Raw genomic sequence first — 55923 nt, 5'->3', positions numbered from 1 at the left:
ACGGTGAGCGCCAGGTCACTCAGCAGCGCTTCGTTGGCGTCCCGCTGAACGCTGTTACTTACCACGGCCGTGCTGGCGGCGTCTGCGCGTAAGTAGGTTTCGCTGACGCGCATCAGGTCGTCCAGGCTGACCGCCAGAATGCGCTCGCGGAACTGCTTGCGGTGCGCATGAGTGCGGCCAAAGAGGCTGTTGTGGAAGTGCTGTTTCGCTTCCCCGGCCGGTGAGCTGGGCTTGTCCAGCGAACCGATGACACCAAGAATGGCTTCTTCCAGGGCGCGGGCATCGTGGCCACCCTGCAGCAGCCAGTCGATGGCCGCGTCAAAGTCAGCCAGGGTATCTGCCAGCCGTGGGTCGCGGTAGGAGTAGAAGCGGAACGCCGCGGAGCCTGAGTCCTGGGAGGCGCCGCCACCATAGGCGCCACCCTGTTCGCGAATGGCGCGGTGCAAGAAGCCATTACGCATAAAGCCGCCCAGCACTGACAGGGCCGCCGCGTCAGGGTGCCCCACAGGTACTGTGGGATAGGCCCTGGCGCAGAAATTCACCTGGGTATTGGTCACCCAGAACTCACCGCGCCGCTCGCGCACCGGAGCCAGTGACAGGGTCTTGGCGCCGCTGTTCGAAGCATCTGCATAGATCGCTGACAGGTCCGTCGCCAGTCGTTCCGCTTCCTGAGGCTCTGCTACCACAAGCAATTCACCGGGCATGCTCTGCACGTTGGCGTGAATGTTGGCCAGGGTATCGCCAAACGTTGCCAGTTCGCCGTCGTCCTTGAGCGCTTCGTCCAGCGCCCGCAGGCGGCGAATACCCGCCAGGCCGGTTAGTTCATGATTGAGGTTGGCCAGTGGGCTCATCCCGGCACAGGCCGCAGCCATGGCCAGGCCGTGACCATTACCAGTGACGGATTGCTCGCGTCGGGCACGCTGCTGGCTGACGAGATCGCGCAGACGAGCATGTTCGTCGAAACGGGCACTGTGCAGGGTGTCGCGCATCAGCTCCGCCTGGGCAGCGGCATTGCGCAGCAGGGCTTTGGATGACAGCACGAAGTTCGCCTTGATGGCCTGCTCGTCTTCCACTTTGCCGCGCATGGAGGTGAATGCGTGTATGGAGCCGACATCGGCGGATTGACGGTGCTGGGTTTCCAGGTAGGTGCTCTCACCCAGGCCGAGTTCCGAGAGAAAGCTGGTATACAGCGGCAACACCGCGCGCTGCTCGTCGTCCAGTGCCGGCAGGGGCGCCACCCACTGCTGATACACCAGGCCGTTGGTGCCCTGGCCATAGCGGGTGACTGTCAGGCCATTGATGGGTGATTGCGTGGGGCTGACGTCGCTGACTTCGGCAGGGATGTCGGTCAGCTCTACCTTGGGCAGAATACTTTCGTCGTCGGTACTCTGCTGGCGTTCAATCAGGTCGGCGGCCAGTTTTACGGTGGCCTGCTTTTGCTCTTCGCTCATGGCTTGCTTAATGTCTGCCAGGCGAGCCGCCTCGCGCTCGAGTCGACGCGCCGAGAGCTCGCTGTCAGGTTCGACGACCAGCGTTAAGCGGTGGCTGTTGTCCAGCAGTAATTGCCGGGCGAGGCGTTTGATGTAGTCAGGATCCTGAATCTTGGTGCGCAGTGATTCGATCACGGGGTCGAGGTTCATTGCTGCAATCGGGTCGGCGTAGTGGGTTGCAGAGCCCAGCGCCTGCAGAATCAGATGCAGGCCATAGGGGTAGTTATCACCGCTGACCTCGCGCTGATGTAATTCCAGCTGGTGTAGCACGGCTTCGAGGCGTTCGGCGGCCACGCCGTTATTGGCCACATCCTCAATAATCTCCAGCACCATTTGTTCAAATGCGTCAGCGTGCTCAGCCTCGCTGCCTTCGATACCGCACACAAACACCATCTCGCGCATAGATTCCTCCAGGCCACAGAGAGGCGAGGGGGCTTGACCGAGCTCGGTGGTTTCCAGAGCGTGCTGCAGTGGTGAGGCGCTGTTCTCCAGCAATACGCTGGACAGCAGCTGTGCTTCGAGCATGCCTTCCAGGTCGCTGCTCTCACCGAGCATCCAGCCCATCACCAGGTGAGTCTTGCCTGCGGTGTCAGTGTTCTCGTCGAAGGCATAGATGTCATTGACACGAATGGGCGCGGCCAGCCGTTGCTCCGGCTGAACCTCGATGCGTTGATCGAGTCGCTCGAACCTGGCAAGGGCGCGCTCTTCAAAGGCGGCCTGATGCTCGGCGGCGGGAATGTCACCAAAGGTCATAAAAATGGCATTGGTCGGGTGATAGTGACTTTCGTAGAACGCCTTCAGTTGTGCGTAGCTGAGGTCCGGGATGTTTTCCGGCTCGCCGCCGCTGTTGTAGTGATAAGTGGTAGAGGGGAACAGGTGTTCGCAGAATTTCTGCCACAGGGTGCTGCTCACGGAGCTCATGGCGCCCTTCATTTCATTGAAAACCACTCCCTTGTATATCAGCTCAGAGCTGGGGTCATCGGGGATGGCAAACTCCACCCGGTGTCCTTCCTGGGCAAAATCCAGGGGGTCCAAACGCGAGAAGAAAACGGCGTCCAGATATACGTCGAGCAGATTGTTGAAGTCTTTGCGATTCTGGCTGGCAAAGGGGTAGGCCGTCCAGTCGGAACTGGTAAAAGCGTTCATGAAGGTGTTCAGGGAGCGGCGCAGCATCATGAAGAACGGGTCGCGTACCGGAAACCGTTCCGAGCCACACAGGGCGGTGTGCTCGAGGATATGGGCGACCCCGGTAGAATCCTGCGGCACAGTGCGCAGCGCGACCAGGAACACGTTCTCGGTGTTGTCGGCGGCCATATGATAGTGCACGGCGCCGGTCTCGCGGTGGCGAAACTCCTGGATTTGCAGGTTGAGGGATTCAATGGCCTGGGCGCGCACGGGTTCAAACGTCGCGTGGGCGGTGGGCAGGGGGTTGCTCATTCGCTGTCTCGATCAGTGTGGTAGGAGGCTATTCTAGCGCGATTACTCGCTCGGGTGGGGTATCAGTTCGATTCTGTACAACCACGGCCAGCGTTTGCCGGTGACCCAGAGGGCGCCGTCCTGAGGATTGCGGGCAATGCCATTGAGTACATCGGTATTGGGTTTGCGATCATCGCGGGGCAGCAGGCCAGCGAGATCGATATTGGCGGTGACTTTGCCGGTGGCCGGATCGATGATGACGATGCGATCCGTCTGGTAAATGTTTGCCCAGATCTTGCCGTCGATCCACTCGAGCTCGTTCAGGTGGTTCACAGGTGCGCCATTGAGAGTGACGGCCACTGAGCGTTTGTGCTGAATTTCACCCGGGGTGAAAAAGTGCAAATGATGGCCGCCGTCGGTGTAGATCAGCTTTGAACCATCGGTGGTGAGGCCCCATCCCTGACTATTAATGGGATGCCATTTGATCGGTTTGAGGGTCGCAAAATCAAATTCCAGCAGCATGCCTTCGCGCCAGGTGAGCTGATAGAGCTTGTCATCCAGGCGGGTGAGACCCTCGGCAAACAGGCGCGGATTCAACGGAACATCGTGTTCCAGCGACATGGATTCGAGGTCATAGCGGCGCAGTCGCGATTTGCCGTACTCGCCGGCGCTGACATACAGCTTGCCGTCGTGAATTTCCAGGCCCTGGACATAGTTGGCCCGATCGTGGGGGCGCTTTTCCAGCACGCGATAAGTGTACTGTTCGACCGCCATACTCATCGGTGCCAGCACGAACAGGAGTACAGCGATGGCGGTACGCATCAAATGCGATTCCTCGCCAGATCACGGATCAGGAAGCGCGCCGGTGCCAGCGCCCGTTGTAATTCCCGACTCAGGGGCACAGCTTCGCGACACACCATGCTGGCCAGCACTTGTGCTGTCAGTGGGGCTGAACTCAGGCCGCGTGAGCCGTGGGCTGTGTTGACGTACAGATCTCGCATATAGCTTCCATGATCCGGGATCACCTGCCTGGCATTTTTACGCAGCCCGGCATAGTTGTGCAAGAAGGCGTCGAAGTCGGGCACGGGGCCGGCTATCGGCAGGNAGTCGGGGCTTGCGCAGCGAAAGCCGACCCGGCCTTCGAGCGTGCCCACGTCGATGGCGTAGATGGCGTCGCGCCACTCGGGCAGTGCCGCCGCCAGGCGCCGTAGATTGTGCAGGTGGTCTGCGTCACGGACATCTCTGTCGTCGTCCTTGAGGTTAAAGGTGGCCCCGATGCAGTGCCGGCCCTGTCGTGCTGGCGCAATATACCCCTCGTGACAGAATCCGGCGGTCAGGGCGGTAACGGCAGGGTTCTCCGGTACTAGGCTGGTCTGGCCGCGAATGGACTGCAGCGGCAGCCACTCAAGGCCCGCAAATTGGTGGGTTGCCACCCCAGTACAAATAATTGCAGCCTCCGCCTTTGTCACGGCACCCTGGACGCTAGTGGCGACCCAGTGCTGGTCGTCACGGGCCAATGACAGCTTACCGCAGTGCTCGGTAAGCGTAATGTTGGGGTGGTTGGCCAGCGCGGCACATACCCCCGGTGGACGCAGCCAGCCTGAGTGTGGAAACCAGTAGCCTGGCTCGCTCGGTTTAACACCCAGGTGCGATACGGCGGCATCGGGTTCCAACACTGCCGCGAGCTGGGGTAGCGCCTGCAGGCGCTTACTCAACACCGCGAGGTCCTCGGCGTTGCGGTGCTGATGAAAGCTGCCACACAGTGCGCCGTCGTCACCCTCGCGCAGCAGACCCGAAGCAAACATCGACCGATACATCGCTGCGGCAAAGGTGAAACTTTGCAGGGCGAAATCCGTCAGGACCGAGTGGCGCCGCGACAGCCGTGTGTAAAGTATCCCCTGGTCGTTGCCCGACGCTTCGCCCGCCAGTGGTCCCGAATCCAGCAGGCTGACCTGTATCCCGCGTTGGGCGAGCGCCGCGGCAGTGGTGCAGCCCGCCAGGCCGGCACCGATGATGATAGCGGTGCGCGGTTGCGGGGTTGGCGCAGCAGATGCTTTGCTGAGGTCCCATGGGGTGAGCTGCGCGGGTGATGGGGCCGGCCGGGTCTCGAGCTGGCCGCGCAAGCACTCTCGCTTGCGCCCGAATCCCGGTACTTTCTCGACCTTGAACCCACTGGCCTGCAGGCCGCGTCGTACGTGCCCGGCAGCGGTAAAGGTTGCGAAGGTGGCGTCGTCGCGACTCGCTTGGGCAATGGCGGTATACAGTGCCGGCTGCCACATGGCGTCGTTGCGCGCCGGGGCGAAACCGTCCAGAAACCAGGCGTCGATCGTAGGACCACGGCTAGCAATATCAGGGAGCGCTGCACCGACGTCCTCCCACCACAAGTCCAGAATCACCTGGCCGTCTTCGAATACCAGACGATGCTGGCCGGGCAGTAAGTCTGGCCAGTGCTGCAGCAGCTGGGTCACGAGCGGTGCGAGCTCTGGCCAATTGCTCAGCGCCCGTGTCAGATCGTCCCGTTGGAGTGGAAACTTCTCGACAGACAGGTAGTGCAGGCGCGGTCGTTGCGGACCGAGCTGGCGCCACAGCTGCCAGGTGAGCAGAAAATTCAGGCCGGTGCCGAAACCGGTTTCACCGACGCCGAAGGTCGGGCCGCGGGCTTCCATAAGGCGCTCGCCGAGCCGATTGCCGTCCAGAAACACGTGGCGGCTTTCGGCTGCGCCGTCTTCACCCGAGTAGTAAACATCGCCAAAGATCTCAGACAGCGGATCGCCGTTGTCGGTCCAGTCGAGCCGTGCGGGGGTGACAGGTGTCCAGGGTTCGTTCTCGCGGTTCACGCAAAGCCTTGTTGAATGCTGTTGTGGGGGCGGTTCGTCGCGCCGCACAGCATAGCAAAGGCCCGCCTTTATGGCAGGGTTTTCGTTGCTCGCAACCGCCTGTGGCAGTAGACTTGCAGCTCTTTTCAGCCGAGGTAAACATGGCAGACAATCAGACCCAGTCCATCGAGCGCGACAAGTTCCTGACGATGGCCGTAAATATTCTCCACCGGGCTTTCATCGAGGCGCCCCGAACCGACGCCAAGAACCTGTTCAAACAGGTTGCTGAGGGCAAGGCGGTGCCCCTGACCAAGGTTGAGATGGAAGATAAATCCGTAGTTCGTTTCGACCTGGCGCTGGACCACAGCGAGTATCCAGGCACGTTAAACTACAGTGCGTTTCGCACCAGTCTGGCGACGACCCTGGGCAACCTGGTGAACGCCCTGCAAAACAAGCAGAACATTCCTTCGTTCACAGCGCAAAACCAGCCCAACAATCAGATCATTGGTATTACCGGTGTGACCGTCGAGGACGACGTGGCTTCGGTGATGGTTTTGTCCGTGCAGACCGCGGATCGCGAGGCTGCGGTACTGCTACGCCCCATGTACCTTGACTACGATCAGTTTCAGCGCTCTCAGCAGCAGGCAGAAGGCGGCGAATCAACCGCCTGATACGGTGGCTATGGGCGTGGCCGGCACGGGCAACTGCAGCTTCTCTGACGGAGCGATGACGGTCGACGTGCCGGTGAGTACCACTTTGCCGTCCTGGTTGTAGACCTTGTTGTCTATGATGAGCGTTTTGCGGCGCTCGCCCGTATCAACCACTTCCAGTTCCACCCGCACCTCGTCACCGATCTTGACCGGCAGGCGGAATTTGAGCGATTGCTCCATAAAAATACAGCCTGGCCCGGGCAGTTTCATGGCCAGCGCGGCGGAGATCACCGAGGCGGTCAGCATACCGTGGGCAATGCGCTCCCCGAATCGGGTGCTGGCGGCAAAATCGGGGTCCAGATGGAGTGGATTGACGTCGCCGGAAACTGCGGCGAACAACTGTATATCGAGCTCGGTGACCTGCTTGGAATAGCTGGCAGTTTGGCCTATGGTGATTTCGTCGTAGGTGAAGTTGGTCAGCGTACTCATGGTCTCTCTCATATCAGCGGGGCCCAGAGCATAACCCAGGGTGCAATTGCACCGCCACGATAATAGGCTCGTGAGGGAGCATGACAAACCAGAAGGGGGTGCTCCCCGATCTACAGATAGAATACCCAGAAGCACTTCCGGTCACTCAGCGCCGCGAGGAGATTGCCCGCGCCATTGCCAATCACCAGGTGGTGATCGTGGCCGGTGAAACCGGTTCCGGTAAAACCACCCAGCTGCCGAAGATCTGCCTCGAATTGGGTCGCGGCCAGAACGGGCTGATTGGTCACACGCAGCCGCGGCGTCTCGCTGCCCGCACCGTTGCCCAGCGTATTGCCCAGGAGCTGAAGGGGGAGCTGGGCCAGCTGGTGGGATACCAGGTGCGCTTCACTGACAAGGTATCGGAAGACACGGCCATCAAGCTGATGACCGACGGTATCCTGCTGGCGGAAATTCAACGCGACCGCCTGTTGCGCCGTTACGATACGATTATTATCGACGAGGCCCATGAGCGCAGCCTGAATATCGATTTTTTGCTCGGTTACCTCAAGCAGTTAATGCCCCAGCGCCCGGACCTGAAAATTATCATCACATCGGCAACCATCGATGTGGACAGCTTTGCCCGTCACTTTGACGATGCCCCGGTGATTGAGGTATCGGGCCGAACCTACCCCGTAACCACCCATTACCTGGATGCCGATCCCGGCGAGGGAGAGGATGTCTCGCAGCGTATTGCCACACTGGTTCAGGACATCGACGCGGGCGACTATGGCAAACGGGGCGATATTCTGGTGTTCCTGTCGGGTGAGCGAGACATTCGCGAGCTCGCCAAATTGCTGCGCCGTGAAACCCAGCTCGACATATTGCCGCTGTATTCTCGTCTCAGCGCCGCGGAGCAGAACCGGGTCTTTGATCTGGGTAGCCGTCGCGGGCTGCGCGTCATTCTGGCGACCAACGTCGCAGAGACATCGCTGACCGTCCCGGGCATCCGCTATGTCATCGACCCGGGCGATGCCCGGATCAGCCGCTACAGTTATCGCACCAAGGTGCAGCGGCTACCGATTGAGTCGATTTCCCAGGCCAGCGCCAACCAGCGCATGGGACGGTGTGGCCGGGTAGAAGAGGGCGTTTGTCTGCGCCTCTATAGCGAGCAGGACTTCCTGTCGCGCCCTGAATTCACTGACCCTGAAATTCTGCGTACTAATTTGGCGGCGGTCGTCCTGCAAATGACAATTTTGGGGCTCGGTGATGTGGAGGCATTTCCGTTTATCAACCCGCCGGACCCGCGTTTGGTGCGCGATGGCTATAAACTGCTCGAAGAGCTGGGTGCGGTGACACCGGATCGTGAACTGACTTCGGTGGGCCGGCGCATGGCCCGACTGCCGGTCGATCCCCGGTTGGGGCGAATGGTGCTGGCTGCGGGCGAACTGGGCTGTATGGCGGAGGTGCTGGTGATTGCTGCAGCACTGGCGGTGCAGGATCCAAAGGAGCGACCGGCCGATAAACAGCAACAGTCCGATCAGGCCCACGCGCGGTTTCGTCACGAGAAATCTGATTTTCTCGGCTGGCTGAACCTCTGGCGTTACTACGAAGAGCAGCGCCAGGCACTTAGCCAGAATCAGCTGCGCAAATTGTGCAAGAAAGAGTTTCTGTCGTTCATGCGCATGCGCGAGTGGCGCGATATTCACGCCCAGTTGAGCATTGCCTGCCGTCAGCAAAAAATTAAAACGCCTGCTCAGTTACCCGAAGAAGAGAACTATCAGGGTGTGCATCGCGCCCTGCTGGCGGGCCTGCTGGGTAACATTGCCCAGCACCAGGAAGATCGCGAGTACCTGGGCGCACGCAATCGCAAGCTGCAGATTTTCCCGGGGTCCGGTTTGTCGCGTAAGCGGCCGAAGTGGATTGTGGCGGCTGAAATTGTTGAAACCAGCAAAGTCTTTGCCCGTACCGTCGCTGCCATTGATCCACTGTGGGTCTTGGACATCAACTCCGATTTGCTCAAGCACCACTACTACCAGCCGCGCTGGCAGTCGCGCAGTGGCAGGGTCATGGCCTGGGAACGGCTGACCCTGTACGGGCTTACGATTGCCGATAAACGCTCTGTTCACTACGGCCCGCTGGCGCCGGAGGAGTCACGTGAGCTCTTGATTCGCGAAGGGCTTGTCGCCGGTAAGTACCGACAGCATCCGCCCTTCCTCAAGCACAATCTGCGCCTGGTGCGCGAGGTGGAGGAGCTGGAATCGCGCACCCGTCGGCGCGATATTCTGGTGGACGAGGAAGTCATCTTCGAGTTCTACAATGAGCGCCTGCCCGATAACGCCTACACCGCCGGCCGATTGCAGTCCTGGTTGAAGCGCAGCCCGGAGCGGGGCGAGAGCCTGCAAATGGCCCGCGAGCAGCTGCTGGCCCGGGACCCGGGTGGGGAGCTGGAAGACCAGTTCCCCTCCAGCCTCGATTGGCAGGACATGAGTTTTCGCCTGAGCTATCAGTTCGAACCGGGTAAGGAGGCGGACGGCGTGTCGGTTACTGTGCCGGTAGCGCTGCTGAACCGCGTGCCGCGGTTTCTGTTTGACTGGCTGGTACCAGGCCTGCTGCGTGAAAAGTGTATTGCACTGGTCAAAAGCCTGCCTAAGGACAAGCGCAAGCGGCTGGTCCCGGCGCCGGATTTTGTCGACCGGGCGCTGGCGACACTCGAGCCGGATGATAGTGACTTGCTTCAGGCGCTGTCGCGTACCCTGGACAAGATGGGTAATGTCCAACTAACGCCAGCGGACTGGTCCGCGGGCAAGCTCGATGACTACTATCGGATGAATGTTCGTGTGGTCGATGCCCAGGGCAAGCTGCTGGCCCAGGGCCGCAATCTGCAGGCGCTGATCGACCGCTTCCGGGACGACACCCGCCAGAGTGTAGGAAAGGCCAAAACGGCTTCACCGGCCCGCGATGGATTGACTCGCTGGGACTTTGGCGATGTGCCCCGTGAATGGCGCTTTCGCCAAGCCGGTCAGGATATTGTTTCGTATCCTGCCCTTGTGCCCCGCGAGAAGGGCGCTGCTATTGAGTTGTGTGATTATCCGGCGGTCGCCAGGCTGGCGCATCGCGAAGGTGTATTGCACATGCTGCGCCTGCACAGCGCACAACAAGTGAAATATCTACGCAAGCAATTGTTGCGCGGCAATGACTTTAATCTGGTGCTCGCCGGCGCCGGTCTGGACCGAACCGCGCTGGTCGATGATCTTATCGACGCAGCGTACGTTCAGGCGATGTCATTGGACGAGCAACTTCCCTATAGCGAAGCGGACTTTGGCAAACAGCTTGAACGCGGCAAGGGAGATGTCATCAGTCGCGCCAATGAGATAGAAACTGCCCTGTTGGCGGCGCTCAAGCCCCTTGCTACCGCTCGGACCAAATTAGCGGCATCGCCCATGCAGCGCTGGCCGAACATCAAGCGTGATATTGATGACCAGGTCAGTGGCCTGTTGGTCGCGGGATTTTTGCGCGATACACCTGCCAGTTGGCTGGTCCAGTACCCGCGGTATATGAAGGCGCTGCTGAATCGAATCGAACGCCTCAGCGGACAGGTGGCCAAGGATGAAAAATACTGTGCATTGCTGGCCGGGCTGACTGAGCCATTGCAGCAGGCAATGAGCCAACGTGCCGGGCTCCTCGCGGCTTGTCCGGCGGCCATGCAGTATCGATTCATGCTCGAAGAGTACCGGGTGTCACTGTTTGCTCAGCATCTGGGGACTCGCCAGGCGGTCTCTGAAAAGCGCCTTGCCCAGCAATGGCGGGAGGTGGAGCAGTGGTTGGAAGCGAATCCACAGTGATTGTTAGTGATGACCCTCTAAAAAAGTTGAAGTTGACGAAACTTAGTTCATCAACTTGAGTCATATCTAGCACGTCAAGGTGCAACGGATGATTTCAGGTCATCGTGGCGGCAAAACTATGAAATTTGGATTACCACAGGGAAATAACCATGTCACAGTCAAAAAAACCTCTTGCAGTCGCTTTCGGTGCCGCGTTCCTGGCGACTTCTATTGCACCTCTGGCAACTGCCGAGGTTAACCCGTTTTCTTCTACTCAGCTGAGCGGTGGTTACGACCTCGCCAACTACGACAAGCACAGCGAAGGCAAGTGCGGCGAAGGTAAGTGTGGCGAAGGCAAATGCGGTGAAGAGAAAGCCGGGGGCGAAGGCAAGTGCGGCGAAGGCAAATGTGGCGGCGAGAAAAAAGCCGGCCATGAAGGCAAGTGCGGCGGCGAAAAGAAAGCCGGCGGTGAAGGCAAGTGCGGCGAAGGTAAGTGCGGCGGCTAATGCCTTCTAAAGCAACAGAGTTCCGCGGCGCGGGACTCGGACTCAGGCGGGCCCTTTTGGGTCCGCTTTCGTCTATGCAGCAAGGCGCTGTTGACTTCCTCGAAGTAGCGCCGGAAAACTGGGTTGGTGTGGGCGGCCGTTACGGGCGTCAATTTCGCCAGATGGCCGAGCGTTATCCGATCGCACTGCATGGCCTGTCGCTAGATATTGGTGGCCCCGATGAGCTTGATACCGAGTTGGCGAAATCAGTGCGCCGTTTTATGGACGAGTTCGATGTGCCACTGTACAGCGAACACCTCACCTACTGTGCAGCAGAAGGGCACCTGTACGATTTGCTGCCGATACCGTTTACCGAAGAAGCCGTGCACTACGTCGCTGAGCGCGTGCGTCGCGTACAGGACATCATCGGTGAACCGATTGCCCTGGAAAATGCGTCCTACTACGCACAGCCCCATAGAGACCTCAGCGAATCGCAGTTCATTAATGCGGTTCTGGAGGAGAGCGGCTGCGATCTGCTCCTGGACGTGAACAATATTTACGTGAACAGCATTAACCATCAGTACGACCCTATAGAATTTCTCGATGCTTTGCCGCTGGCGCGCGCCAGGTATATTCATATCGCAGGTCATTTCGATGAGGCGGATGATCTCAAAGTGGATACACATGGTGCCGATGTGATCGATCCGGTCTGGAACCTGCTGGCCGAAGCTTACAAGCGGGTAGGCGTATTGCCGACATTGCTGGAGCGCGACTTCAACCTGCCGCCGCTAGAGGAATTGCTCGCTGAAGTAGAGCGGGTGCGAGCGATCCAGCGCGATGCAAGTAACGCTCCGGAGGCCATGACCGCATGACAGTCCAGCAGTTGCGTGACAGCCAGATGCGCATGGCCAGTTACCTGCGCGATCCCGAGCACAACCCGGCGCCCGAACAGGTCGAGGAACGCCGCCTGAAGGTGTATCGCGACCTGATTTACAACAATGTGGAAGGTTTTTTACGCGGCGGCTTTCCAGTGCTCTGCAGCCTGTATGTCGAAGACGAATGGCGTGCGCTGGTGCGCGCGTTCCTGGATGGCCATCGCTGTCGTTCGCCGTACTTCCTGGAAATCAGCCAGGAATTTATTCAATTCCTTATGAATGGGCACACGCCGCGCCCATGCGATCCGCCGTTTCTGGCCGAGTTGGCCCACTACGAGTGGGTGGAGTTGGCTCTGGATGTCGCCGAGCAGGAGTTGCCGCCACGGCTGGAACTGGATGACACCGGATCAGCCTTGCTGACCCTGTCACCCCTGGCCTGGGTATTGGCCTACCAGTTTCCCGTGCATCATATCGGCCCCGGCTTTAAGCCGGAGGCGCCCGCCGATCCCTGTTATCTGGTGGTGTATCGCGATAGACATGATGAGGTGAAGTTCATCGAAATCAATGCGGCAACGGCGCGCCTGTTGGAGCTGTTTCGCGACGGCGATGCTCAGCCGGTCGATACCTTGTTGGCGACGCTTGCCAATGAACTGGGCATGCCATTGGAAAATATGCAGGCTTTTGCCCTGGAGCAGGTTGAGCAAATGCTTGGCCTCGACGTGCTGGTCGCGCAGGTGTAATGGTGTGTGATTTGCTTCCCACTGCACCCGCGCGTAACATCCACGTTTCCCGCTGACTCGTATACGTCGATATGAAAACCCTTACTCGCCTGATGCTCACGCTGGCACTCTTGGTGCCCCTGGCCTCGATGGCACAGGAGCAAGAGAAAAATATCGATCCACTGGAGTCGATCAATCGTCCATTGTTTGTGCTGAATAATACGCTCGACAAATACCTGATGCGCCCGGTAGCCGTGGGTTACGACTGGGTCATGCCGTCGTTTGCCAAGCGTGGCGTGGGCAACATGTTTGCCAACATGTACGACTTTAACTCAGCGATTAACGGCGTTTTGCAAGGGCGCTTTGGCGGCGCGGCACAAGGTGGTGGCCGTTTCTTGATCAATAGCACGTTGGGTCTGGTCGGATTATTTGATGTGGCCACGCCCATGGGTATATCACCTTATCGAACCGATTTTGGTCACACCCTCGCCATCTGGGGAGTGGATTCGGGGCCGTATATTATGGTGCCGTTCTTTGGGCCACGGACGTTCCGTAGCGGGACCGGCACCATTGTCGATACCTACACGTCGGTACCCACTTATATCGATAATGTTCCACTGCGAAATTCATTGTGGGGTCTGGAGCTGGTGGACGGCCGCGCCCGGTTGCTGGCCGCAGATGAACTACTCACTGGCGACCCCTATATCTTCGTCCGCGACGCGTACCTGCAAAACCGCAATACCTTTGTGAACGACGGCGTTGTCCAGGACAATTTCTCTGACTTTGACCAGGAAGAAGACTGGGAAGAGTTCTGATCCACCCTTGCCGGGTGATGATCGAAAAAGTTGTGAAATCTTGCCAAAACCGGCCAAAGGTATGTTGCCTGTGCTGAGTGATGGGCGTAGTGTCAGCGACAGTTACACGCGAATTATCACTGATGGATGCTCCCGGAACTGCACTGGTCGTAGACCACGACAAATCCCGCGTTTTAGCCTTGGCCGAGCTTGTCAAAGGGCTGGGTTTTGAGCCCGTAATTCATACCACCGCGCTTGGCGCACGTGAATTTCTGCACTCGCGTCCGGAGCTGGACGTCATCCTCTGTGAATTCGATATGGAGGGTCTGACCTGGGATGCCACCCGGCGCTCGGTTCCCGAATTGGACCACCAGATCCCCATCGTACTGATCAGTGATGAGGCTTGCGCAGAGTCAATGATGCGGGCATTGCGCTGGGGCGCCAGTGATTTTTTTGTGCGTCCCCTGGATGACATCGAAGCACTGGAGCGTTCCCTGGAGCGATGCCGGCGCCAGCGCCAGGTAAGGCGTGAGCTTGAACGTTCGCGCAAGCGTCTGGAAGCCGCCAATACCGAACTGCGTGGCACGATCAAAGTACTTGAGCAGGATCAGCAGGCCGGCCGCCAGGTACAGATGCGTATGCTGCCCTCTACTCCGATGGTGTTGGACGACTACGTATTCAGCCACACCGTGATTCCATCGTTATATCTGAGTGGCGACTTCACCGACTATTTTACGGTGGGCGATCGACATGTCACCTTTCTCATGGCCGACGTCTCCGGGCATGGCAGTTCTTCCGCTTTCGCTACGGTCTTGCTTAAAAACCTGTTTGCGCGCAAACGTTCCGATCTGCTGCGCAAGAACGACGATGCAATATACAGCCCGGTAGCTATGCTCAAGCAGGCGAACCTGGAGCTCATGGACCTTGAGGTGGGTAAGTTTGCCACGATGGTTGTGGGCGTGGTCGATACTCAGGAAAATACCTTGCGCTACAGTGTCGCGGGGCACTTGCCTCAGCCGGTGCTGGTGTCCCAAGAGGGAGCCCGATATCTGCGAGGAGAGGGCTCCGCGGTGGGCATTATGGCAGACGCCCATTACGAGGAACATTTCATCGATCTGCCAGACAGCTTTATGTTGGCGCTGTTCTCGGATGGGATTCTCGAAATCCTGCCGCCGAAAAATCTGATCGAGAAAGAGAATTACTTCATCCGGGTGTTTGAGGAAACTGCTGACTCACCGGAAGAGTTGGTGACCCGCCTGGGGCTTGACCGGGTGGAGACGGCACCGGATGATATCGCCGCCCTGTTTATTAGCAAACGCGACTGAGATGGACGGAAGAATTCTTGCGGCGAGCCACGACGGCGCCTACGTCATCCGGATGAAAGGTGATGTGCGTGTGACGTTGTGCACTACCATCGAAGAATACTTTCATACCATGTTCGAAGACCCTGAGTTTACGAGTGTCTGGGTGGATTTGTGCGATGCTGAGGGTATCGACAGTACAACGCTGGGTCTGCTGGCCAAGTTGGCCATTAACGTGAAGGAAAAGTACGACTTTCAGCCCGCCATCTTCTCCTGCCAACCGGGGATTAATCGCCTGCTGAAAAGTATGGGGTTCCAGCGCCTGTTTGAATTGCGCGAAGAGGCCTGTGCCAGTCCCAAAGATATTCAGGAGCTGCCGCAGGTCACGGGTAGCGAGGTAACTGTGAAGGCCAAGGTGATCGAGGCCCATCGTGTGTTGATGGGCCTCTCGGAAGAAAATCAGGCCAAATTCAAGGATTTGATGATGGCCCTGGAACGGGGCTGATCAGCGCAGGCTGTAACGCACTTCTGCGTACACACCCAAAGGCTCTCCCACAAAATATCGATAACTGCCAAAACCGAAGTCGGCCCGTTCAGCGTAGTCTTTGTCAAGCAGGTTGGTGACGCGCAAAGCCCCCGACCAGCTCTCGTTGAACGCTGAACTTACCCTCAGATTAACCAGTTCGTGGCCATCGTACTTGTGCTGGTTGTCTGGCTCCAGATAGTGCGAGCCCAGATAAATCCACTCCAGTTCCGCGGTGCTACTATCGTTGAAGTTCCACCCAAGGCGCGCGCTGCCCGTATGGCGTGGTGCGGTGTCGATGTCGTTACCTTTGATGTCGCCGCTGGAACCGAGCAGCTCGATAGCGCTGGCATAGCGGTGGCGGGCTACGGAAGCGACCGCATTCAGGTACCACTTCTCGGTAAAACTGTAGTCAATTGAAAGTTCCAACCCCTGGTGCTCAGTGCTGGCTCCACTGACGTTCTGACGATTGGCATCCTGGAAAATGACTTCGTCTTTCTCCATGTAGTACAGCGACGCGGTATAGCTGAACTTGTCTGTGATGTTGCCGCGCAGCCCCATCTCGATGCTGTCCAGCTCTTCCTCATCCAGGTCGGCGACCTCCTGGCCGGACTGCAGACGGTAGAGCTCCGTCGCCTGAGGCGCGCGGAAACCTCGCGCCAGACGCAGATAGGCACTGTGATCATCGAGCCACTGGTAGTTGACACCGGCATTGAGTGACAGGCCGGTGAAATCGTCCTCGCGGTCGGCGGGACGATAAAAGCGACAGGCAGATGCTTCCGGGCTGCAGGCCGGACCGTCGTCAGTGCGATTGTTGTAGTCGTAGCGGTTGTATTCAAGGCGCGCGCCGCCAGAGAGCTCGAGGCGCTCTGCCGCCCAGGTGGCCTGGCTGAATAACGCTGCACTCAGTGCGTCGACCTGATAATCGTAGTGCACGCCGGCAGGCTGATTGGGGCTGAAGGGCTCTGCCTGGGTTTCCTTCAGCCAGCCGTCGGTGTAATCGAGGTCGGCGCCATTAGTCCAGGCCCAATTACCAGCCTCTGTGTGCAGTGCACTCTGCAGGCCCAGGCTGGTGTGGCCGTTTTCCTCGACCGGCTGCCAGGGCAGAAAGTGCATGAGGAATTCCATGCTGTTGTCACGCAAGTAAGGCGTAACGACCAGCGTATTCTGCCCGTCCAGATCGCGGCTCATGCGGCTGTAGGCGCGCACCGATCGCGCATCTCGATAGGCTTCAGGATTGGGGTTGGTATCTTTCAGGTCTTCGTCGGCGTAAGCCTTATAGCCGGTAATGAACCCGGCAGTTTCCTGATTCAGATTGGCATAATCCAGTACTGAGGTGATGCTCCAGTTTTCGCCCTGATAATCATCGTGCAGGGTAAGTTTCTGTTGGTCAAAACCTGAGTCATCTTTGTAGCCGCCGTCGCTGGTGCCGTTGAAGCTGATGCCGAATTTGTGAGCCCCCGCGCTGCCGGCATAGCGGTACTTGCCACGGTAGTAGTCGTGTGGCCCGGCCTCCACGGCAATACTTTGCTCTGGAACGTCTGGGGCTGCACTCAGTATATTGATGACACCGTGCATGGCATTGGAACCATACAAAGCCGTTGCCGGTCCTTTGATGACTTCAATAGCGCCAGCCTGTTCAGTGTTGGCGTCAAACAATTGGTTCACGTTACAAAAACCGGGTGCACGCAGGGCAATGCCATCGGCAGCCATGTAAAATGCACCACAGCTACCCGCACCGGTGAGTACCGGCGAGCGCAATGAAGGCAGACTTTCCTGGCCATTGCCGCGACTGATCCAGGCACCCGGTACCTGTTGCATCAACTCGTTGATGTGGACCTGGCCGGCCAGGTTAATGGCCTGCTGATCGATACTGGACCAGCTCAGGGGCAGGGTGTCGGCATTGGTGGGCAGGCGGGTGGCGGTAACCAGCACCTGCTCCTCTACCAATTCGTCGGCGAAAGTCGGGTTGAGGGTGCAAAGCAATACAGCCGCAGCCAGCGGTAGTCGATAACTCATAAGATTAGTGTGAAGCGATAATGTTGGGATTGGAAGCAGAGGCCGCCGGCCCCTCGCGATTGCGCACCGCGTCAGCCACGCGGAACATGGGGTGTTTGAGCATTTGGACCAATTCATCGGAAGCGCCGGTGCGCTCCAGTGCCAGATCCATACATTGCAACCACTGATCTCGCTCCTCGGGACCGATGTGGTAGGGCTCATGGGGTTCGGTCATGCAGACTGTGCCGTGCTTGTCGGCGTACAGCGGTGGCCCGCCCATCCAGCCGATCAGGTAGTCGGCGAGCTTTTCCTTCATGGGCCCCAGGTCGGCCGCGTGCATCGCCCGCAGGCTAGTGAGTTCGGGGTGCTCGTCCATGATGTCATAGAAGGTGCTGGTGAGATTGCGAATGCCTGCTTCACCAAGTATCTGATAGGGAGTTTGTGGTTGATTCATCGTTATTCATTTCCTGCTGGACTACATACGGCGAGGTCCTTGGGCGCTTATTGTAGCGAGGCTGAGGGTAGCTTGTCAGGCTTGAGTGCGGATATTTGCGGCTGCTGGTATGGCACATTTATGACAAAGCCGGCAACGCTCGCCGGGCCCGTGATCGCTCTGCTAGAATGCGCGCTTCCATAGAGGGCTACGAAGCCCTGTTCGTGTGCTGCAACCAGGTGAATATTCCTTATGAGTCTTGCCCAACAAGTGATGGCTGTGAACAACGATCTCCCCATACGTACAGGCGCGCCTGTGCACAGTGGCAAGGTGCGCTCAGTGTATTGGTTGACGGATGAGGACAGCGCCCGCCTGGTGCAGGAGCGTGGCTACGATGTTCCGGCAAATGCGCCCCTGGCAATTATGGTTATCTCGGATCGAATCTCCGCCTTTGACTGCATCTGGCATGGCGAGGGGGGGATGGCCGGCGTGCCAGGCAAGGGCGCCGCGCTCAATGCCATTTCGAATCACTGGTTTGAGTGTTTCCGCAACCAGGGCCTGGCCGATAGCCACATTCTCGAAATTCCCCACCCACTGGTGTGGATAGTGCAGAAAGCCAAGCCTGTGATGATCGAAGCGATTGCCCGGCAGTATATTACCGGTTCCATGTGGCGCTCTTACGCCAATGGCGAACGGGAGTTTTGCGGTATTTCGATACCCGATGGTCTGGAGAAGGATCAAAAGCTGCCGCAGTTACTGATTACACCATCGACCAAGGGAATTCTTGAGGGTATTCCCGGGGTACCTGCGGTGGATGACGTGAACATCACGCGCAGCGATATCGAGAACAACTATGCCGCCTTCAATCTTCGGTCAGCCGCGGATGTAGATCGCTATGAGCAGTTGCTCACGGAGGGCTTTGTCCTGATCAGCGACCAGTTGGGCGCGCTTGACCAGATCTTTGTCGATACCAAGTTTGAATTTGGCTATGTCACCGACAAGGCGGGCAACGAGAAGCTGATTTACATGGACGAGGTGGGCACGCCTGATTCGTCGCGGATCTGGGATGGGCCGGCCAGGCGCGAGGGTAGGGTGGTCGAAAACTCCAAGGAGAGTTTCCGCCAGTTATTGCTCAACCACTTTCCCGACCCCGACATTCTGCTGAACAAAGATCGCATGGCCGAGCGCACAGCGCTCGCGGCAGACAACGCACTGCCCGCGGACGTATTAATGGAAGTATCCGCAACCTATACAGGCATAGCCGAGAAGATTATTGGCAAGCCCGTGGATATTTCTGCTAATCCCAAGGCCGAGATTATTGCTGTGCTCAGGGACGAGTTTGGCCTGATCGACTAGGCGACGATTCATGATGCTGACAGATCCCGCGTTTTATCTGGTCAGTATTCCCGCTGTGCTGCTGTACGGCATTTCCAAGGGCGGTTTTGGCGGTTCGGTAGCGGTGTTGTCGGTGCCCATGATGGCGCTTGTTATGCCGCCGACCCAGGCTGCTGCCATTATGCTGCCCATTCTGGTTGTCATGGATTTTTTTGTAGTGCGCACCTATTGGGGGCATTACGATCGCCTTGCCCTGAGGGTGTTGTTGCCGGGGGCAATTTTCGGCATTTTGCTCGGCTACCTCAGCGCTGATGCTATGAACGATAGCTATATGCGCATTATGGTGGGAGCCATTTCCCTGCTGTTTGGCCTGCAGAGCCTTTTCGCGATGCGCGCAGATGTGCAGCGCAAGCACAACCCAGTGGCGGGCACGCTGTACGGCACCGTGGCCGGCTTTACCAGCTTCAGCATTCACGCCGGCGGGCCGCCTTTTACCATGTATCTTATGCCCAAGGGCCTCGCGCCGCTGTTGTTCGCCGGTACGGCGGGGCTCTTTTTTGCCGTGGTGAATGTGGTCAAACTGGTGCCGTACACCTTGCTCGGACAGTTCAGCGCCGACAACTTGCTTTACTCCCTGGCACTGGTGCCTCTGGCCCCGGTAGGCGTGCGGATCGGACACTATCTGGTGCGTCGCTCTGAGCCGGCCGTGTATTACCGCATCATCAGTTTCTTCCTGCTGGTGGTGGGTGCCAAGCTGTTGTGGGAGGGCGTTGCCGGTGTGTAGGGCAAAAAATTGGCCGCGTCCGGCATGGTGGAATGGTGCAGCGCTGACTAGGCTAAATGTTCTTACGTAGGGAACTACTGCTATGAGCGCCATACAATTCGAAAAACGCGGCCACCAGGCCTGGATTACTCTCAACCGCCCCGAGGCAAAAAATACGCTCAACGGCGAGGCCTTTATCGGCCTGGCGGACGCCTGGGATGAGGTGCGTGCAGACACCGATATCCGGGTGGCGGTTGTCACGGCGGCGGGCGATGAAGACTTCTGCTGCGGCGGAGACCTTGGCGATGTTATCCCGCTGTGGACTGGTGCTCGTGAGCCCACCTCGGAAGTGGAAGAACGCCTAAAGAACGACCCGCTGATTTCCGATAAGGTGATGTTGAAGGGAGAAACGTTGTACAAGCCGGTGGTGGCCGCGATTAATGGCCGGGCGCTGGGCGGCGGCACTGAGCTGATCCAGGCGACTGACATTCGCATTGCCGCTGAGCATGCCCAGTTTGCGCTGCCTGAGCCGAAACTGGGTATTGTTCCCGGTGCCGGTTCCATGGTGCGCCTGACACGGCAGTTGCCCTGGGCCCACGCGATGAAGATTCTGCTCGGCGGCGCACCGGTGAGTGCAGGGGAAGCGCTGGCCATGGGGCTGGTGTCGGAAGTGGTGCCTCTGTCGGATCTTCAGGCGCGCGCCGAGTACTATGCGGATGCCATTTGTGCACAGGCGCCGCTGGCGCTGCAGGCGATTAAGCGTACCGCGCTGGAAACCCATACCCAGCCCTGGGCAGAGGCCTTTGGTTTTGAAATGGGCCAGGCCGCGGACATTATGATGAGCAAGGATGCGCGCGAGGGCACCCGTGCATTTCGTGAAAAGCGTGCGCCTGAGTTCAGCGGTGAGTAAGTAAAGCTACGTTCAGGTATTTGCCGCAGGGCTGCTTCTTCAGCAGCGTGACTGGCACCCTTGGCATTGCTCTGCTATAACGCCTCAATCGGAGGTATCAATGAACGTTTACAAACTTTCCCCTACGGTCGGCGTTGCCGGCCAGATTCGCCCGGAGATTATTCCCCAGATTGCTGAGGCCGGTTTCAAGGTGTTGATCAACAATCGGCCCGACGGTGAGGAGCCCGGCCAGCCCAGCAGCGCAGATATTGCCGCAGCGGCAAAGGCGGCGGGTTTGGAGTACCACTACCTGCCGGTGACCGCGATGGACTTTCCCGGCCCCGCAGTGGATCAAATGGCGGACTTTTTCGACGATGAAGACCGTCCCGTGTTTGCGTTTTGTCGCACCGGCACGCGCTGCACTAACCTGTGGGTGGTGACCCGCGATGTCGATGCTCAGGACGAGGCCGCCGCCCAGGCTCGCGGCATCGGTTTTGATCTGAGCATGGCTGCCCGGGTCATCTAGGCGGGCTGCGGCCATGGAGACGCGTTCCGCGGCCGACGTACTGGCTCAATACGGGCTGCCGTATTTTCGTGAGTTGGCCACCTTTGGCGCGCTTTCTGATGAGGCCATTGAAACCCTGTTGTGGGATGGCGAGATCCAGTTTCTGGCTCAGGGCGAGAAGTTGGAGCGAATTGAAGAGCCGGCGGACGATTTCCAGGTGGTGCTCTCAGGCAAGACGGCGTTTTATAAGCGCGGCGATACCTGTGAGGTGCTTACCCGCTACTATTGCCCTGGCGATCAGGTCGGTTTCGATCTTATGATTGGCATGATTGAGCACAACGGCACCGATGTCGCTGTTAAGGACACACTGTGGCTGAACATCGACAAAACGCTGTTTTATCGCCTGCATGTGGAGTACCCGGCGGACTTTGGGTTGCTGATGATAAATCTCGCGCGCGAGCTGTCGCGAGAGATAGAAATTCTTGAGGATCTTCTCGTGGGCGCCGGTGACGGCGCCCAGCAGGCGGGTTGAACTCAGGCTTCCGGCGTGTACCAGATCGGCGAACTCCAGGCCCGTTCCTGGATGACTTTCTTGTGATCTGCCGCGCAGCAGTTTTCCATGCCTGCGGGAATCGTGGCCGGGTCGTCGCAGCGTACGCCGGCGTCGACACAGATTAGCTGGCTCCAACGACAGGTCGGGTTTTCCAGTACCCGGGTGTAGTAAAACGCCTGTGCCTCAGGATCGAAATCGTTGTCCTGCCAGACGCTGCACAGCTGTCCGTGGCCCGCGCCCTGGGTTTCGCAGGTATATTGATATCGACCGTGGCGTCGTTGTCAGCACCGGCAACATCCAGCACCTTCTCGTGCAGTTCACCGTCTTCATACCAACCTTTGATCAACTGCAGGCGCTGTAGCGGCATGCCGGGATACTCATCGGTGCCCGCATCCGCCACGGCCGAGACAATAAAGCGTGGTGCTGTGTTGTCGGCGTCCGGTGCGGCCATATCGCCGCCCATGGGTACGCCACCCTCGTAGCCCTGGGCGACCATGTTAGGTGCGCTGCATACGTCTTCCGGGTAATCGCAGCCACCGAAGAAGCGCAGAACAGGGCGGGTGCCACTGGTGGCATAGGCTTCGCGGCGCTGCATTGCGGCGAACAGGGATTCACGGGTGTTTTCCTCGGCGTACAACACGGCAAGGCCGCCGGGGCCGTACTCGAGTTCGTCAGGCAGGCCCACGGGCACACCGTCACCTGCACCCATGCCGGCGCCGCCGTGGCCGGGGTGGTTCTTCTCCATAGCCAGGCCGGGAGCAGAAATGTGCGTATCGGTGCTAGACACCAGGCCGTACTTGAAACTGTTTACGCCGAGTTCTTCCTGTTGCTGCAGACCTTTTTTCAGCGCGTAGCGCAGGAAGTTTGAGGCATCGGGCTTCTTGGTAACGGGCTGATCCTCTTCAGGCGCAAACCGTGCCAGCCACGATAGTGGCAGCCCGCCGGTGGTGCCTCTGTCTTTGCCGCCGAAGGTATCGTAGTTCAGTTTCTCAAAATCACAGTACTTATTTTCGGACCACACTGGCAGGCGGCTGTGACATTCTGATGAGCCCTTGTGCTGCATCACCTCGAACAGCGTGTTCCAGCGCGCGCGGCGCTCGGCTTCTTCACGAGTGACAGGCTCGGGGGGAATAGTGGAGTTTTCCAAGCGAGCAGTTTCAAACATGAGGCCGCCACTGAGATTGGAGTTGTGCGGGATAACCACCGCATCACAGCCGGGGTTGTTGGCCACACACTCGTTTTCCAGGTAGTTCCATAAGTCTACCTGGGAGGGTGTGTCGATCCAGGACATTGCGTAGTCGGGCACCTTGTCGTTCTTGAACACGACATTGTGATGCAGGTTCTGGCCCGAGCCGACGGACGCTGTCCATTCATAGGCGATGAAGCTGGTGAAACTGCAGTCGGAGCTGCGGTCATAGGCTTCTGTTGGTCGCCTGCTCCAGGCAGAGCCCGTGATTGTCACCGCACATGTTGCTCCAGCGCATCTTGCCGCTTAGGCCCATAGCGGCCAGCGTGGCAAAGGTGGTGCTGGGGAAGTAGCGATGTGCCATGCATACCGGGTGCCAGTAGCCCGGCGAGCCTTGCACATTACACATGCGCATCTCGCCCATGAACTCCGAGTGATCAGTGACCGCGGTGAAATCCAGTGGCCGGTCAATCTTGATCGTGCGCAAAGGCTTGTCATTCTCGTCGTAGGGTTTGATACCCAGCGCCTCTCCTTTGGCGAAACGGTAGGCCGCATCCGGCTTGTTGCGGGTATCCTGTGAGCGGGCGTCAAACCACCAGGCTGTGTGTACATGGGTGTCGCCAAAGTGAGGTCGGCGCAGTGGGTCGTGATTATCGCAGGGCTGGGCGGTGCTGGTGTGCGCGAAGGACGCGAGCAAAGCCGCACTGGAGAGTAGGGTGAGAGAGCGCATATGAGTACCCGCTTTGATTTTTCGCTGTTGGTGCACAGGCTTTCATGTATGTAACACGCTGGCAAAGCGGGCGGTATTGGAAGTTTAATCCTCGTAAAATTTAATACGAGTATCTCAGGTCTAGCCCCCAGCTGCGCGGTTTGCCCCAGTATACGGCGCGGCTGGCGTGGGGGAGGTTGTCGATCGTAAACGTGACATAGTCTTCATCCAGCGCATTTTGGATCCAGGCGGAGACCGACAGTTCACCCTTCGCCACGGCGATGTCGCTTAGCGACAGCCTGGCGCCCAACAGGCTGTAGCTATCTATGGCTAATTGAGCGTCCTGCTTTTTACGCTCATCTGTATAGCTGCCGTTGATGTTGAGCGCCCAGCTGCCCCAGCTGAAATCGGCGATCGCGTAGTCCACGTTAAAGCTGGCGCTGTTGTTTGGTGCGTTATCGAAGTAGAAGCGGCGGGATTCACCGCTAAAGGGGTCGATCACGTCGTCTATGTCTGTGTCCAGGTAGGCATAGCTGACCCGGGCTAATAGCTTGCTGGAGAGAAAGGCCGATGCCTCAAGCTCGATCCCGGAGAGTGTGGCGCTGCCGCTGTTAAACACCCGGGTGTCGGAAATACTGTTGGGCAGCAGGAAATTGAGTTGCATGTCCTCGATATCCGAGTAGAACGCCGCGAGGTTAACGCGCAGTGCCTGTTGGGACCATACACCTTTCAGACCTATTTCTGCAGTGCGATTAATCTCCTCGTCAAAGCCCTTGGCAAAAGATTCGGGGTTGGGGTCGCGGGTATTGAAACCGCCGCTCTTGTAGGCCTCCACGACCTTGGCGTAAAGCCGCGTACCCTCGCTCCAATCGTGCTCTACGCTGGCACTGAAGGACAGGTTGTTGAAGTCTTCTTTTGCTGCCGCCTCGAAGTCCGAGGTTTCCAAGGGGCCGAGTACAACGTCGCCGAAATCAACGTAGTTTTCCTGTCGAAACAGCCGCTCGACCTCACGTTGGTCGCGCGAGTAGCGCCATCCGAGGGACAAATGCCAGACGTCGGTAGCGTGCCAGGTCAGCTGGTTGTAAACGGCCAGGGCCTGGTTCTCGATTTGGTTGTCCTCCGCGCGGATGTTCACCGCCACGGCCTGATCGCCCGACTCAATAATGGGGAAGCTGAAAATGTGGTGCATGGGAAACCAGTTCTCACGCGCTTTTTCCTCGAAGTAATACAGTCCGGCAATCGCATCCAGGGATTGCCATTGCCCCAGCGCCTGAAACTCCTGGGAAAACTGCTCCTGATCCACCCGCGTGCGCACGCTAGGGTAGGTCTGCTCGCCATTACCCAGGCTAATCGCCGAGAAGTCCACGCGATACTCCTCGCTCGCGCCGCTGGCGAAATCAATGTAGCTGTCATCGGTCAGCTCGCGCCAGGCGGTAATGGATTTGAGCGTCAGTGCCGACCAATCCCAGCTAAGTGACAGCGCGTGACCTTCAATCGTTGTGTCGGTTGGCAGCAGCGGCACACTGGTGGCAAGGGTATCCAGGCGGCGTTCGCTGTAGGTGACAAAGCGCTGCGAACTGATGATCGCCGCGTCTACGGGGGTGCCTGTGGGAATGCCGGGGGCCACGGCCTGGGGAGTGTAGTTATAGGTTTCCAGTCGTGATTTATCCCAGCTGTAGTCGAGGGTTAACTGATCATCCGGTTGCCAGCGCCAATCGAACCTATAGGCTTCACCGCGATAATCGCCAAAGCCTCCGCCCGGGCCCTGGTTATCGATGAAACCATCGATCCTGTGTCCGAGTGCCGCCAGCTTAATGGCGTGCTCGCCACCGAGGGGAAGGTTTAGACTGGCTTTGGCAAAGCGCCGGTCGCGATTTCCCGCGCCCAGCTCCATATTGGCCGCGGGCCGCTCGGCATCCGGTTTCGACGTGACCATGTTCAGCGCGCCGCCGGTGGTGTTGCGCCCGTAGAGCGTACCCTGGGGCCCCCGCAATACTTCGATTCGTTCAAGATCAGCGACGTCGGTGGCCAAGCCCGTGGAACGGGCGAGGTAAACCCCGTCGAGATACACGCCGACGGCGGGGTCCTGGGTGATCTGGACATCGGTAATACCCAGCCCGCGGACAAACAGGCGCAGCGTCTGTTGGCTGGAGGGAAAACGATCGATGACAAAGTTGGGTACCTGAGCGCGGATGTCGTCGATACCGGCGATGCCGAGATCGCGCAGCGTGTCCTGTTCCAGGGTGACAAGTGACAGCGGTGTTTCCCGGGCGGACTGTTCCACCAACTGGGCAGTCACAATGACCTCCTCGAGCCTGGTGTCGAGTGGCTGGGCCTGGGCGGCAGCGGCCGTCAGGGAGGTGGTGAGTCCCAGGGTGAGGCTAAGGCGCAGTTGCATGCACGGTCTCTTGTCGTTATGCCGCCACTTTAGCACAGCGGTTACATCGGCTGTTACACTGATGAGGCCTGCCAAATGTAGCGAAAGAGAACTGACATGCATCCGATTTGGGATATACCTACCCGGTTGTTTCACTGGTCATTGGTCACCGCTGTGGGACTCGCCTGGTGGAGTGCCGAGACTGAACGGCTGGATGTCCACGAGGCTGCAGGGATAACCATTCTCGTGCTTGTCGGCTTTCGCCTGGTGTGGGGCGTGATTGGCAGCGTGCATTCCCGTTTTTCAGATTTTGTAACGGGCCCGGGCAAAATTCTGGCGTATATCCGCGGGCAGGGGAGTCCCACACCCGGTCACAACCCCTTGGGCGCCTGGTCTATTCTTGCGCTGCTAGGGCTGCTCCTGCTCCAGGCGGTCAGCGGCCTGTTCAATACTGATGATGTCTTTTTCAACGGCCCCCTCTACTACGCAGTGGATTCCGATGTCAGGGACACGATGGGCGCCATCCACGATTGGGCGTTCACCTTACTGCAGGTTTTGGTGGGATTGCATATCGCCGTGGGCCTGTATCACCAGTTCCTGAAAAAGGATGGCATGATTGGGGCGATGTTTACCGGGCGGGCACCGGACCGCACCGGGCGGGCTGCGCCTGTGCCATTCTGGTGGGCGATTATTGTGGTTGCCATACTGGCCTGCGGCTTGTGGTGGGGGCTGGAGCAGGCGCCCGGCCCCCCGCCGTCCCTCTGGTAGGGATGGCGTTATTTGACGCTAGTACAGGTATTCCTTGGACTTGTACTCGTCGTGGCAACTTTTGCAGCTTTTGCCGGCGGCGCCTGCCGCAGCACCGATAGCCTTCTTGTCACCGGATTCTGCCGCCACTGCCAGTGATGCCAGGGCTTCACGCATGTCGGTGAGCTTGGCGGTGAAGTCTTCCTGATTTTCCCAGATACCGGGCTTGGCGCGGGTAGTGCCCTTGTCGGTACCCGGGCCGAAGGCGCGGCCTACATCCATGCTGCCCAGGGCGCCCAGCTCTGAGGCGAAGGTTTTCACTTTGGCGTCGTCCCAGGGCATCTCGCCCTTGAGCATTTTGCCTATCGGGCCGAAGTTCATGGCCACCAGATTGAAATAAGACTGACGGTAGGCCTGCATGGGCTCGTCGGTGTCCATGTGAGCGACAACCTGGACAGAGGCGGCCAGAGCAGTGGCGCCAGCGAGGGTCAGACAGGTATTGCGAAGTGAGCGTTTCATTATTCAATCCCTAGTAAAGGTGTGTTCGCGGACCAGTGTATGCAATTGGAGGCCAGACCGGCAAGATGCCGATAGTTAAACCGTAGCTGCCCTCTGCGACCAACAATTTAAACCTCTCGCGCCAAAAGCCGCCCAGGCTTTCATGGCGGAGTGCCCGCTGAGCTACCATGACGCCATAAACATGACAGGAGTGCGCAATGAGCACCGAACAACAGTGGGATTACAGCTTCGACGTGGTCGTGGTCGGCTCCGGCAACGGCGGTATGACAGCCGCGCTGTGCACCTACGAAATGGGCACCCGGGATGTGCTCGTTATTGAAAAGTCCGACCAGTACGGCGGCACCAGCTCGATTTCCGGCGGTGGGGTGTGGATTCCCGGCAATCGCTACGCGAAGGCGGCAGGTGCAGAGGACTCCTTCGACAAAGCCAAGACCTACCTGCGCCAGCTGATTACCGAGGAGGAGGTGCCCGAATATCAGTTGGACGCTTTCCTGACAAACGGCCCCAAGATGGTCGATTTCCTCCATGAACGCACGCGGGTCTGCTATCAGACCCTGGAGCACTACCCCGACTATTACACCAATCTCGACGGTGCCATGGCGGGCCATCGGTCGATGGAGCCGGCCACCTTTGATGCCAGTGAGTTGGGCGAGGAATGGCGCCGCCTGCGGCGCACCCACCCGATGATGCACATTGGCGGGCGTATCGGGATTACCCAGGTGGAAGCAGCGGTATTTGTGGGGCAGCAGCCCGGCTGGATGAAGATGGCCGGAAAACTGGTGCTGGACTACATCCTCGATTTTTCCTGGCGCCTGAAAGACAAGTTTCACCGCCGCCTGGCCACTGGCTGTGCCGGCGTGGCGCGGTTGCGGGCGTCCATGCTCGATCGCGACATGCCGCTTTGGCTCAACACCGGCATGACCCAGCTGATTCAGGAAGACGGCAAGGTCGTGGGCCTGGAAGTGGAGCGCGAGGGCAAGACCTTGCGCATTCAGGCGCGCAAAGGTGTAGTGCTGGCAGCTGGTGGTTTTGAGCACAACCAGCAAATGCGCGAGGCATATCTGCCCAAGCCCACCGATCACCAATGGAGTGCCGGCACCCTGGATAATACCGGTGACGCACACCAGGAAGGTTTGCGCCTGGGTGCGAAAATGCATCGCATGGATGAAGCCTGGTGGTGTAACACCATTTCTCCGCCTGGCGAGGAGATTCCTCGTCTGAGTATCATGGAGAAATCCTACCCGGGCTCCATCGTGGTGAATCCGGCGGGGGAGCGCTTCAGCAACGAATCCCAGAACTACATGGCGTTCCAGCTGGAAACCTTTGAAAAGCACACAGAAGAGAATCCCACCTACCCGACATGGCAGGTATTTGATGCGGACTTCCGCTCCAAATACTTTGTTGGCCCGATTTACACCAGTCAACTCATGCCTGATTTCCTGGTGCCCTGGAAGCGCTATGAACAGGAAAACTTCATGGCCAAGGCTGACACTATTGCCGAACTGGCTGCGAAGATTTCTGTAGACCCCGAGGGCCTGGAAAAAACCGTTGGCAGAATGAACGAATTTGCCCGCAAAGGGGTGGACGACGACTTGCACCGGGGTGAGTCTGCCTACGATCGCTACTACGGCGATCCGCGCATGGAACCCAACCCCTGCCTGGGACCTGTTGCGAAGGCGCCGTTTTACGCAGTACGAGTCGATCCCGGTGACTTTGGCACCCAGGGCGGTATGGTGATTACCGCTAACGCCGAGGTAGTGCACGAAGACGGCTCAGTGATCGAAGGCCTGTATGCCTGTGGTAACTGCAGCGCCCCAACGCTGCCATGTTATCCCGGCCCGGGTGCCACGCTCGGTCCTTCCATGACCTTTGGCTACCAGGCCGCAAAGGCCATTACGGGCTATCAGGACTAACGTCTGATGACCTCACTGGAATCACCGCACAGAATCGCTGAACAGAATCTCTCTCTGGCCCAGCGACATCTCGATCAGGGCGACACTGCCACGGCGATGAAGCACGCCTACCGGGCTGACGAAGCCGCCGCCAAAACGGATGATTGGGATTTGCGACGTGCGGTGATCCAGTTTCTGCTTAACGAATCTGGCGAGGGATTAGGACTCGTGCATCTGCGCGAAGATGGCAGTGAGGAGCCGCTCGTTTAGTTGAGCCAGATTGTATCGGGGCTGCGCGTTGGCAGAGCCTTTAAATAGTGTGGCGTATCGCAGTATCGACTCGACTAGCCGGGGCATGCTTGACTATTGAGCTCGTCTCTCAGCTGTGATGTTCTATAGCCGAAGATATCCAGTGGGCGCACGATGAAACTGCTTCTCCTTTCTAATAGTGATCTGGCTAGTAACTATGCGCTTAACCTGTTGCTGCCGGAGCTGCAGGGGCATTCTGTGCAGCTGCTGCTTTCCTCTGCCGTTGGCGGTGTTCGCAAGCGCGCCGATGATATCGAGCGTCTGAGGTTCTTTGAGCAGTCGCTGTTTAACGAGCTTTTGTTTCCATTGCTCGATGAGCGGCCCTGCCAGGATGCCGAGTTGCTCAGCTTTCAGGGCCTCAGCAAATACCTGCAGGCCCCGCCAAAAATCGAGAACGCGATTAATTCACCTACGTCGCTGGCGACTATTCGCGAGCTTGACCCAGACCTCATTCTTTCCCTGCGCTATGGCGGCATTCTCAAGGACGAGGTGATTGCCATTCCTCGCCACGGCGTCATCAATCTGCACTCTGGTCGCCTGCCTGATTATCGCGGTGTCATGGCCAGTTTCTGGGCAATGAGCAATGGCGATGAGCAGCTGACGGCCACTCTGCACTACATCAGCGATGGCTCTATCGACACTGGCGGTGTGATCTCTGAGGTATCAGTGCCGGTGGATTACAACTCGCCTTATCTGGACAACGTGCTCGCCCTTTATCTTCCTGGCATTCAATTGATTACGGCCGCAGTAGCCGCTCTGGCGGCAGGGGAGAGCGTGCTCGCCCTGGAACAGGACGGTGAGGGAAGCTATTACAGTTATCCAGAGCAGGCCCATATCGATGCCTTTCACGCCAGAGGTTTGCGGTTGGTGGATGAGGCGCGCCTATTTGCGCTGGCAAAGCGTTACCGAGGTGCCTCATTGGCACAGGCGTGATGGTTTCCCCGCGTTCGCGTATAAGAAAACTGCGTGCTAGAGTTTTGTGAGTAACAGACGATCGGTACTAAACGGACACCCAGTGGAAAAGGAGCTGCCCAGGTGACAGAAGAAAGCCGTAATTCAGCCACGCCCGGTGAGCGTGAATTGATGGAGAGGCAGATCAGCCTCATGGAAAATGCCCAGAAGACTGAGGCATCCAAAGCACGATGGTCGAATATTCTGAAAGGCTCGGTCATCTTTTATGTGGCGATCATTCTGGTATCAGCCGCTGCCGGCTACATTGCCGCAATGCCTCCCAGGCATGACCACGTCGCAGTGGTGGAGATATACGGCGAGATTTCCGAGCAAGAAACGTCAACCAGCTTAATGCTGCCCGGCATACGGGAGGCTTTTGAGAACGAATACGTCACCGCCATTATTCTGGAGATCGACAGTCCCGGTGGCAGCCCGGTTCACTCCAAGGATATTTACGATGAGATTCTCAGGCTGAAAGCACTGCACGAGAAACCCATCGTCTCTGTGATTCGCGATATCGGCGCATCGGGCGCTTATTACATCGCTTCCGCGACAGATACGATTTACGCCAGTGAGGCCAGCCTTGTCGGGAGCATCGGCGTCACCGCGGCAAGTTTTGGTTTCACCGGGCTGATGGAGAAAGTGGGCGTCGAGCGACGCGAATTTGTGTCCGGCGATAACAAGGCCTTTCTCGACCCCTTTAGCGAATCCGATGCCGCACAAGTCGCCTTCTGGGAAGAAGTACTGGGAGATGTGCACCAACTGTTTATTGAGGATGTGAAACGCGGTAGGGGAGAGCGCCTCTCCAGCGATCCAAAAATCTTTACCGGATTGATCTGGAACGGAGAGCGGGCCAAGGAACTGGGTCTCATCGACGACTTTGCCACTGTCGGCGAGGTCAACCGGGATGTATTCGAGTCTGACAGCCTGCTTAACTACACCCACGAAGAGGCGTCTTTACTGGGTGACCTGCTTGGCGGCCTTGGTGTTGAGCTGGGGGGCGTGGTGCAACCCTCGCAGCGGGCAAGGCTATATATGAAATACTGACCCGCATTATGTCAGAGGCCTTTCAGAGGACGTTGAATCTGGAATATTGGTACCGGAGGCCGGACTCGAACCGGCACGCTTTTAAGGGCGCACAGGGCGTCCCAAGCAACTGATTCCATTGCTAATAATTGATTTTGATTAAAAGATGATCTGAGCAAACAGACCAACTTGCAGACCACGGTACAGTACCAGAAGACTATTGTCCCCAGGTGTCTGGGCGTCTAAGTGTTTTATTTTCCTCGAAGTAGGTTAGGTCCAAAATAAGTTGGTCGGTCTCTGTTCCTGTATGTAAGGTGTGCTCCGCGATAAAAGAGTGTACTTTTGCAGTGCCCCATTCACTCCTGTCCCAGCGTTCAAAATCTACGAACAAATTTTCTTTTTCGGGATTTTCCCTCTTAAGGCTGCCCTGAACTTTTAATACATGATGTCCCTGCACGTTACTGATTAGTAGTGATGTGGCTTCATTCACTTCTTCATCGGAAGCACCCAGTCGATACAGGGTGTCTGATATTTTTTTTGTGTGCTCGAGTTTGTGGCTGACATCAATGTACTGTAAGGGCATCCGATCTATTTGCATTTGATCTACTATGGGTTCACTAAGTGCGAGTCCCAGCTCTTTCAGCTCGTCTATTGCAGCGTATGCTTCATTTACGGCCTCTCTAACCTCGGCTTCAAACATGCCAGCTTTAAAGTACTTAAACTGTCCAATATTTGAGAAAAAGAGGGCGAGAGATATACAAATCATTACAACACTCGCCAGTTTCACCGAAGTGAGTATTCCGACTAGCACCGGAATTATTATTAGTGCTGCTATAAGTTTTTGATTGAGATCGTCCATGATCCTAGTCCTGTGAGTGGTATCGTTTGGTGCCGTTCTTGGTGTAATAGTACTTTCCACCTCGCGGACCAGTTTTCGTACCGCTACGAGAATCGTTCGAAGAGGTACTATTGTTGTACCGAGACCCGTAGGAAATCGGCGATGCAGGGTCCATGCCGTTGGTGGCTTTAATCTCTAGTATTTCCGCATCATTCGCACAGGCTTTGTCAGAAAATTCTACTTTCCCTTGGTTGTCTACACACTTGTAGATCGTCTGAGATAGAGTTGACTGTGCTGAAATGACAAGAACGAACAAGATTAAAACCCTAGTCATTGTTTGCATGTTTTATTACCTTTGTTGAGCTAACTGTCGTTGTTACTTCGGCTGTGTGCTCGCAGGTCTATCGCCCGTCTTTGGGCAGGTTGGTGACATACATTGGAACCGATATGTCTCCCTTTAGTACGCCCAAGAAACCCTTTCTAATCTGCTGTTGTTCAGTTTCTACATCGACGTGATGTTGCGGGATATAAGTAGTATTCTTGATGTGTTCGCGATCAAACTCGTATCCGAGAGCAGTGGCCATTGCAGATAGAAGATCAATGAATAGGTCTTTGCGTTTGGCAATAATTACAGCTTCAGCTGTATTGAAATCATTCAGGCTGTCGAGATAAAGCCTCCATGCAGAGACAACGTGTCTATCCTTCTTCCCTGAACCGTAGAACTCAACATCGATCATGTTGAGCGCTTCAACATGCTGCTGACTCAAGGTAGTCGCTCGAGTTCGCATGAGTGTTTTGAATACCCATTCCTTGCCACCGCGCCGTTCGCGTCTGCGTTCTAGAAGTTGGCTCACCTGGACCGCTATTATGGGGCCGGTCAATATTGCTATGAGGGTTAAAAGCTCCACTACGTTCTTCCTTGCTTGTGGGTGTGGTTGGGTACAGACATTCCGCCTATCTAGATAATACCGCTGTCTACCCGTTTCTTGAACAAGGTCAGACTGGCTTGCGCTTCTCCGCGTAGACCATAGCTTCTGCCCCACCCATGACCAATATCAACCCACTGGGCTTCGCTAGCGGCTCGTGCCCGCTCAATCTTCTGCGAGCAGTACCAGGGCTGCCAGAAATGCTAATCGTCGCCAGAAGCCCTCACAGCGCCGAATAGTCTGACAGTCTGTGCTTTTCTTTAGCTGAGTTTTACCGCTAAAGAAGTGGAGCAAGCGCTTTAGTATGTAAATCCTGACTTGTCATGTAGCTCCAGGGCGGGTGCGTACTAGGAAACGATTAAAGTCCATTCTGATTCTCCTGATTGAGAATCAGTCACTTGGTGCCTGCAGACCACGAAACAGACCACATGCAGTCTGCGATGCCTCAGAAGAGCTTCAAGTGCCCGTGTGGCAGGCTTTCGGGGATTTTGCGGAGGCCGGACAGGAACTAAGATGCCGTAGGGCGTATACGGTAGATCCAATGTGACTGATTCTATGGTTACTATTGTTGTTGGTTAAATTTTAGTCTCTTTATGCAGACCCACCGACAGTACCATTCCTCTACTCGGGTGTCACATGATCCGATCTACAGGGCAGCGTCGATCTCGGTTAGCTCTGGCACGGCGATACACGTGGCCAAAGCTATTCGGGGACGTTCGTCAGTTGCTGTGACGGAGCGATACCTGCACAACGATGACAGCGGCAAGGATCAGAATCGACAGATCATGAGTGCTGCGCTGGTATGATTAGGCAGGGCGCGTGTAGCGGCACTTGGGGAAGTTTTTGCAGCCCCAGAACTGAGAACCCGCCTTCGCGCCTTTCTTGGCAGTGCGCAGCACCAGAGGGCTGTTGCACTTGGGGCAGTGGGGTTGAGCCTTTGCGCTCTTCAAGTTTTCAACGTGTGCCTTATTGGTTTTACGCCCCCGTTCTTTGCGAGCACGTTGAATCGCCTGCTCCATTGCTGCCACTTGCGCAGGAGTGAACTTTCGCTCCCTTGCTCTCTGGATATACCGTACACCTTTTCGTCCCGTCGTTACGTTGGGAGGCATTGGTGTTCGAAACTTGGCTGAACCTATGAAGATAACCACCGAGTCGATCATGGATGCCGGTACTCCGGTCACATCGGCGACGGCGTAGACGTGTTTCATGTTCTGATGTAGTGGATTTTGAAACTGGAACTTTGAGCGATGGAAGGTCTGAGTCCATCGCCGTTGCGTGACCGAACCAAATATCCAGCCGCTGTAGTTTTTGGTTTCGATGACGAAGACGCCGTACTGCGATATGACGATGTGATCGATCTGAGTCGTGCCACGTTTATAGGGGAGGGTGATGTCGTGCAGCACGCAATATTCTTCTGGATCGAGATTCTTATCCAGAGCACGGTTGACCAGCCACTCACCAAACCACCCCTTGAACCAGGCTGTGTCTGCGATAAACCACAGAATGGCGAGTGGAATTATCCATGCCAGGTGATATCCCAGTGCAGATACTATCGCCAATATGATGCCGGCTATAAGCTCCATCAGTTAGCCTTCATGTAGCGTGATCACCGCACCTTCAGCGTAGGTGCCGTATTCAGCGAAGAACACATTTTTTGCACGCATCTTGTGGTTTGCGCATTCGATAAACTGATTTTCATTTTGAGGATATTCGCAGCCATCTGGAGTCACGTACTGCTTGTTGAAGGCGGCACGTCGCTCTTGTTCAAATCGCTCTCTCTGAGCCGCTGCGTCTCGCTCACGTTGTTCTTTTGCCTTCTGGTCTGCCACGCGTTGCTGGGCTTGCGCTGCATTGGCTTTGGCGCGAGCAGTGCTTTTTGCTGCGACCTCTTCGCCAAACTTGATCATGGTGACACCCAGAAACTGGGTGAGTATTCCATACATGATCACGCCGAAGAGAAGTACCGATAGAGCAGCGAAGAATGATCGAATGAGCTTTCTCATCTACTAGACCTCGCTCTCATTAAGTAGCGATTTGAGTTCCTCAATCGACTTCCAGGGTCTGGTCCGGTGGATCATGCGATGGCAGTTACTACACACGATGGCTAGGTCGTCGAGCTTGGTCTTCTGATGAGGCTTCATTTCGCTGACGGGCTTCTTGTGGTGGCATTCAGCAAACTCTTTACCTAGCTCACCGTACTGCGCGTGGAAGTCGAAGTCGCACACTTCGCAGGCCAGTTTCCCGGTTTTCTTCATTACCGCTGCCTTCTTTTGCTTTGGCAGCTTGCCATCACGCTCTCTGTGTCGGTGTTCACGGGTTATGAGCTTACCTTCAGAGCCTTCATATTCTTCGTCTGCGTCGTGCGGGCTTGGTGGAGGGAGTGACTCTCCCAGGCTGCTGATCAGCTCAGCGGCGGCTGACAACGCAGCCTTGTCGTTCGCGAACTCATTGAACACCTGCTTGTCCAGCGCGCTGGCAGAGGCCATACCGCCGGGTTCACTGGGGTCAACGGCACGGAAGTTTGCCAGCTTTAGGCCAACCTCATTGGAGTTGCGGAAGTTCGTCCTTTCACGGACCACCTTGGGGTGAATGTGTAACGCCCGGAGATGCTTGCTCAGGTTGATCACTTCCGGGTGCGTGTCATTGCCCGCAGCACTTCGGTCTTGGAAGTAGAGGTTCAAGGCTAGGATCAGTTCGTCACGAGTCCAGGGCGGATTTCGTGGCTGGGTGGCAGGCGAAGCCTGGCCGTCATCACTCATCGTTACGTTCCATGTGACATTTTGGTGAAAGCACCATGCTCGCATCACTTTGGAGCGAAAACAACATTCTTCAGCGGATCGATACTTAATGGGACTGCGGTGCGCCACTTGGTGCTGTGACGGCGTGTGGTTGTATACTCATTCTGTGGCGCCGGGCGCCGCTGCCACGCGACGGTTTAGGCGCTGCATACTAATACATGCGACATGTGCACAAGAAGAGTGTGATGAAGAGAGACTGGGACGTAATTCGTGAACTGCTACTGGCCACGGAGCAGCTGCCGCCAGACGCAAGCATCAGCTTGAGTGACTACGACCCGGCCCGCCAGCATGACATTTCGCACCATGTCATCCTGATGGAAGAGGCTGGTCTGATAGTCGCCGTGCTATCCCGTAGCCTTGGAAGTGGTCCTCAGAACTTCCTTATTCGCAGACTGACATGGATTGGCCATGACTTTCTAGATGCTGTGCGTGATGACTCGATCTGGCGTAGCACCAAAGACATGATCATGGGGGAGGGGGGTCCTTCACCATGGATGTGGTCAAGGCGGTGGCCGTGTCGTTCGCCACGACCGCCCTGGGGCTCGCCTGAGCGTAAGTCACCGGATCGGCTCGCAGAATCCTCGTCTGCCGGTCTGACCGTGCTCGCGACGACCCATTACACAATTAACTGGCCTTACACAAAGTTACTGATTGACCCCTGTCGCACCGATAGATAACGTAGCAATTCGATCAGAAGGAGCTGACTATGCGTATTATCCCTTTCACCGTACTTGCCCTGGCTGTCACTGGCTGCGCCCACGACTATCAGCTGAACCAGGGATTGGTTAATGGTGGTATGGCCGTCACAGACGCCACAGAGCAGGGCGCTGACTATGAGGTGATGTTCCCCGCGATCTGGGGCAGCGGTGTGGATGCACGCACCCCTGAAGGGCGAGTGATCGTGGTGGGCGATCTTTTGGAAAAGACAGGAAAGTGCGCCAGTGGTCACACGATCCTGTCTGAGCGATCAGAACGCCTCACTGAACGTGATGACCGCTGGTACGTGTTGGTGGACTGTGTTGGTTGATTAAGAGTCTAAAGACGACCAGGCTGCCCCGGATGGAATGCTCAGCTGGCGTGAAGCCACGTAATTATTCACCCAGGAAACGCTCTTGCCCATCAGGCAAGTCAGTCCACTTAAACTGTGTTGGATAGTCCTCGCCAAATGCAGTGAAGATATCGCAGATCGTATCTGTTTCGAGGTAGAGCAAGTGCTTATTTTTAAAGCGCTCTGACGTGACATATACACCATCCAGTTGTTCGTCTTCATCAAGACAGCTCATCAAGATGTAGCTGTGAATGAAGATGCTGGAGATGTTCCAGGCGTCCATTTGGATGTCTTCACCGCCATCGAGATCGTATTTGGCCCAGATGCTGTGTTAGTTGACGTGATTAACAGGCTTTATGTTCGGCTTCTTCTGCACGGTGTACTGTGCCTGCCGAGTCTCGTCCGTGACTTTTGTCCGTGCCTCTATCAGTTTGCGAACAGAGTAGAACCCAACCAGCAAATCTTTCTCTAACTGAAACAATGCATCTTTTCTTTCATGGAAAATGGCTTTGGTAGATTTCAACCGGCGGACAACGTCCAGCAATTCATCTTTCCAGTAATGACTTTCACTGATCATCCTAAGACTACCCCTTGCATCCCGCTCATCAGTGCTTTGAACAGCCTCAGGCTGGCATCTGCTTCCGCTCTCAGTCCCGCACTTGATCCCCACATGCTGCCAACATTCACCTTCAGTGCCTTCTCAGCGGCTCTCACAGGCTTCTCCTTGTTGTGCATGTACCAACACTGGTTGAAATTGTAATCATCATAGGAAGCCCGCACAGCGCCAGGATAGTCGCTCAGACAGTTGGTGCTTTTGCCGCCCCTGTTCTCATATTTGCCACACGGTTCACCGAAGTGGACAGCCTTGTTTACGCGCCCGAACATGGTGTGGCCAGACTTGTAGCCATTGGATGCCTCAATGAACGCCTGTTTTGCTAGGTGCAGCTGAACATCGTCAGCCTGAATCAGGCCATGCACGTGGAAGCCACCAGGACCGCGCTCTAGCGGATCGACCTTCTTGCCGGTGTCACGCTTCACATATTCCGGATAATCCAATACGTGGACATACAGAGGCATTGGAACACCGTCTGCCAGCGGACTCTCACTCCAGGTTTCTTTCAGCGATTTTTTTATGGTCTTGTTAACAACCTGAGAGATCGACTGGCTTGAGTGCTTTGAAATCCTATCCATGAATTCATCACTAAACCGGATGCTGTGTGTACAGACATTCTCATTACCCAACGCAAGCTGAAACATCACTGCTTTGGTGTAACCATGTTTCAGGTAGCCAGTTTCACTTTCAATGGTCTCACCCTGGTATAGATCCGTGATGATTGATTCATGATCAGTGAAATTTGCAACCAGCTGCTTTTGCTTGTCAGTGGCTAAGGATTTCCAGAAAGAGAGTAGCTCTGTGTTGGTAAGGGGGGATGTGGGTGTTCCCCTATATACTGCATGAGACCTTCTGAGAAAATCCAACCAATTCGCGCCGAGCCTTGCGTGTTCTGGGCTGAAGCGGTGTCCAAGGGTGCGGGGGCGCTTGCGGGGTTGTCGGTTTTTCCGGCGAGATTTCCGGTTCAATCCTAGATCTGAACTCTTGGCCCGTAGCAGTTCCAGAACGTTCGAATTGTAGGAAGTATGCGTGTCTGTGGTTTCAGTCATGGTAAAATATCGAGGTCAAAAGGTATGACGGATAACCCCAGCTTTTGGTCGCTCGTGGCCGGGGTTTTTCTATTCTCAGGCGTCACTGTGTAGCCTCCACTCGGTCCGCGCCAGCTTCTAGCCAGTCAACCACATCCCGCGCCACACTCTCGGTGAATGACTTCTTGTATTGCTTGCCCTTGGCCTGATCCGTATAGCGACACAGCACGATGCCCTTAGCCTGCCGGTAGACCTCAATCAGATGGCCTGTGTCTGTTTCGAAGGTAGGGCGTACCCTTGGGCCACCCTTGAGCAGTGCTCTGATGTCTCTGGCTATGCGTCTCGCTTCCTCAACTGTGAGTTCCGTCAATGGAAAGAAGGAGGGCTGTTCAAAGGCGATGAGCAGGTTTCCACCTTCTACATGGCCAATAGTGAAACCAGGTAAGCCAATACCCTGTTTTCGTGATCTGACCCTGATCAGCTCTTCCAGGTATTCGGTTGCGGTACAGCCCTCAAGAGCTGCCAGTTCTTTCAGTTGGCCGATGCGCTCCTTAGGTAGCAGTATTGATCCGCGTTCTCTCGGTGCTGTAGCGCTCAAGGTACGTCTCCACTATGTATATTTGGCAAAATATTATACCACACAATGGTATACCATTGAAGCATTGAGCTATACATCGAATTTTTTTCTTAGAGGTGCTTTTACCCGGTGAGGCAGGGCCGATTTTCAAATCGGTTCTAGCTATCAAACCAAGGGTCTGCGGCCCATCGCCTTTTTTCTAAGGATGACCCGCCAGTTCGGGGTCAACAATGGCTCAGTCGGAAACAATTCCCAGTCGTTCGTCATCTTCTCGTTGCTCACGCCGTAGCTCCTCTTCATCTTCGTCAGACAGAGTCATGATGCGTAGTGTAGGCAATTCATCCAACCTCTCAGGCATCGGGGCGATGGCCTTAATGGTGTCAGCATGTGTCTTCAGGGCCGTTGCATGCGCTGTCAGTGCTCGGAATATTAGCGCCGCGTCCTTTGTGTCAGACGCCTTCAGCTTAGTCAGCGCCTCATCAGCAATGATACGAGAAGTTTCAACCTGGTGGATGGTGTCAGCCAGCAGTGATGCATAAAGCCCACCAAGTGCGCTCTCCGACGAGAATTCGGACCGCAGTGCAGTTTGAGCTTCTTGCACCAGGTTAAGCTGAACGGCATCAGATGGAGCCGGGGATCGCTTCAGGATACGTTTGATGGTGGAATTGCTTACCCCAGTCTTGGAGGCGATTACAGGTAGGGTGTAGCCAGCAGCTCTGAGCACGACGACTTGTGCTTCTGTATCAGGGGATGTCTTCGTTGCCACTGGTTCCTCCGTTGGCGTTACTCTTTCAAAAGGCGATAGATGGAAGCGCGGGAAATACCCAGTTCTTCCTGGATTTCTTTTATGCTTGCACCCCCATCTTTGAGTGCCTTCACCCTGTCTGCATCGTAGGTCTTTGGACGACCGTTATACCGTCCCTCGGCTTGTGCTTTGGCAATACCTTCTTTCTGCCGCTCAAGCATCATGTCTCGTTCCAGCTCTGCGACTGCCCCCATGACACTAAGCATAAACTTGCCCATGGTGGTGCTGGTGTCCAGGTTGATATCCAGCACATTCAATGAAACACCCTTGGCCTCAAGAATGTGGACGATTTCTCCCAGGTGGCGAGTATTGCGAGCGAGTCTATCCAGTTTTGTGACAACCAGTGTGTCGCCATCGCGTACGTAGTCTAATGCTGCATTCAGCTGCGCTCTTTCTGCCACACTGGAGACTTGCTCCTGAAACATTTTGGTCGCTCCAGCAGCCTGTAACGCAGTAATCTGTGCTTCAAAACCAGCTACCTGCTCCAACGTGGATGTACGGGCGTAACCAATCACTGCTTCAGACATAGTGTCTTTCCCATTGAGTAGTATTATTAAGTTTTAGACATTATAAGACTTTTGTCTCATATGTCAAATATAACTTTAATAAGACGTCAAAATGGGTGAGGTAAGTTGTCTTGTTTGGGCAGGCTCATACAAGACACCGTCTTCTGCCTGGCGGTACTCGTTATCCGCTTTCAGATTGCCTAACCTGAGAAAGGTACATCATTACGTGAAGGATACGGTCGCTGACGACAACACCAAATTGATCCTGTGGAGATAAGCCATGGCAAACATCATTCCTAATGTTCCATGCCCTCTGGTCTGTCAATACTCCACGGAAGTAGAAAGCTGCATCCTCGCCGAAGCAATTGCTAATAGTGTTGTCCCTCAGCAATTCATCAAGGGTGCGAAGCTGAAGCCCTCCCTGGCGGTTTTTCTTCAAAACAGGAGCGCCTGTGAGCTCCAGCAGGGTTCGAAACGCCGCCTCAAGCTGAGGTATAAGAATGTGAATGGACGCAATGTAGTCTTCGCGAAAATGCGCTTCGATACCAGCCAGTACCAAATTCTTTCTTGCGGGTGTAAATACTGGTGATTGGAGAAAAATCTCAACAAGAGCCCCGGGGGTCACCTCATATCTGGTAACGAGTCGTTCCAAGCTGTGTCTTAGGAAAAAAGAGTTGATGGACAGGCTTTGGGCCATCTGGTGCAGAACGTTACCTTCTAAGTCATCCTCAATCCCCCCAATTTCAGCAACTGGCCTTCCACTATGATCTTGCAAGGTCTTTTTGAATAAATAGCTTAGAGGGTTGTCCTTTGCGAGCTGTATAACGAGTTCTTCTAATTCACCCTTACGTGCAGTTAACTGACAAGCGATTCTGGAGATGCTTTTCTCTACTCCACCCTCGGTCATATCTTCAAGATATGCATCAAGTTGCTCCTGCGAGATTTGAGTAGAAGTGGTGATCTCACTCATGCTTTCAATAACGGCAGGGCCAATTTCCAGTATTTTTGAAGATACTTTTTCCGCTTCTGACTTCAGATTGAAGCTAATGTAAATGTCGTGCGCGTGTTGGTACAGGGATGTTGCGAGTAGGGGGGCTTTCCCTTCACATGAGGATTCGAATATTCCACCCAGCACTTGACCAATCCTGGTGGTATCGTCGTGGCGGTGCTGTCCTCGATAATAGGTGGCGAGCGGCATGCCAGCAGACTCACATGGCCAAGGATTTCCAGCCTCAACAAGTCTTGCCAAACGATTCTCCATTTCGTCCAGCAGATTTGAAGACTGCTCATCGCTCAAGCGGGGCTCCTTCCCGAGCACCAATACGTCGAAACTAAAACCCCATAGCCCTGGTTTTTCATCTTGTGCGATATGATCTTCGAGTTCGATCATTGTCTCAATGCATTTGTCGATTAGCGCAGTGTTGTTCAGTCCTTTCGCGACTCGATATGCTCTTTTTATTTTTTGTACGCCCTCGACGCTATGTTCGTATAGTTCTCCCTTGCAGATGTCCAATATGGCTTCGATATGCACGACAGCAATTTGGTAATCCGGCTGAATGTCTGCAGCTGCCTTTGATAGATCCCAAACCAAACCGCTGTACCTTGCTTTTAGGATGGGGTTTTCTGTCTCGGCGGATCGAGAAGCCCAGTAAGCGAGGGTATGCGAATCAACACTATCGAGGCTTGGGTTTTCTGTCGTCGATCCGTCTTCCCTCAGCCAGGAGGCGATGGGGCCATAGTATGTGCCCCAGGTGCTGTCAGTGTTTCCTTGGGTTTCACAAAACATGAATGCGAGATGCTCAGCTTTCATCTCAAAGGAGGGGGTGGTGTCACCAATCAGTTCTGAAATTTGGCTGGCGATAGTGTATTCATTAATCTTGACGGCTTTTGCTTCAAGGTGAGACTGAATTTTTTGTAGATCCATTTGACTAACACTCCTTTGTTTAGTCGATAGGTTACTTGGCTAACGGTTGAGTACTGTTAACTTGGTCGTGAAGGTCGTCCGAAGGTTCGATCAGCGAGCGAATGTCACTCAAAAATTCCCCCCACTCCTGTCTGGGAGCATTGATCGATAACTAGGTCTGACCTTGTGGTAGGTTTTTCGGCTGAGTGACAGTTGCCACCGCATCGACTCGGAAAAGAATGGGTGCTATCGCTGGGCTGGCGAAGCAGGTGCTTTGTCGACCCCAATAGAGTGAGAACAGTTTATTGGTAGTGCCTTCTATCTCTGAGTTTTGATGTGTGCCTTCACCGGTGTAGATATATATCCAATCATTTCTACGGATTATTCCATCTCCGAACCAAAAGAGGTTGTCGTGATAAGGGTGCATGAAGCCATCTGGCCCAACGTGTCCAACCATAATTCCATAGCACCCCATATTTAAGCTGGCTTCAGCTCGAATCGCCACCCGCTCAAGGTTTGGTGTGCCGCGATCAAACACTCCTTCAAGTGACAACTCAGTTATGTCTTGAACAATCACTCTTCAGACCCTCCGCTGCCGGCAAACCAGCCGAGCAATACAATGGCGATGCCAATTGCGCCAACCAAGTAAGAGGTTGTATTGAGGGACTGCCTATATAGCTCTATTGCTACACCTACTGCAGCGGTGCCAAGGGTGATGGCGGCGTTTCCAAGATTCCGGGCAGTTCGGGCGCCTTTTACGCGCTCTTGCAAGACCCCTGCTTTCTCCCTCCAGGTGGAGGTTGTGTTGCGGCACTCGTCCAGTTGCCCTCGAACATGGTTTAGCTCGCGTTTGGTATCAATGAGTTCGGCTGATATTTGACTGACACTGGCTGAAAGAACATTGGCTGCGACCTCTCCTCCAAGGCTGCGAGAATTTGTTGCTGCGAGTCCAGCCATTGTATGGGCGACCGGGGCTATGCCCTCGAATGCCCCGATAGGTTGTTCTGGCTCAACTACAGTAGCCAGTTCTTGCTCGCCCGAAGATCCAGACTTATCTGGCGTGGGTAAGTCAGTCACCATAGTTCTCCTAGGAAACTACTAATATTTCCACCATATACTATCAAAATCCACTGCTTGATAATGTATTAGTCCAATTACATCACGCCGGAACTCCAGGTTTTTTTACGCCCTGGCCGTAGCTGTGGGTTTCCAGATCGGCGCTGGCTTCATCCAAGTGACCAATAGCCAGCCCAATGTCCTCTGCGTTGACTCTACTGCCATCTGGAAGACGCTTTAACTTGTCCCGTAGATTATCTGTAACTGTATGGCGAAGCCCGTGAAAGGTCTTTGTCCATTCCACCCCGTCACGTAATTCGCCCTTGGACACTATTCCGCAACGCTCAATGAAGCCTTTGGCATTGCTGCTTTTGTTCGTGAACCACTTGGACAGAGGCGACCCCCACTTTCCCTCTGGGGCGCGCTGAAGGCCGAACAGGCTCGCTTCTGGTGTGTTGCGCAGAGTGTCTGCGTATTCCAGGAAGCCAATGTTGATCAAGGCAGGGTGAATTGGTATGGGGCGTATAGAGTTTCTGTTCTTGACCCTCTTCGGCTGTCCATCGGGCGCAGTGTCTTCTGGCCCAGCGATGTTCAGATAGTGTATGTCCGTCGCTTCGTCGTGCATTACGTCACATACTTTGAGTTGGCAAAGCTCGTCCATCCTGGCGCCGCTGAACGCGGCTAGCAGTGGTACCCAAAATCTGGCAGCAAACGGCGTCTTAGGGTTGGCCCTGCCGAAATTGCTGGTGTAGTTCTCCCCGCAGAACATGAGTGCCATGTCTTCGTCGGTGAAAGGCATGCGCTCAAATTTCTTTCCCAAGTTCTTGTCTTTCTGGCGAATGCAGACCGACAGGTCATCGCGATGCGCTCCCAGGCGATGGGCGTATTGCAGCAGCCATTTCAGTTGCCGTTGGTAGTGGTTGTACGTGGGGCCGCTGATCATCTTGTGATCGTGAACGCCCGACTTCGCAAGTTCAATCGCCTTGTCGATGGAGATACTTTTCTTGGTGAACCCAGACGGCACCCGTTGCAGCCAGTCCTCTATGGCCTCGATTTCGGTTCGCTTGATGGAGTGGACTTCTCGACCGGCGAAGTACCCCTTCCAGAAGTTGCGATACGCTTGTGCCTCATCGAAGCTTCGCAAGTTGTATCGCTCGCTGGGGTTGTTGGCGCGTTCCTTTTGCTTCGCCTCAAATTTGCTGAAAAGCTCGTCCCAGGTCATGACGGTCTCAGGTGCATTGGGGTCATGCGTGGCGGCAGGGGTGTTGGCTGATACCAGCGCCTGAATCAGTTCGAGGTTGTCACGATGCTGCTCCAGCAGCTTCGCGGTGGCCTCTCGGGCTTCTTGGGCGGCCTGCTGTTCCTGCTTGGCCGCTTCAGGGTCTGAGTCGCCGCCGAAATCAAAACGGTGTTCTCTGCCTAGTGCGTCAGTGGTTATCGTAAGTCCGCTTCTGATACTGCGGGGTTTGTCCCTGCTGCTCATTTGTAGAGCAAGTTCGTCAAATAGTGCCTGACATTGTGCCCAATAGATGGCGGCAACGCGACCTGCCTGACGCTTGTCGCGGTATCCAGTCGACTTCTTGATCTGCTTCTTGCCGTGGAAGAGGGGTTGCAGTCGCTTGGGGATGTAGACCCTCACATACCAAGTGGAACCATGACGACTGCGTATAAGAAAACGTGTGAAATTCATGCTGATTCTCCTTGTAGAGAATCAGTCACTAGGAGCGCCGCAGACCCACTCGCAGACCCACCTAGGTTCGGAATGGCCCTGAGAGGCTTCAAATGCCCGCCTGACGCGGCTTACGGAATTTTTGGTACCGGAGGCCGGACTCGAACCGGCACGCTTTTAAGGGCGGGGGATTTTGAATCCCCTGTGTCTACCAATTTCACCACTCCGGCACAGAGTAGAAAGTCCCAGAGAGGGCCTTTTTGGAGAGCGCGGGATTATAACAAGCAGCCTCCACAGCGCAATAATTTTCATGTAGAATCCGCGCCAGTTCTTGAGGGAACACCTGACGTATCCACGCCTACGGGCGATCTGAGTACCTTTTAAGGAGAAAAGAGCATGGCCATGAAACTGGTTAAGAAGACGGCTGAATACAGCATCTACAAGCGTGCCGATGAGCGCTACGCAGTTAAGGGCGCCGACAAGAAGCCCATCAACGGTGAAGAGAAGGTGAAACTCCTGCTGGCCGAAGAGCTGATCAAGGTCACTCTGCCTGCTGCACCTGCTGAAGAGGAAGCTGCCGAGGAAGAAGCCCCCGCTGAGGAAGCTGCTGCTGAGGAAGTTCCTCCAGAAGAGGAAGCTGGCGAGGAAGAGTAAGCTTCCCCCAGCGACTTACAGGAAGCCGGCCCAGTGCCGGCTTCTTTGTCTATAGCCTATGTTACGCAGCGACTTCCATTTCGAGCTCCCCGATGAGCTGATAGCCCAGTACCCGCTTCCGGAGCGCAGTGCCAGCCGGCTGCTGTGTCTTGACGGTGCTTCTGGCGCTATTGATCACCGCCATTTCAGCCAGTTGCCCAGCCTGCTGCGGGAAGGTGACCTGCTGGTGTTTAACGACACCCGGGTGATTCCGGCCCGGCTTTGGGGCCAGAAGGAAACCGGCGGCAAGCTTGAGATTCTGGTGGAACGCCTGACGGGCACACACACGGCACTGGCGCATATTCGCAGCAGCAAGTCACCCAAGCCGGGCACGCGAATTTTGCTGACCCCTGAGCAGGGCGCCGAGCCCTGCGGCCTTGAGCTGACCGTGACCGGTCGCGATGACGCCTTATTCCTGCTGTCCAGTGAAGGCGGGCCTGCGCTCTCACAGATGATGCGCGAGGTGGGGCATATGCCGCTGCCGCCGTATATTGAGCGCAGTGACGAGGCTGCTGACCATGAGCGCTATCAGACGGTGTTCGCCGCCAGGGAAGGCGCTGTGGCAGCGCCCACCGCTGGCCTGCACTTTACTGATGCCTTGTTGAGTGAAGTAGCCACCATGGGGGTGCAGCGCTGTACTGTCACCCTGCATGTGGGGGCGGGCACTTTCCAGCCTGTGCGGGCCGACAATATTGAAGACCATAAGATGCACTCGGAGTACATTGAGGTCGATGAAGCCGCCTGCGCCGCCGTACGCGAGACCCGTGCCCGGGGCGGAAGAGTGATAGCCGTTGGCACCACCGCAGTGCGCTCCCTGGAATCCGCGAGCCAGGGGGGAGAGATCGCTCCCTTTACGGGCGACACAGACATCTTCATTTACCCGGGGTATCGTTTCCGCAGTGTCGATGCCATGGTCACCAATTTCCACCTGCCGGAATCCACGCTGCTCATGCTGGTCAGCGCCTTTGCTGGACGTGAGCCTATAATGGCGGCCTATGCCGCCGCCGTGGCTGAGCGCTACCGGTTCTTCAGTTATGGGGATGCCATGTTTATTACCCCCGCCAATGCACAGGAATCAGCATGACCAGAGAGTGTCGAATGCAGTTCGAACGGCTCGGTGACGACGGCAATGCCCGTCGCGGCCGGCTTACCTTCCCCCGGGGTACGATTGAAACGCCCGCATTTATGCCCGTGGGCACCTACGGTACGGTCAAGGGCATGTTGCCCCGCGACATCAAAGAGATTGGCGCGGAAATCATTCTCGGCAACACCTTCCACCTTTGGCTGCGCCCGGGTACCGACATTATCGAGCAGCACGGCGATTTGCATGATTTCATGGGCTGGGATGGCCCCATCCTCACCGACTCCGGCGGCTTCCAGGTGTTCAGCCTGGGAGATATGCGCAAAATTTCGGAAGACGGCGTGAAGTTTCAGTCACCTGTCGATGGTTCCAGGGTGTTTCTCGACCCGGAAAAGTCCATGGAGATTCAGCGCAAGCTCGGCTCCGACATTGTCATGATTTTCGATGAGTGCACGCCGTATCCAGCCACTGTCGACGAGGCCCGTGATTCCATGGAACTGTCACTGCGGTGGGCAAAGCGCAGTAAGCAGGCACACGGCGATAGCAGCGCTGCACTGTTTGGCATTGTCCAGGGCGGTATGTATCCCGAGTTACGCCAGGAGTCGCTCGACGGCCTCACAGACATCGGCTTCGATGGCTATGCCATTGGTGGCCTCTCGGTGGGCGAACCCAAGGACGAGATGATGCACGTGCTGGAGGCGATGCAGCCCATTATCCCCGCCGACAAGCCCCGCTATCTTATGGGTGTGGGTACTCCGGCAGACCTGCTGGAGGGCGTGCGCCGCGGTGTCGACATGTTCGATTGCGTGATGCCCACCCGCAACGCCCGCAACGGCAACCTGTTTACCTCCCGCGGGCAGCTCAAGTTGCGCAACGCGCGACACAAAACCAGCACGCTGCCTATTGACGAAGACTGCAATTGTTACACCTGTCAGAACTTCAGCCGCGGCTACCTGCACCATCTCGACAAGTGCAATGAGATCCTCGGCTCACAGCTCAATACCATTCACAACCTGCACTACTACCAGCAGCATATGCAGGGTATACGAGCGGCCATTGAGGATCAGAACCTCGATGACTTTGCCGCCAATTACTACGAAGCTCAGGCCCGGGGCGTCTAGATGTACAAACTCGGCTTTTACGTCCCCGAGACACACCTTGAGCATGTGAAAGCAGCGGCCTTTGCCGCAGGTGCAGGCCGCATCGGCGATTACGACCAGTGCTGCTGGCAGGTGGCAGGGCAGGGGCAGTTCCGGCCGTCAGCGGCAGCCACTCCGTTCATCGGCAAGCCGGGTGAACTTGAGTTGGTAGACGAATATCGCGTTGAAATGGTGTGTGCTGATGACTGCGTTCGCGCCGTTGTAGACGCCATGATTGCTGCCCACCCCTATGAAGAGCCAGCCTGGGATCTGCTGCAAATGGCGGAATTACCCGAGTGAGTGACGCCGCTGCTATCTTCGCGCGACTGCAAGCGCAGCTTCCCTTGGATGGACAGGCCTGGGATCCAGATCCTGGGCGGCGACCAGAGGCTGCGGTACTGGTGCCATTGACCGACGAAGCCGAGCCGCGAGTGTTACTGGGCCGGCGCGGCCGCCACTTGAAGACCCACCCTGGCGAAGTAGCTTTTCCCGGTGGCAAGCGCGAGCCGAGCGACGCTTCTCCCTGGGTGACGGCGTTGCGAGAAGCCGAAGAAGAGGTGGGTATTCGCGAGGCGCAGGTGACACCTCTGGGTGAACTTGCGCCGATGATTACGCGTACCGATTTTGAAGTCCACCCCTGTGTAGCCCGGGTGCCCTGTGGACTAGAGCTGGTGGTCGATACCCGCGAGTTCGATTCCGTATTTTACCAGCCGCTGGCTGTGTTCGCCGATGCATCGCGCCTACAAACGCTGAAGTTCGAGATGCCCGGCAAAACTTACTTTACCCCGCAATACCAGATAGACGGGGATAACATCTGGGGTGTGACCGCCGCTATTCTCGGCCAACTGGCCAGTGTGGCCTACGGGGTGCCGCTTGAAATGCGCAGAGGATGGAGTATCCAAGCATGAAATATCGTCTCGGCGACAAAGAAGTTCAGTTAATGGGCGAGGGGCATTTTATTGCGCCCAACGCTGCAGTGATTGGTGATGTAACGCTGCACGACAGTGCCAGTGTCTGGTTCAGCTGCGTGCTGCGCGGTGACGCCGACCGCATCGAGGTGGGCGCGCGCAGTAATATCCAGGACGGTACAGTCATTCACGCTGACCCTGGCTTCCCTGCCGTCATTGGTGAGGACGTCACTGTGGGGCACAACGCCATGATTCACGGCTGTACGATTGGCGATGGCACGCTGGTGGGCATTAATGCGGTGGTACTTAACGGCGCCAAAATCGGTATGGGCTGCCTGATTGGGGCGAATGCCCTGGTCACAGAAGGTACCGAGATTCCCGACGGCTCGATGGTGCTCGGTTCCCCGGCCAAGGTCGTGCGTCAATTGGACGAGGCCACCCAGGCCATGTTGCGCGGCAATGCCGAGCACTACGCGAGCAATGCCCAGCGCTTCAACGCATCGCTGGAGGAGCAGGCGTGAGCCAGCAAGAGCCGCAGTCGCCCTGTATCGCCGTCTGTGCGCTGGATGAAAACGATGTATGTATCGGCTGCTACCGCACCGCAGACGAGATCACCGATTGGTTTATGCTCGATGCCGAAGCCAAGCGTGAAATCGTCAAGAAAGCCAATGAGCGCCGTGACGAGCAGTCTGGCGGTGTGCGCCTGCTCTAGCTGTCTTCGACCTTGGCAGGTGCACTGGCGCAGGCTCTGACCGCCTGCACCACATTGTCTTCCAGTTCGAGAATTTCGAACTGGTAGTTGCCCACCGATAGTCCGGCGTTGGCGTCCGGAAAGCCTTCCAGGTATTCAAGCACCAGCCCCGACAGGGTCTTCGGGCCGTCTGTGGGCAGTGTCCATTCCAGAGCCTTATTGATATCGCGAATACTGGCGTTACCGGCGATGATATAGCTGCCATCACGCTGCGGGAAAATGGTGGCATCTTCCTCGGACCGGTTGGAGGTAAATTCGCCGACAATCTCCTCGAGAATATCTTCCAGAGCCACCAGCCCTATCACCTCTCCGTACTCATCCACCACCACGCCCAGGCGATGCTTTTTCTGCTGGAAATTAAGCAGCTGGGTGTGCAGTGGCGTGCTCTCCGGCACGAAGTAGGGCTTTTCTATTTCACGTTCCAGCGCGCGCCGGTCAAGGCCCTGCATGTCGATAACGCGGCTGATGTTGCGCATGTGCAGCATGCCGACGATGTCGTTAATGTCCTTGCGCCAAACGGGCAGGCGGGTGTGGGAGCTGTTCTGGATGCAACGCAGAATATCCTCGTCGCTGTCGTCCAGGTCGATACCGTAGACGTCGTTACGCGGCACCATGATGTCATCCACGCTGACTTCCTCGAGGTCGAGAATGTTCAGCAGCATGCCGCGGTGACGCGCGGGAATCAGCTGGCCGGCATCGGTCACAATGGTGCGTAATTCATCGGACGAGAGGTTCTCATCGTGCTGCTTGCTGGGGTCAAAGCCGAGCAGGCGCAGTAGTCCGTTGGTGAACCAGTTCACCAGCGCCACCAGCGGATAAAACAGTTTCAGTAGCGGCAGCAGAATCACGCTGGCAGGAAACGCCACTTTCTCAGGGTGCAGTGCGGCGATGGTCTTGGGTGTGATCTCGGCAAAGATCAGAATCACCAGCGTGAGCGCCAGGGTGGCGATAAAGATGCCGGCGTCGCCCCATAAACGAATCGCAATCACCGTGGCAATTGCCGAGGCGAAAATATTCACCAGGTTGTTGCCGATCAGGATCAGGCCAATCAACCGGTCCGGGCGGTCGAGGAGTTTAGCAGCGCGGGTGGCGCCGCGGTGCTTATTCTTCTGCAGATGCTTCAGGCGGTAACGGTTCAGCGACATCATGCCGGTCTCTGAACTGGAGAAAAAACCCGAGAGGAGAATCAGTGCAGCGAGTATCGAGAAAAGGATACCCAGCGGTGCTTCGTTCAAGGTGGGGGTGAACCTGTGTAATTACTGAGAGCGTATCTTGGAGAAAAAGCAGGGGCGGCGCAAGACTGTCTCAGCCCCGTTGCAACACCAACTCCAGCACCAGCTTGGAGCCAAAGAAGGCCAGCATCAGCATGACAAATCCAGCGAGCGTAAACTTCACTGCTGTCTGCGCGCGCCAGCCCAGCTGATGGTGGCCCCACAGCAGGGCGGTGAACAGTACCCAGGCGACGATGGTCAGGGTGGTCTTGTGGACCAGCGATTGGGCGAACAAATCATCCACAAACAGGAAGCCCGACACGATAGCCGCGCTTAGCAACACCACGCCCACAAACAGAAGTTCGAACAGCATGGTTTCCATGAGCTGCAGGGGTGGCAGCAGCTGGATGATGCCGCGGGTATGGCGGTGGCGCAGNTGGTAGTCCTGAATGGCAACCAGGCCCGCCTGGGCAGCCGCCAGGGTGAAGATGGCATAGGCGAGAATGGAGCTGCTGATATGAAACAGCATGCCGCCGGAGAGTTCTGCTGTGTCGGCACTGGTTTCTGGCGCGAACGTGGAGACGAGCACTGACATCGCCGACAGCGGAAACAGAAACACCAACAGGCTCTGCAGTGGGCGGCGTAACATCAACAGCGCACAGGCAACATTGATCACCAGGAAAATCAGCGCTGATATTTTATAAAAGCCCAAGGTGACACCGGTCTGGCTGTGAATGCTGTCCCAGGCGACCAGTGCGTGCGAAACCACGGCGACCACGCCCAGCGTGACTACCGCGCGGCTGAGGCCTTCGCGCCGCTGAAAAACATGCATAAGATGCAGGCCCGTGGCGGCCAGGTACAACAGTGCGGCAAACAGGGCGATAGCAGTGATGGGCATCAGTTTGGGGGTTAGGCCGAGGTGACGTATACTTCGCTCCTTTGTACCGAAGTGTCCCGCCAGAATCAATAGCGGTCAGGCACTTGCAGTAACTCCGTTGGATTGAAGAGTACCCCTATGTTCCAGAGCCTCAGCGATCGCCTGTCAAACAGCCTGCGCACGATTACCGGCAAGGCCACCCTGTCCGAAGACAACATCCAGGACACCCTGCGTGAAGTGCGCATGGCCTTGCTTGAGGCCGACGTTGCCTTGCCCGTGGTCAAGGGCTTCGTGGATTCCGTGAAGCAGCGCGCCCTCGGCCAGGAGGTCATGAAGAGTCTGAGCCCTGGACAGGCCTTCCTGAAAATTGTCCAGGCGGAACTCGAAACCGTCATGGGCACCGCCAACGAGTCGCTTAACTTGGCGACGCAGCCCCCCGCGGTAATCCTCATGGCCGGCCTGCAGGGTGCAGGTAAGACCACCTCCGCAGCCAAGCTGGCCAAGCACCTGGCGGAGCGCGAAAAGAAAAAGGTCACCGTGGTGTCCGCCGACGTGTATCGCCCGGCGGCGATCAAACAGCTGGAAACACTTGCAGCTGAGGTTGGCGCTGATTTCTTCCCGTCTGACACGTCCCAGAAGCCGGTGGATATTGCCAACGCGGCTATCAGCCACGCCAAGAAGAATTTTTCCGATGTACTTATTGTCGATACCGCAGGACGCCTCGCGGTTGACCAGGAGATGATGGAAGAAATCTCCCAACTACACAAAGCGGTTAACCCCATTGAAACCCTGTTCGTGGTTGATGCCATGACCGGCCAGGACGCCGCCAATACTGCCAAGGCGTTTGGCGAGACGCTGCCACTTACCGGCGTGATCCTCACGAAGGTCGATGCTGATACCCGTGGCGGTGCCGCGCTGTCCGTGCGCTCTATCACGGGTAAACCCATCAAGTTCCTCGGTGTCGGTGAGAAGACCACGGCGCTGGACCCGTTCCACCCGGATCGCCTGGCCTCGCGCATTCTCGGCATGGGCGACATGATGTCGCTGATCGAAGAGGCGGAGCAGAAGGTCGACAAGGAAAAGGCCGCCAAGCTGGCGCGCAAGGTCAAGAAGGGCCAGAAGTTCGACCTGGAAGATTTCCGCGATCAGCTGCAGCAAATGAACAATATGGGCGGCATCACCGGCATGTTGGACAAACTGCCCGGTATGGGCAACATGGCCCAGATGGCTCAGCAGAATCTGGATATGAAGCAGTTTGCCCGCATGGAAGCCATGATTAACTCCATGACCCCGGGAGAGCGCCGCAAGCCCGAGAGCATTCAGGGCTCGCGCAAGAAACGCATCTGCAAGGGTTCCGGCACCCAGGTGCAGGACCTGAACCGACTGCTCAAGCAGCACAAGCAGATGCAGAAAATGATGAAGAAAATGAAGGGCGGCGGCATGCAGAAAATGATGCGCGGCCTCGGCGGCATGATGGGCGGCCCCGGCGGCGGTATGCCCCCCGGTATGGGCGGCGGAATGCCTCCTGGTGGCATGCCTCCCTTCAAATAAGGGCTGAGGTCGTCATCCCGGCGCAGGCCGGGATCCATTGACCTAGTCGCCAGGAATCATCTTGGTTATTTGCAGCGGACCGGCGCGCCTGGCAGACGCGCATTGTTGAGCTGATATATGGCGGATAATTCCCTGGTTTCCCGCCTTCGCGGGAATGACGGTAAGCTCCGGAAATAACTACAAAAATTCCTTTCAAAGGGGGTTTCATTCCCCCCGTGTTTTCCGTATGATACGCCACCTTTCCGGCCCGTGTGCCGGGTTTTGTCGTGGGCGAGCCATCCCAAGCGGGAGATTTCGCCTTAAAAATCAAGGAATTGAGATCACATGGTAACTATTCGTCTTGCACGTGGCGGCTCCAAAAAGCGCCCCTTCTACCACCTGACAGTGACCGACAGCCGCAATGCGCGCAATGGCCGCTTCATTGAGCGCGTTGGTTTCTTCAACCCCGTAGCCCGTGGCCAGGAAGAGCGCCTGCGCGTTGACTCCGATCGCATCGCATACTGGCAGGGCCAGGGTGCGCAGCTGTCTGAGCGCGTAGCAAAGCTGGTTAAGGAAGCTGCTGTAGCGGCCTAATCCCCGCTGACCGGCCTTTATGAGTGAGTCCGGTGCCAACCCGCTGACTGCCGGTAAAATTACTGGCCCGTACGGCATTAAGGGGTGGGTCAAAGTGCACTCATTTACCGATCCTGAAGAAAACCTCTTTCGGTTCGGTGCCTGGCAGCTCCAGCGACGCGGCTCACTGGAAACGGTTGAGTTCGATGAGTGGAAGCGCCATGGCAAGGGCATGATTGCCCATATCGCGGGGGTGGATGACCGTACCCTGGCGGAGTCCTTCAAGGGGCTGAACATTGTGGTGGAGGCGAATAGCCTCCCCAGCCTGGAAGAGGGCGATTACTACTGGCACCAGTTGCAAGGTTTGCAAGCCTGGGGTCGGGAGCCCGAATCAGAAGGCGATCGCGTGCTGTTGGGCACTGTCGATTACATGATCGAAACCGGCGCCAATGACGTGCTGGTGATCAAGGCAAGCGACGGCAGCATCGATGACAGGGAACGACTGGTTCCCTACCTGCCCGGCGATGTGGTCACCCGGGTAAGCCTGGAAGAGGGCGTTATCGAGGTCGATTGGTACCTCGAGGAATAGGCGGCAACATGCATATTGCACTGGTCAGCCTGTTCCCGGAAATGTTTGAAGCTGTCACGGACCATGGTGTCACGGGCAGAGCGGTAAAGCAGGGGCTGGTGACTATCAGCCACAGCAATCCGCGGGACTTCACCACCGACAAGCATCGCACGGTGGACGACAGGCCCTACGGCGGTGGCCCGGGCATGTTGATGAAGATAGATCCCCTGCAGCAGGCGATAGCCGCAGCAAGGGAGGCGGCGGGAGCAGACGCTAGAGTGATCTACCTTTCGCCTCAGGGTAAGCGCCTGGACCACGGCAAGTCAGTGGCACTCTCACAGGAGCAAGCGCTGATCCTGGTTGCCGGCCGCTATGAAGGTGTCGATGAACGCCTGATCGAAGCGGAAGTGGATGAAGAAATATCCATTGGCGACTACGTTTTAAGCGGCGGCGAACTGGCTGCCATGGTGGTTATCGACTCGGTAACGCGCCATTTGCCCGGAGTGTTGGGGCACGAGCTGTCGGCTCAGGAAGATTCCTACGCCGATGGCCTGTTGGACTGCCCACACTACACCCGGCCCGAGGAGTACCAGGGTAAGCCGGTACCGGAAGTATTGCTCAGCGGCAATCACGAGTGGATTCGCCGCTGGCGCCTGAAGCAGGCACTGGGAAGAACGTACGAGCGTCGCCCGGACTTGCTGGAGGGCAGGGCCAACACGGCCGAAGAAGACGAATTGTTGGCGGAGTATCTCCGCGAACGCGAGTGAAATTTTAAAACCGCTAGCTGTGAAGCTACGATTGTTAATCAACAGGAGCGCGCCATGAGCACCAACAAGATCATTTCTCAGCTTGAAGCTGAACAGATGGAGAAAGAGCTGCCTGAATTTGCCCCGGGTGATACCGTGGTTGTTCAGGTAAAAGTAAAAGAAGGCAACCGCGAGCGTCTGCAGGCGTTCGAAGGCGTTGTTATCGCTAAGCGCAACCGCGCGCTGAACTCTGCCTTCACTGTACGCAAAATCTCCCACGGTGTTGGCGTAGAGCGTACTTTCCAGACTTACAGCCCCCTCGTAGACAGCATCACTGTCAAGCGTCGCGGCGACGTACGTCAGGCCAAGCTGTACTACCTGCGTGAGCTGTCTGGTAAGGCTGCCCGCATCAAGGAGAAGCTGTCCTAAGCTTCTGCCTTTAGCAGTATCCGAAAGCGGCCCTAGTGGCCGCTTTTTTTTGCCTTTAGTTCGGGGTTAGAAGCTTCTTCACCTGGCGGCCAAGAGAGCT

Annotated in this window: 61 protein-coding genes and 1 tRNA gene (1 of these 62 only partly in view); 32 read left to right on the top strand and 30 right to left on the bottom strand. The window is 56.5% G+C overall.

Annotated elements, in window-relative coordinates; genetic code table 11:
• The 3 genes in view from A3709_RS06610 to mnmC are tightly spaced (at most 42 nt apart) and all read right to left on the bottom strand, a layout consistent with a single transcriptional unit that may run on beyond the window.
• Positions 1–2927: the 5' portion of an insulinase family protein gene (locus A3709_RS06610; RefSeq protein WP_066051863.1), read on the bottom strand. The gene continues 13 nt to the left of window position 1, outside the view; the window shows 2927 of its 2940 coding nt (coding positions 1–2927); its start codon is at positions 2925–2927; its stop codon lies beyond the left edge, outside the window.
• A 42-nt stretch (positions 2928–2969) separates the two neighbouring features.
• A complete protein-coding gene (locus tag A3709_RS06605) occupies positions 2970–3728 on the bottom strand; it encodes a glutaminyl-peptide cyclotransferase (RefSeq protein ID WP_066051860.1) in 759 nt (252 codons plus the stop codon).
• A complete protein-coding gene (gene mnmC, locus A3709_RS06600) occupies positions 3728–5743 on the bottom strand; it encodes a bifunctional tRNA (5-methylaminomethyl-2-thiouridine)(34)-methyltransferase MnmD/FAD-dependent 5-carboxymethylaminomethyl-2-thiouridine(34) oxidoreductase MnmC (RefSeq protein ID WP_066051857.1) in 2016 nt (671 codons plus the stop codon). Before mnmC ends, A3709_RS06605 begins: the two co-directional genes overlap by 1 nt.
• 140 nt (positions 5744–5883) lie before the next feature.
• Between mnmC and A3709_RS06595 the strand changes: the two genes are divergently transcribed.
• Complete coding sequence (locus A3709_RS06595; RefSeq protein WP_066051971.1) at positions 5884–6393, top strand: hypothetical protein; 510 nt, start codon at positions 5884–5886, stop codon at positions 6391–6393.
• Here A3709_RS06595 and A3709_RS06590 read toward each other — a convergent pair.
• Positions 6382–6861 carry a MaoC family dehydratase gene (locus tag A3709_RS06590; RefSeq protein WP_066051854.1) on the bottom strand — a complete coding sequence of 160 codons (480 nt, stop codon included), beginning with the start codon at positions 6859–6861 and terminating at the stop codon, positions 6382–6384. The genes A3709_RS06595 and A3709_RS06590 overlap by 12 nt on opposite strands.
• Positions 6862–6941: 80 nt before the next feature.
• Here A3709_RS06590 and hrpA point away from each other — a divergent pair, with 80 nt between their 5' ends.
• The 7 genes from hrpA (at position 6942) to A3709_RS06555 (ending at position 15340) form a co-directional block, all read left to right on the top strand.
• Entirely contained in the window at positions 6942–10682 is a 3741-nt protein-coding gene (gene hrpA, locus A3709_RS06585) for an ATP-dependent RNA helicase HrpA (RefSeq protein ID WP_066051852.1), read from the top strand.
• Between the two features lie 149 nt (positions 10683–10831).
• Positions 10832–11167: a hypothetical protein gene (locus A3709_RS06580; RefSeq protein WP_066051850.1), complete on the top strand. Its 336-nt coding sequence runs from the start codon at positions 10832–10834 to the stop codon at positions 11165–11167.
• Positions 11167–12018: a DUF692 domain-containing protein gene (locus A3709_RS06575; RefSeq protein WP_066051848.1), complete on the top strand. Its 852-nt coding sequence runs from the start codon at positions 11167–11169 to the stop codon at positions 12016–12018. Before A3709_RS06580 ends, A3709_RS06575 begins: the two co-directional genes overlap by 1 nt.
• Positions 12015–12761 (top strand): DUF2063 domain-containing protein, encoded by a 747-nt coding sequence (locus tag A3709_RS06570; RefSeq protein WP_066051844.1) that lies wholly within the window; start codon positions 12015–12017, stop codon positions 12759–12761. The genes A3709_RS06575 and A3709_RS06570 overlap by 4 nt, the downstream gene beginning before the upstream one ends.
• Positions 12762–12832: 71 nt before the next feature.
• The gene (locus A3709_RS06565) at positions 12833–13555 is read left to right on the top strand and encodes a VacJ family lipoprotein (RefSeq protein WP_066051841.1); all 723 of its coding nucleotides are present in this window, start codon (positions 12833–12835) and stop codon (positions 13553–13555) included.
• A gap of 122 nt (positions 13556–13677) precedes the next feature.
• Entirely contained in the window at positions 13678–14859 is a 1182-nt protein-coding gene (locus A3709_RS06560; RefSeq protein WP_066051968.1) for a PP2C family protein-serine/threonine phosphatase, read from the top strand.
• 1 nt (position 14860) lies between these two features.
• Positions 14861–15340, top strand: coding sequence for an STAS domain-containing protein (locus A3709_RS06555; RefSeq protein ID WP_066051838.1), 480 nt, complete (start codon positions 14861–14863; stop codon positions 15338–15340).
• Here the strand turns inward: A3709_RS06555 and A3709_RS06550 are convergent, their stop codons facing one another.
• On the bottom strand, positions 15341–17377 hold the full coding sequence (locus A3709_RS06550) for a TonB-dependent receptor (protein ID WP_066051833.1): 2037 nt from the start codon (positions 17375–17377) through the stop codon (positions 15341–15343).
• A gap of 4 nt (positions 17378–17381) precedes the next feature.
• A complete protein-coding gene (locus tag A3709_RS06545) occupies positions 17382–17810 on the bottom strand; it encodes a group II truncated hemoglobin (protein WP_066051830.1) in 429 nt (142 codons plus the stop codon).
• Positions 17811–18041: 231 nt separating this feature from the next.
• On the opposite strand from A3709_RS06545, the gene A3709_RS06540 reads away from it, so the two are divergent.
• From A3709_RS06540 to A3709_RS06520, 5 genes are all read left to right on the top strand, one after another.
• A complete protein-coding gene (locus A3709_RS06540) occupies positions 18042–19145 on the top strand; it encodes a phosphoribosylaminoimidazolesuccinocarboxamide synthase (RefSeq protein ID WP_066051827.1) in 1104 nt (367 codons plus the stop codon).
• 10 nt (positions 19146–19155) lie between these two features.
• Complete coding sequence (locus A3709_RS06535) at positions 19156–19908, top strand: sulfite exporter TauE/SafE family protein (RefSeq protein ID WP_231871115.1); 753 nt, start codon at positions 19156–19158, stop codon at positions 19906–19908.
• 82 nt (positions 19909–19990) lie between these two features.
• Positions 19991–20797 carry an enoyl-CoA hydratase-related protein gene (locus A3709_RS06530; protein WP_066051825.1) on the top strand — a complete coding sequence of 269 codons (807 nt, stop codon included), beginning with the start codon at positions 19991–19993 and terminating at the stop codon, positions 20795–20797.
• Positions 20798–20897: 100 nt separating this feature from the next.
• Positions 20898–21302, top strand: coding sequence for a TIGR01244 family sulfur transferase (locus A3709_RS06525; RefSeq protein ID WP_066051822.1), 405 nt, complete (start codon positions 20898–20900; stop codon positions 21300–21302).
• 13 nt (positions 21303–21315) lie between these two features.
• The gene (locus A3709_RS06520; RefSeq protein ID WP_066051819.1) at positions 21316–21813 is read left to right on the top strand and encodes a cyclic nucleotide-binding domain-containing protein; all 498 of its coding nucleotides are present in this window, start codon (positions 21316–21318) and stop codon (positions 21811–21813) included.
• A 2-nt stretch (positions 21814–21815) separates the two neighbouring features.
• Here A3709_RS06520 and A3709_RS24955 read toward each other — a convergent pair whose 3' ends face one another.
• The 4 genes from A3709_RS24955 to A3709_RS06505 all read right to left on the bottom strand — a co-directional run bounded on the left by A3709_RS24955 (position 21816) and on the right by A3709_RS06505 (position 26127).
• The gene (locus tag A3709_RS24955) at positions 21816–22055 is read right to left on the bottom strand and encodes a DUF3604 domain-containing protein (protein ID WP_082849939.1); all 240 of its coding nucleotides are present in this window, start codon (positions 22053–22055) and stop codon (positions 21816–21818) included.
• Complete coding sequence (locus A3709_RS06515; protein WP_066051808.1) at positions 21956–23296, bottom strand: DUF3604 domain-containing protein; 1341 nt, start codon at positions 23294–23296, stop codon at positions 21956–21958. The genes A3709_RS24955 and A3709_RS06515 overlap by 100 nt, the downstream gene beginning before the upstream one ends.
• A complete protein-coding gene (locus A3709_RS06510; protein WP_156507587.1) occupies positions 23247–23750 on the bottom strand; it encodes a DUF3604 domain-containing protein in 504 nt (167 codons plus the stop codon). Before A3709_RS06510 ends, A3709_RS06515 begins: the two co-directional genes overlap by 50 nt.
• A 100-nt stretch (positions 23751–23850) precedes the next feature.
• On the bottom strand, positions 23851–26127 hold the full coding sequence (locus A3709_RS06505; protein ID WP_066051802.1) for a TonB-dependent receptor: 2277 nt from the start codon (positions 26125–26127) through the stop codon (positions 23851–23853).
• 96 nt (positions 26128–26223) lie between these two features.
• Between A3709_RS06505 and A3709_RS06500 the strand changes: the two genes are divergently transcribed.
• Positions 26224–26874 (top strand): cytochrome b/b6 domain-containing protein, encoded by a 651-nt coding sequence (locus tag A3709_RS06500; protein WP_066051799.1) that lies wholly within the window; start codon positions 26224–26226, stop codon positions 26872–26874.
• A gap of 18 nt (positions 26875–26892) precedes the next feature.
• Here A3709_RS06500 and A3709_RS06495 read toward each other — a convergent pair whose 3' ends face one another.
• Positions 26893–27372 carry a cytochrome c gene (locus A3709_RS06495; protein WP_066051796.1) on the bottom strand — a complete coding sequence of 160 codons (480 nt, stop codon included), beginning with the start codon at positions 27370–27372 and terminating at the stop codon, positions 26893–26895.
• 197 nt (positions 27373–27569) lie between these two features.
• On the opposite strand from A3709_RS06495, the gene A3709_RS06490 reads away from it, so the two are divergent.
• The 4 genes from A3709_RS06490 (at position 27570) to A3709_RS06475 (ending at position 31571) form a co-directional block, all read left to right on the top strand.
• Positions 27570–29285: an FAD-dependent oxidoreductase gene (locus tag A3709_RS06490; RefSeq protein ID WP_066051793.1), complete on the top strand. Its 1716-nt coding sequence runs from the start codon at positions 27570–27572 to the stop codon at positions 29283–29285.
• A 6-nt stretch (positions 29286–29291) separates the two neighbouring features.
• Complete coding sequence (locus tag A3709_RS06485) at positions 29292–29534, top strand: hypothetical protein (protein WP_066051790.1); 243 nt, start codon at positions 29292–29294, stop codon at positions 29532–29534.
• A 153-nt stretch (positions 29535–29687) separates the two neighbouring features.
• Positions 29688–30506, top strand: coding sequence for a formyl transferase (locus A3709_RS06480; protein ID WP_066051787.1), 819 nt, complete (start codon positions 29688–29690; stop codon positions 30504–30506).
• Positions 30507–30608: 102 nt separating this feature from the next.
• Positions 30609–31571, top strand: a complete 963-nt coding sequence (locus A3709_RS06475) for a S49 family peptidase (RefSeq protein ID WP_082849937.1) — start codon at positions 30609–30611, stop codon at positions 31569–31571.
• Between the two features lie 196 nt (positions 31572–31767).
• On the opposite strand, the gene A3709_RS06470 is transcribed toward A3709_RS06475, so the two are convergent.
• The 6 genes from A3709_RS06470 to A3709_RS06450 all read right to left on the bottom strand — a co-directional run bounded on the left by A3709_RS06470 (position 31768) and on the right by A3709_RS06450 (position 36073).
• Complete coding sequence (locus A3709_RS06470; protein ID WP_066051785.1) at positions 31768–32409, bottom strand: hypothetical protein; 642 nt, start codon at positions 32407–32409, stop codon at positions 31768–31770.
• Between the two features lie 4 nt (positions 32410–32413).
• Entirely contained in the window at positions 32414–32722 is a 309-nt protein-coding gene (locus A3709_RS24950; RefSeq protein WP_369795125.1) for a DUF4124 domain-containing protein, read from the bottom strand.
• A 67-nt stretch (positions 32723–32789) separates the two neighbouring features.
• Positions 32790–33296: a DUF6680 family protein gene (locus A3709_RS06465; protein ID WP_066051782.1), complete on the bottom strand. Its 507-nt coding sequence runs from the start codon at positions 33294–33296 to the stop codon at positions 32790–32792.
• 824 nt (positions 33297–34120) lie between these two features.
• A complete protein-coding gene (locus tag A3709_RS06460; RefSeq protein WP_066051779.1) occupies positions 34121–34897 on the bottom strand; it encodes an NERD domain-containing protein in 777 nt (258 codons plus the stop codon).
• A 3-nt stretch (positions 34898–34900) separates the two neighbouring features.
• Positions 34901–35317 (bottom strand): hypothetical protein, encoded by a 417-nt coding sequence (locus A3709_RS06455; RefSeq protein WP_156507586.1) that lies wholly within the window; start codon positions 35315–35317, stop codon positions 34901–34903.
• 3 nt (positions 35318–35320) lie between these two features.
• Positions 35321–36073, bottom strand: coding sequence for an HNH endonuclease (locus A3709_RS06450; protein ID WP_066051773.1), 753 nt, complete (start codon positions 36071–36073; stop codon positions 35321–35323).
• Positions 36074–36297: 224 nt separating this feature from the next.
• Between A3709_RS06450 and A3709_RS06445 the strand changes: the two genes are divergently transcribed.
• Entirely contained in the window at positions 36298–36789 is a 492-nt protein-coding gene (locus A3709_RS06445; RefSeq protein ID WP_197484090.1) for a DUF2513 domain-containing protein, read from the top strand.
• A 29-nt stretch (positions 36790–36818) separates the two neighbouring features.
• Positions 36819–37139 (top strand): hypothetical protein, encoded by a 321-nt coding sequence (locus A3709_RS06440; RefSeq protein ID WP_066051768.1) that lies wholly within the window; start codon positions 36819–36821, stop codon positions 37137–37139.
• A gap of 64 nt (positions 37140–37203) precedes the next feature.
• On the opposite strand, the gene A3709_RS06435 is transcribed toward A3709_RS06440, so the two are convergent.
• From A3709_RS06435 to A3709_RS06385, 11 genes are all read right to left on the bottom strand, one after another.
• Entirely contained in the window at positions 37204–37443 is a 240-nt protein-coding gene (locus A3709_RS06435) for a hypothetical protein (RefSeq protein WP_066051765.1), read from the bottom strand.
• 48 nt (positions 37444–37491) lie between these two features.
• On the bottom strand, positions 37492–37737 hold the full coding sequence (locus A3709_RS06430; protein WP_066051762.1) for a hypothetical protein: 246 nt from the start codon (positions 37735–37737) through the stop codon (positions 37492–37494).
• The gene (locus tag A3709_RS06425; RefSeq protein ID WP_156507585.1) at positions 37734–38822 is read right to left on the bottom strand and encodes a hypothetical protein; all 1089 of its coding nucleotides are present in this window, start codon (positions 38820–38822) and stop codon (positions 37734–37736) included. Before A3709_RS06425 ends, A3709_RS06430 begins: the two co-directional genes overlap by 4 nt.
• An 82-nt stretch (positions 38823–38904) precedes the next feature.
• Positions 38905–39399, bottom strand: coding sequence for a hypothetical protein (locus A3709_RS06420; protein WP_066051755.1), 495 nt, complete (start codon positions 39397–39399; stop codon positions 38905–38907).
• A gap of 214 nt (positions 39400–39613) precedes the next feature.
• Entirely contained in the window at positions 39614–40144 is a 531-nt protein-coding gene (locus A3709_RS06415) for a helix-turn-helix domain-containing protein (protein WP_066051751.1), read from the bottom strand.
• 17 nt (positions 40145–40161) lie between these two features.
• Positions 40162–40710, bottom strand: a complete 549-nt coding sequence (locus A3709_RS06410) for a recombinase family protein (protein ID WP_066051748.1) — start codon at positions 40708–40710, stop codon at positions 40162–40164.
• Between the two features lie 160 nt (positions 40711–40870).
• Positions 40871–42613 carry a DUF4209 domain-containing protein gene (locus A3709_RS06405; protein WP_066051746.1) on the bottom strand — a complete coding sequence of 581 codons (1743 nt, stop codon included), beginning with the start codon at positions 42611–42613 and terminating at the stop codon, positions 40871–40873.
• Between the two features lie 151 nt (positions 42614–42764).
• Positions 42765–43169, bottom strand: a complete 405-nt coding sequence (locus A3709_RS06400) for a hypothetical protein (RefSeq protein ID WP_066051743.1) — start codon at positions 43167–43169, stop codon at positions 42765–42767.
• A complete protein-coding gene (locus tag A3709_RS06395; protein ID WP_156507584.1) occupies positions 43166–43669 on the bottom strand; it encodes a hypothetical protein in 504 nt (167 codons plus the stop codon). The genes A3709_RS06400 and A3709_RS06395 overlap by 4 nt, the downstream gene beginning before the upstream one ends.
• An 82-nt stretch (positions 43670–43751) precedes the next feature.
• Complete coding sequence (locus tag A3709_RS06390) at positions 43752–45338, bottom strand: site-specific integrase (protein WP_066051738.1); 1587 nt, start codon at positions 45336–45338, stop codon at positions 43752–43754.
• A 122-nt stretch (positions 45339–45460) separates the two neighbouring features.
• Positions 45461–45547, bottom strand: a tRNA-Leu gene (locus A3709_RS06385).
• Between the two features lie 166 nt (positions 45548–45713).
• Here A3709_RS06385 and A3709_RS06380 point away from each other — a divergent pair.
• Genes A3709_RS06380 through A3709_RS06350 form a run of 7 tightly spaced genes read left to right on the top strand, consistent with a single transcriptional unit; the run spans position 45714 to position 49850 of the window.
• Positions 45714–45971 (top strand): hypothetical protein, encoded by a 258-nt coding sequence (locus A3709_RS06380; protein ID WP_197484089.1) that lies wholly within the window; start codon positions 45714–45716, stop codon positions 45969–45971.
• 58 nt (positions 45972–46029) lie between these two features.
• Entirely contained in the window at positions 46030–47094 is a 1065-nt protein-coding gene (gene queA, locus A3709_RS06375) for a tRNA preQ1(34) S-adenosylmethionine ribosyltransferase-isomerase QueA (RefSeq protein ID WP_066051735.1), read from the top strand.
• Positions 47091–48212, top strand: a complete 1122-nt coding sequence (gene tgt, locus A3709_RS06370) for a tRNA guanosine(34) transglycosylase Tgt (RefSeq protein ID WP_156507583.1) — start codon at positions 47091–47093, stop codon at positions 48210–48212. Before queA ends, tgt begins: the two co-directional genes overlap by 4 nt.
• Positions 48213–48530 (top strand): NGG1p interacting factor NIF3, encoded by a 318-nt coding sequence (locus A3709_RS06365; RefSeq protein WP_066051729.1) that lies wholly within the window; start codon positions 48213–48215, stop codon positions 48528–48530.
• Positions 48527–49138 (top strand): CoA pyrophosphatase, encoded by a 612-nt coding sequence (locus tag A3709_RS06360; protein ID WP_197484088.1) that lies wholly within the window; start codon positions 48527–48529, stop codon positions 49136–49138. The genes A3709_RS06365 and A3709_RS06360 overlap by 4 nt, the downstream gene beginning before the upstream one ends.
• Positions 49135–49659: a gamma carbonic anhydrase family protein gene (locus A3709_RS06355; protein ID WP_066051726.1), complete on the top strand. Its 525-nt coding sequence runs from the start codon at positions 49135–49137 to the stop codon at positions 49657–49659. Before A3709_RS06360 ends, A3709_RS06355 begins: the two co-directional genes overlap by 4 nt.
• On the top strand, positions 49656–49850 hold the full coding sequence (locus A3709_RS06350; RefSeq protein ID WP_066051722.1) for a DUF1289 domain-containing protein: 195 nt from the start codon (positions 49656–49658) through the stop codon (positions 49848–49850). The genes A3709_RS06355 and A3709_RS06350 overlap by 4 nt, the downstream gene beginning before the upstream one ends.
• Here the strand turns inward: A3709_RS06350 and A3709_RS06345 are convergent.
• Both A3709_RS06345 and A3709_RS06340 read right to left on the bottom strand, forming a co-directional pair.
• On the bottom strand, positions 49847–51124 hold the full coding sequence (locus A3709_RS06345; RefSeq protein ID WP_066051719.1) for an HlyC/CorC family transporter: 1278 nt from the start codon (positions 51122–51124) through the stop codon (positions 49847–49849). The two genes, A3709_RS06350 and A3709_RS06345, sit on opposite strands and share 4 nt — an antisense overlap.
• A 70-nt stretch (positions 51125–51194) precedes the next feature.
• Positions 51195–51998 carry an inner membrane protein YpjD gene (locus tag A3709_RS06340; RefSeq protein ID WP_066051950.1) on the bottom strand — a complete coding sequence of 268 codons (804 nt, stop codon included), beginning with the start codon at positions 51996–51998 and terminating at the stop codon, positions 51195–51197.
• A gap of 117 nt (positions 51999–52115) precedes the next feature.
• On the opposite strand from A3709_RS06340, the gene ffh reads away from it, so the two are divergent.
• From ffh to rplS, 5 genes are all read left to right on the top strand, one after another.
• Positions 52116–53528: a signal recognition particle protein gene (gene ffh, locus A3709_RS06335; RefSeq protein ID WP_066051716.1), complete on the top strand. Its 1413-nt coding sequence runs from the start codon at positions 52116–52118 to the stop codon at positions 53526–53528.
• A 324-nt stretch (positions 53529–53852) separates the two neighbouring features.
• Entirely contained in the window at positions 53853–54101 is a 249-nt protein-coding gene (gene rpsP, locus A3709_RS06330; protein ID WP_066051713.1) for a 30S ribosomal protein S16, read from the top strand.
• Between the two features lie 19 nt (positions 54102–54120).
• Entirely contained in the window at positions 54121–54669 is a 549-nt protein-coding gene (gene rimM / locus A3709_RS06325; protein WP_066051710.1) for a ribosome maturation factor RimM, read from the top strand.
• 8 nt (positions 54670–54677) lie between these two features.
• Positions 54678–55415 carry a tRNA (guanosine(37)-N1)-methyltransferase TrmD gene (gene trmD, locus A3709_RS06320; protein ID WP_066051708.1) on the top strand — a complete coding sequence of 246 codons (738 nt, stop codon included), beginning with the start codon at positions 54678–54680 and terminating at the stop codon, positions 55413–55415.
• Between the two features lie 54 nt (positions 55416–55469).
• Positions 55470–55823: a 50S ribosomal protein L19 gene (gene rplS, locus A3709_RS06315; RefSeq protein ID WP_066051704.1), complete on the top strand. Its 354-nt coding sequence runs from the start codon at positions 55470–55472 to the stop codon at positions 55821–55823.
• The last annotated feature ends 100 nt before the right edge of the window (positions 55824–55923 follow it).

This window comes from Halioglobus sp. HI00S01 (assembly GCF_001635445.1).
Taxonomy (GTDB): Bacteria; Pseudomonadota; Gammaproteobacteria; order Pseudomonadales; family Halieaceae; genus Halioglobus; species Halioglobus japonicus.
This window is presented reverse-complemented; position numbering and strand designations above follow the sequence as displayed.

What these genes read in the sequence shown, in the direction of transcription:
- A3709_RS06605 (WP_066051860.1), bottom strand. Translation starts at nt 3,728, where the DNA reads ATGCGTACCGCCATCGCTGTACTCCTGTTCGTGCTGGCACCGATGAGT.
- A3709_RS06595 (WP_066051971.1), top strand. Translation starts at nt 5,884, where the DNA reads ATGGCAGACAATCAGACCCAGTCCATCGAGCGCGACAAGTTCCTGACG.
- A3709_RS06590 (WP_066051854.1), bottom strand. Translation starts at nt 6,861, where the DNA reads ATGAGTACGCTGACCAACTTCACCTACGACGAAATCACCATAGGCCAA.
- hrpA (WP_066051852.1), top strand. Translation starts at nt 6,942, where the DNA reads ATGACAAACCAGAAGGGGGTGCTCCCCGATCTACAGATAGAATACCCA.
- A3709_RS06580 (WP_066051850.1), top strand. Translation starts at nt 10,832, where the DNA reads ATGTCACAGTCAAAAAAACCTCTTGCAGTCGCTTTCGGTGCCGCGTTC.
- A3709_RS06575 (WP_066051848.1), top strand. Translation starts at nt 11,167, where the DNA reads ATGCCTTCTAAAGCAACAGAGTTCCGCGGCGCGGGACTCGGACTCAGG.
- A3709_RS06570 (WP_066051844.1), top strand. Translation starts at nt 12,015, where the DNA reads ATGACAGTCCAGCAGTTGCGTGACAGCCAGATGCGCATGGCCAGTTAC.
- A3709_RS06565 (WP_066051841.1), top strand. Translation starts at nt 12,833, where the DNA reads ATGAAAACCCTTACTCGCCTGATGCTCACGCTGGCACTCTTGGTGCCC.
- A3709_RS06560 (WP_066051968.1), top strand. Translation starts at nt 13,678, where the DNA reads ATGGATGCTCCCGGAACTGCACTGGTCGTAGACCACGACAAATCCCGC.
- A3709_RS06555 (WP_066051838.1), top strand. Translation starts at nt 14,861, where the DNA reads ATGGACGGAAGAATTCTTGCGGCGAGCCACGACGGCGCCTACGTCATC.
- A3709_RS06550 (WP_066051833.1), bottom strand. Translation starts at nt 17,377, where the DNA reads ATGAGTTATCGACTACCGCTGGCTGCGGCTGTATTGCTTTGCACCCTC.
- A3709_RS06545 (WP_066051830.1), bottom strand. Translation starts at nt 17,810, where the DNA reads ATGAATCAACCACAAACTCCCTATCAGATACTTGGTGAAGCAGGCATT.
- A3709_RS06540 (WP_066051827.1), top strand. Translation starts at nt 18,042, where the DNA reads ATGAGTCTTGCCCAACAAGTGATGGCTGTGAACAACGATCTCCCCATA.
- A3709_RS06535 (WP_231871115.1), top strand. Translation starts at nt 19,156, where the DNA reads ATGATGCTGACAGATCCCGCGTTTTATCTGGTCAGTATTCCCGCTGTG.
- A3709_RS06530 (WP_066051825.1), top strand. Translation starts at nt 19,991, where the DNA reads ATGAGCGCCATACAATTCGAAAAACGCGGCCACCAGGCCTGGATTACT.
- A3709_RS06525 (WP_066051822.1), top strand. Translation starts at nt 20,898, where the DNA reads ATGAACGTTTACAAACTTTCCCCTACGGTCGGCGTTGCCGGCCAGATT.
- A3709_RS06520 (WP_066051819.1), top strand. Translation starts at nt 21,316, where the DNA reads ATGGAGACGCGTTCCGCGGCCGACGTACTGGCTCAATACGGGCTGCCG.
- A3709_RS06510 (WP_156507587.1), bottom strand. Translation starts at nt 23,750, where the DNA reads ATGCGCTCTCTCACCCTACTCTCCAGTGCGGCTTTGCTCGCGTCCTTC.
- A3709_RS06505 (WP_066051802.1), bottom strand. Translation starts at nt 26,127, where the DNA reads ATGCAACTGCGCCTTAGCCTCACCCTGGGACTCACCACCTCCCTGACG.
- A3709_RS06500 (WP_066051799.1), top strand. Translation starts at nt 26,224, where the DNA reads ATGCATCCGATTTGGGATATACCTACCCGGTTGTTTCACTGGTCATTG.
- A3709_RS06495 (WP_066051796.1), bottom strand. Translation starts at nt 27,372, where the DNA reads ATGAAACGCTCACTTCGCAATACCTGTCTGACCCTCGCTGGCGCCACT.
- A3709_RS06490 (WP_066051793.1), top strand. Translation starts at nt 27,570, where the DNA reads ATGAGCACCGAACAACAGTGGGATTACAGCTTCGACGTGGTCGTGGTC.
- A3709_RS06485 (WP_066051790.1), top strand. Translation starts at nt 29,292, where the DNA reads ATGACCTCACTGGAATCACCGCACAGAATCGCTGAACAGAATCTCTCT.
- A3709_RS06480 (WP_066051787.1), top strand. Translation starts at nt 29,688, where the DNA reads ATGAAACTGCTTCTCCTTTCTAATAGTGATCTGGCTAGTAACTATGCG.
- A3709_RS06470 (WP_066051785.1), bottom strand. Translation starts at nt 32,409, where the DNA reads ATGGACGATCTCAATCAAAAACTTATAGCAGCACTAATAATAATTCCG.
- A3709_RS24950 (WP_369795125.1), bottom strand. Translation starts at nt 32,722, where the DNA reads ATGACTAGGGTTTTAATCTTGTTCGTTCTTGTCATTTCAGCACAGTCA.
- A3709_RS06460 (WP_066051779.1), bottom strand. Translation starts at nt 34,897, where the DNA reads ATGGAGCTTATAGCCGGCATCATATTGGCGATAGTATCTGCACTGGGA.
- A3709_RS06455 (WP_156507586.1), bottom strand. Translation starts at nt 35,317, where the DNA reads ATGAGAAAGCTCATTCGATCATTCTTCGCTGCTCTATCGGTACTTCTC.
- A3709_RS06450 (WP_066051773.1), bottom strand. Translation starts at nt 36,073, where the DNA reads ATGAGTGATGACGGCCAGGCTTCGCCTGCCACCCAGCCACGAAATCCG.
- A3709_RS06445 (WP_197484090.1), top strand. Translation starts at nt 36,298, where the DNA reads ATGAAGAGAGACTGGGACGTAATTCGTGAACTGCTACTGGCCACGGAG.
- A3709_RS06440 (WP_066051768.1), top strand. Translation starts at nt 36,819, where the DNA reads ATGCGTATTATCCCTTTCACCGTACTTGCCCTGGCTGTCACTGGCTGC.
- A3709_RS06435 (WP_066051765.1), bottom strand. Translation starts at nt 37,443, where the DNA reads ATGGACGCCTGGAACATCTCCAGCATCTTCATTCACAGCTACATCTTG.
- A3709_RS06430 (WP_066051762.1), bottom strand. Translation starts at nt 37,737, where the DNA reads ATGATCAGTGAAAGTCATTACTGGAAAGATGAATTGCTGGACGTTGTC.
- A3709_RS06425 (WP_156507585.1), bottom strand. Translation starts at nt 38,822, where the DNA reads ATGACTGAAACCACAGACACGCATACTTCCTACAATTCGAACGTTCTG.
- A3709_RS06410 (WP_066051748.1), bottom strand. Translation starts at nt 40,710, where the DNA reads ATGTCTGAAGCAGTGATTGGTTACGCCCGTACATCCACGTTGGAGCAG.
- A3709_RS06405 (WP_066051746.1), bottom strand. Translation starts at nt 42,613, where the DNA reads ATGGATCTACAAAAAATTCAGTCTCACCTTGAAGCAAAAGCCGTCAAG.
- A3709_RS06390 (WP_066051738.1), bottom strand. Translation starts at nt 45,338, where the DNA reads ATGAATTTCACACGTTTTCTTATACGCAGTCGTCATGGTTCCACTTGG.
- A3709_RS06380 (WP_197484089.1), top strand. Translation starts at nt 45,714, where the DNA reads ATGGCCATGAAACTGGTTAAGAAGACGGCTGAATACAGCATCTACAAG.
- queA (WP_066051735.1), top strand. Translation starts at nt 46,030, where the DNA reads ATGTTACGCAGCGACTTCCATTTCGAGCTCCCCGATGAGCTGATAGCC.
- tgt (WP_156507583.1), top strand. Translation starts at nt 47,091, where the DNA reads ATGACCAGAGAGTGTCGAATGCAGTTCGAACGGCTCGGTGACGACGGC.
- A3709_RS06365 (WP_066051729.1), top strand. Translation starts at nt 48,213, where the DNA reads ATGTACAAACTCGGCTTTTACGTCCCCGAGACACACCTTGAGCATGTG.
- A3709_RS06355 (WP_066051726.1), top strand. Translation starts at nt 49,135, where the DNA reads ATGAAATATCGTCTCGGCGACAAAGAAGTTCAGTTAATGGGCGAGGGG.
- ffh (WP_066051716.1), top strand. Translation starts at nt 52,116, where the DNA reads ATGTTCCAGAGCCTCAGCGATCGCCTGTCAAACAGCCTGCGCACGATT.
- rpsP (WP_066051713.1), top strand. Translation starts at nt 53,853, where the DNA reads ATGGTAACTATTCGTCTTGCACGTGGCGGCTCCAAAAAGCGCCCCTTC.
- rimM (WP_066051710.1), top strand. Translation starts at nt 54,121, where the DNA reads ATGAGTGAGTCCGGTGCCAACCCGCTGACTGCCGGTAAAATTACTGGC.
- trmD (WP_066051708.1), top strand. Translation starts at nt 54,678, where the DNA reads ATGCATATTGCACTGGTCAGCCTGTTCCCGGAAATGTTTGAAGCTGTC.
- rplS (WP_066051704.1), top strand. Translation starts at nt 55,470, where the DNA reads ATGAGCACCAACAAGATCATTTCTCAGCTTGAAGCTGAACAGATGGAG.